Below are 57,671 nucleotides of genomic sequence, written 5' to 3'. Positions count from 1 at the left end.
TCCAGGATTGCTTTGAATGCTTTCGATCCTTTTAGTCGTGCACCATGAATAGAACTGTGATCCGAAGATTTTTCCACCACATTCATTAGCACCTCATGCTGAGAGATGACAGGCAGATGAATACCCGTAGCCTGTTGAACAAAATCGGTGAATGTCGTTTGTCTAGCTCGATCCACCCCAAGTTCCGGCAAGACTTCAGATATGTACTGAATAAACAGGCGGTTAGGCGCAAGAATAAGCATTTCTTCAGGACGGAAAATTTCTTTCATCGTGTACAGAAAATAAGATATCCGATGAAGAGCTATCGTTGTTTTCCCGCTCCCCGCGGCCCCCTGCACAACAATCGGCTTTCGTAAGTCTGCACGAATGATTTTATTCTGTTCTTCTTGAATCGTCGATACAATTTCAGTTAAACGCTTCTCTGCATTTTGAGCTAACGAATCCTGAAGCAATTCATCCTTTGTTGTAAGGTCGATATCCCGGTAATCCAACAGTTCTCCATCTTCGATTTGGTACTGTCTTTTTAAGGAAACATCCCCTTCGTATCTTTCTCCAAGAGCTTCATAACTCACTTCTCCCAAGCGTCCTTCATAATAAACATTTGCTAGAGGAGAGCGCCAATCCAAGATGATAGGAAACTGAGTTTCTCGGTCAAATAATGACGTCTTACCAATATAAAAAATTTCTCGATCGGGCTTTTCTTTTTGATGAAAATCGATGCGGGCAAAGTATGGTTTGTTTCGTAGATGTTTGAGGTTCTCCAGCTGGTCTTTTGAAATTTTCATGAAATTCGCATGAGAAAGCATTTCTTGATATCTAAGACTGCTGTCCTTGAAGCTAAGGTTCTCAAGGGTGTCTTCCTGGCGTTTCTTCAGTGATTCCTGACCCGTTTCCTGTGAGGTGATCAGTCTGTCCATGTAAGTTATCGTAAATGATAGCCGGCCTAGTTCTTTATTAAATTCCGGATGCTGTTCCGTCATTTGAGCCATTCCTCCTTCTTATTGTTCTGTAAGGTTCACAGGACTTCTCCCTAATGGAATGACGCGTGAGCGTTGCCCTTCATGCAGTTTTTCAAAGCAACGAATAAATAAGATACCACAACCACGATGGAAGCGCAATCATTTAATAAAATATTTAAACTCCCGATTGTGGAAGACTCAGTTTCGAGATGTTTGTGGGAGTTTAGGGGATCCGGGAAACAGTTTGCTTTCCATGGGGCGGGCGCTGAGCCTCCTCAGGCTACGCCTTCCGGGGTCTCAGCTGTCCCACACGTCTCATAGGAGTCTCACCGTTTCCCTCCGCCCCTTGTCCAAAAGAGTATCTCGATACTACTTCCAGAATAAGCAGCTTTCCAGCGTATTGGTAGTCGATGAATTAAACTTTTAAACAAGCTAGTCATTTGTATTCTAAAGCTTGCTATAGAGCGCTTCTCAACCAGGAAGCAGTGGTTATGGAAGACCCTCCATTCGTGTACGTGGGTTCGTTTATCTCATCTCTCAAATGAGGTGCTTGGGAAGTTGCGAGACTCCCGCGGGAAAGGATTGGCTGGGGAGACCCTGCAGTGCGAAACAGGCTTGCCTCAATCACCAAAGGAAAGCTACTTCCCAGCCACCCCCTAACGCTTAACACGGCAAACGAACCCCAGAAAGTCTCGAAACTGAGTCTTCCACAATCCTGCCATATAATGAAGATAAAATGAAAAGCAGTTTAGTTTAAGTGTGCGCCTTGTTTGTGCGTACACCTAAACTAAACTGCTATTGAAAAGTCATCTTAGGGTCTTTTTTTGTTTTCCAAATATTTCGGCAGATGCATCTCAAATATAAAGAAGGAAAGAATACGCAAAAGTACAGGATATAAGGCCAGAAATCCTACCAAATCCCCAATCCCCCCGAGAAGATCGGTAAAAAGAAGAACGATCGCCAGAACAAGCATGAGAAAAACAGTTACAAGTCCTACTCTTCCGTTGATAGGTGTCCAGGCTCCTGCGATTGTTTTCGTATCCTGCTCTAAAAGTTCGAAACAACGATAATGATAAGGACGTATTCGGAACCAGTTGGATGCTGTCACAAGCTCGTCACGGTCCTGAATTTTTTTATAACAATACCGACAGATGTTTGTGTTCACGAAATCTACTCCTGATTGAGATATTTTTTCATTAGCAAACACTCGTTGCCCTTTTCATTATATCGCAAAATATCCATAACTCTAAACATTAACGTAATTCCACGTCCACTCTTCTCCAAATCTTCCACACTTGGAAACCAGTGCTTCACATCACCTGCCACTTGATAAGGTCTCCAGTTAAAACCGTCTCCATGATCATAGACTCTGACGACCAATCGTGAATGAAGAAAGTGAATTTTTAACAAAACGGGATAATCCGTCCTCTCATGGTGGCCATGGACCCATGCATTCCATACAGCTTCGGTAATGGATGCGTCCACAAGAAGTTGATCGTTCCCATAGTATTTGGCCAGATATGGTGAATATTTCCGTCGGACATCTCTCAGTTCTCTCGGATGTCTGATATTGGCTTCTATAGATGGCTTCATCATTCAGCCTCTCCTCTTCTAAGTCGATGATTCGCAATCATCGTTCTTAGTAAATGGATTTGTTCACTTTCCTATTCCCTTTATCCAAATGACTTAAAAGGGAAAGTGTTAACTTCTTCATAAAAATGGAAAATAGATGCAACCATCTCTCCTCAACGGATGGAAGATACCTCACTTTCTTCTTTCATGACTTTGAATGATTTCCATTACTTTTTCTTTCGTCCGTTCACTTTGATAGCTCTGCATGGATTCAAGAATCTGGTCACGATTGTCAATCAGTTGACGGAGATCATTCAATAATGTTTCATTTGTGAGTTCTTCTTCCTCTCTTTTTAGCGCGTATCCCTGTTTAACAAAAGAGTCTGCGTTCAAAATCTGGTCTCCACGGCTCGCTTTTCTTGATAAAGGAATGAGAAGCATGGGTTTTTTCAAAGCTAAGAATTCAAAGATCGCATTTGATCCTGCTCTCGAGACGATATAGTCTGTAGCAGCAAACAAATCCTTCAGCTCATCCTGAACATATTCGAACTGGGCATAACCACGCTTGTTGATAGACGTATCTTTGTGCCCGTGCCCACAAATATGAACGATCTGAACTTCCTGAAGCAATTCATCTAAATTGTCGCGAATCGCATCATTGATTCTTTTCGATCCTGTACTACCTCCCATCACCATCACTACAGGTTTCTGTTTGTGGAATTCACACAAGGCTAAGCCTTTAGAGCGGTCTCCTTCAAACAGCTCTTCCCGGACAACGGCCCCGATATATTCGCCTTTTCCTTCTGGCAGGTGGTTCATGGTCTCTGGAAAAGTGGCCAAGATTTTTTTCGCAAAGGGGAAGGAGAGTTTATTGGCTAGACCTGGCGTATAATCCGATTCATGAATGACTGTCGGAACACTTTTCAAACGGGCCGCCATGACGACCGGTACGGAGACAAATCCCCCTTTTGAAAAAATAACTTGAGGCTTCCTTTTCTGAATGATGCGAAGAGATTGAGCTAATCCTTTCAACACCTTGAAAGGATCCTTGAAGTTTTCCTTCGACATGTATCTCCTCAGCTTTCCTGTTGAGATGCCATGGTAGGTGACTCCATCTAAAGGCTCGATCAATTTTCTTTCAATCCCACTGTAGGATCCGATGTAATCGACGGTGTATCCTTGTTTCTGGAATTCTGGAATCAGCGCAAGGTTCACAATGACATGTCCCGCTGTTCCTCCACCTGTAAATAAAATCCGTTTCTGACTCATATGTTAATCAACGTCCTTTCAGAGAGCTTCTTAAGTAGGTCTGGATGTGTTACTATGCTATAATCCTCGTATTCCTCTAAAGAGAATTGTACCAGAAAAGAGTGTGGCCTATGTATGAAACAAAGACATTAAAAGAAAAAATAAAATTGTTCTGCGTTATCCTCATTCCTATCCTGATCACACAAATCGGAATGTACCTCATGAATTTTTTCGATACCATTATGGCTGGTCAATCCGGGCCTGACCAACTGGCAGGAGTAGCGATAGGGTCAAGTATTTGGATGCCTGTATTTACAGGATTGAATGGCATCCTCATGGCTATTTCCCCAATTGTTGCCCAACTAAAAGGGGCAAAGAAAGAAAATGAAATTTCATATTCCGTCAAACAAGGAATTTATTTATCCATCGTTTTGGCCGGGGGGATAGGAACGATCGGATTCTTTTTATTGGATCCGATCTTGTCTGTACTAGACATCACTCCCGAGGTCCGGCATGTAGCGAAATATTACTTAGTGACACTGGGAATAGGAATCGTACCCTTATTTGTTTTCAACATCCTTCGGTCATTTGTTGATGCTCTGGGACAAACCAAAGTTTCAATGGCTGTCATACTGATGACACTGCCCATCAATATTCTTTTCAATTATATGTTCATTTTCGGTCGATTGGGTGCCCCTGAACTCGGAGGAGTCGGAGCAGGAGTAGCTTCTGCTCTTACCTATTGGGTATCATTAGTTATTATTGTTACCATCATTCACAAACTCCGCCCACTAAAAACCTATAAGATTTTCCAATCATGGATTTCGCCTGAATGGAAAGAGTGGTGGGCACAATTGAAAATCGGCATTCCCATCGGTTTTGCGATCTTTTTTGAAACGAGTATTTTCGCGGCCGTAACATTTTTCATGACGGCTTACGACACGAATACGATTGCCGCTCACCAGGCAGCCATCAATTTCGCCTCTCTTCTCTATATGGTTCCTTTGAGTATCGCCTTCGCACTTACAATTGCCGTTGGATTCGAAGTCGGGGCAGAAAGACACAAGGAAGCTAGAACGTATTCTTATTTAGGAATTGCTTCGGCTGTAATAATGAGTGTTTTTGCAGGTCTGATTTTATTTTTGTTTGATGATACGATTGCAAGACTCTACAGTACAGATGACAGAGTGATTGAATTGACTAAGAATTTCATTATCTATGCCATCTTTTTTCAGCTGTCTGATGGATTCGGAGCACCTCTCCAGGGTATTCTCCGCGGCTATAAAGATGTGAACATTACGCTTGTCATGGCATTCATTTCTTACTGGGGCATAGGCTTGCCGAGTGGGTACTGGCTTGCGAACTATACGCCCCTCGGGCCTTACGGATACTGGTTAAGCTTAACGATCGGCCTGACCGCAGGAGCCATCACGCTCCTCATCCGTATGCTGTACATCCAAAAAAGAAACACCCAAATAAGCTCCGCTTCCTAGAAACTATTATTAAACAATCTGGCAGGATTGTTTAATACTCGATTTCGAGATGTTTTGGGGTTCGTTGCTGAGCTGAGCGTCAGGGGTGGCTGCGAAGCAACCCCTACACTTAGAAGAAGCCTCTTCCAACCTCCTTGTCCAGTTGTCATAAAGCGCGAAGTAACAGCATTTCAATGGGAAGGCCTCAGACTTCTTCATTTCGACACATCTTGCAAACTCTGCTGTTTGTGGAAGTAGTCTCGAGACACTGATATGGCAAAGGGGCGGAGGGGCATGGCGAGACTCCTGCGGGAAAAAAGTGCTTGGTGAGACCCCACAGAGCGAAGCTCGAGGAGCATTCCTGTAGGGAAACGATTTGAGGAAATATTGAATAGTTTGCGGTGTGCATAAAAAAATCCCCCTTGGTACGATAGAGAGTGTCATGCATGACCTCGAATTAAGTACCGAAGGGAGACTTCAATTATGGATACTACACAAAATCAAAGAATAATGCAAACCAATGAACACACGATCGCTATAGGGGTGGACGTGGCGAAACACAAACACGTGGCCCGAGCGGTGGATGATCGTGGGGTTGACCTTGCCAAACGCATGGTTTTCTCCAATTCACTAGAAGGTTTTCAAAAGTTACAGAAATGGATTCAGGCTTTAAAAGCGCAAACAGGACGTACCCAAGTCATGATTGGGATGGAACCTACCGGCCATTACTGGCTGAACTTAGCGCACTATCTAAAAGAACAGAGACTAACGCCTGTCGTTGTAAATCCTATGAAAGTTCAGCGCATGAAAGAGATGGATGATGATTCGCCTACGAAAAATGATACGAAGGATGCGAAGGTCATCGCCCAAATCATTCGCGACGGTCGTTATCATGAGCCGACAATGCCTGAAGGGGTTTATGCCGAGTTGCGCGAAGGGATGAAGCTTCACGATATGATTCAGGAAGACCTTTCATCCATCAAAGCGCAAATGCATAATCTTTTGGATCGCTATTTCCCAGAGTTTCTCACCGTATTTAGTAAGTGGACAGGGAAAACAGCTTCCTATATTTTAGACCAAGGTTATCTCCCGGGGGACCTTTGTCAAAGGACAGAAGAAGATCTCCTTCAAGAGCTTAAGACGCATGTGTACAAGGGCACACCACGTGTTACCGTTCAAAAACTTAAAGAAGCCGCAGCCTCTAGTGTAGGAATAAAAACCGGTCTGGGTATGGCTAGAGAAGAACTCCGTTTTCTTGCGGATCAGTATAGAGAATTGGAGAAACGTCTTGATCGTCTTCAGGATCAACTGGAAGAGCTCGTTCTACAAATCCCTGGCGCAGACCTTATGATTGCGATTAAAGGTGTCGGTCCAATGTCCGTCGCTGGTTTTTTCGCTGAAGTTGGTGACCTCTCAAACTATAGAGATCCACGCCAAATTATTAAATTAGCGGGACTCAACATCATGATGAACCAATCAGGCAAATACGCAGGACAGAGGACAATTACCAAACGGGGCAGGCGGAAATTGCGATCCATCTTGTATAAAGTCGCTCGTCCTTTAGCCCAAAACAATGACGGGTTCCACGTATTATATCGGTATTTTAGAGACCGGCCGCAAAATCCATTGACGGGAAAGCAAGCCTACGTCGCCATTGGTCGTAAGCTTATTAAGATCTTCTTTATGATGGGAACCCGACAACGCGCGTTTAGTGAAGAACGAATGCTTCGAGATATCCCTCATCTTTCTCAAGAACAGGCAGCCGCCTAACTATAGACGTTTCGTGTCTTATTATGAATTTGGTTTAACAATGGTTTTTGATCTTCTTACAATTGAAGCACGGATAAGCTGGTCACATTCCGAGCATTAGGGCACAGACCCACCCGAGGAGCTTTTCCGGCATCCACACATGGTCAGGTCGAACGAAGGAATTTGCGCGCACAGACGCCGAGAGATATGGGAGGGTCCACCACCATGTTTAATGTGGAGATCCAAGGTGCGATTATAAAACCCATTTACTGGAACTTAACCTCTCCAGTCTGTTTAAGCGCCTATACGTATTCCATATTCATTAAAAAATGGAATATATTTGAATGAATGACCTATGTTTCAATATTCAAAGAAGAAGAATACCAGAGAAAAACCAAGGATTTTTGAGAACGAATCCGTTTACTGAGGGAGGCTCACCGCGCTCCCGCGGAAAGCGGGCTATTCCCCGCAGCCCCATCCACTCAACAAAATTCTCGAAACTGAGTCTTCAAGAATAGGGAGCATATCTTGGATATGAAAAGAAGCGTCCTGAGGATGGACGCTTCTTTTTGATTTATTAGTTAATGGTTTAAGTTAAGGACGATTAAGCGTTCTTCTGTCATGTCATCGATGGTGTATTTCGGGCCTTCTTTGCCCCATCCACTATCTTTCACACCACCATAAGGCATGAGGTCGACACGATATTGGGAGGAATCATTGACCATTAAGCCCCCAACTTCCACATTTCTTGCTGCATAAAAAGCGGTATCGATATTTTGTGTGAATATACCACCTTGGAGACCATAGGGGGAATCATTCACTTCCTCGATACATGATGAAAGGTCAGAAAATGGAATAATACTCACAACGGGAGCGAATATTTCTTCACAGACGACTTTCATCTCAGGTTTCACATTTGTTAAAACCGTAGGGTGAAATAAAGCAGCATCACGATTGCCGCCATGGAAGACTTGGGCTCCTGCTTCCTTCGCCTCCTCCACCCATTGTTCGGCACGTTCGGCTTCTTCCTCGCTGATCATAGGACCGACATCGGTATTTGGATCGTTCGGATCGCCTACATTCAACTTTTCAATTGCCTGAATGAACTTTTCCTGGAATTCTTCACGTACATCTTCGTGTACATACAATCGCTGGACAGAAATACAAACCTGCCCGGCAAAGGCGTAACTTTTAGCGGCCACGTTTTCTGCAGCAGCGTCCAAGTCCGCTTCTTTATCGATAATAACTGGTGAGTTATTCCCGAGCTCCAGGACGAGTTTATTCAAGCCTGTATTTTGTTTTAACTTCAGTCCGACTTCTGCACTGCCTGTAAACGTGTACAGGTTGATTCGTTCATCCTTCATCATTTGATTCCCCACCGTGGATCCAGACCCAACAACCACATTAAGAAAACCTTTCGGGAGTCCTGCTTCTTCGAACAATCCGGCTAATTTCAGTGCAGAAATCGGGGTCTTACTTGCAGGCTTCAGGACCACCGCGTTCCCTGCCGCTATAGCGGGTGCGATTTTATGTGCGACAAGGTTAACAGGGAAATTGAACGGGCTGATAGCTCCGACAACTCCGACTGGGACCTTGATGGTAAAAGCCATACGGTTTTCAGAACCTGGTGCTGCCTCTACCGGAACTCCCTCGCCATGTATCCGTTTTGCTTCTTCTGCGGCCAACTCAAAGGTCTGTGCTGCCCGGTCCAGTTCTGTTAATGCTTGTTTGATCGGCTTGCCAGCTTCCATCGTAATAGCTTTTGCCATGTCCTCTTGGTTTTCTTTCAATAGTTCACTCACTCTTTTCAATATTTCAAAGCGTTCATAAGGAGACATGGCATGCTTCTTATAGGCATGCGTCGCTGCTTCAATGGCTGCATCCACCTCTTTCTCAGACGCTCTAGCCACCTGTGCAAAGGTTTCCTGTGTGTATTTGTTCAATACGTCCAGTTGATCATTGGTGTCTATCCATTCTCCATTAATATAGAGCTTATAACGATCCATGAACCTCTCTCCTTTGAAATAGAATCTGCGGCTTTTCCTATTTCCTTATACGGGGATATATCGCAAGGATGTTAAAAAACAAAAAAAGCCTGAATAGAGGAAACCCTCCATTCAGACTTTTCGGCACTTTATAGGAATAATCCTGCAATCGTTGCAGAAAGCATAGAACCTAGAGTCGCACCGATAAGAAGTTTCATACCGAAACCAGATACTCGTCCACCTTTTTCCGCATCAATACCTTGAACAGTACCAGCTATGATACCGATAGAGGAGAAGTTAGCGAAACTTGTAAGGAAGACCGTTACAATACCAACTGTTTTCTCAGACACACTGTCAAGCATGTTAGAGAATTCAAGCATCGCTACGAATTCGTTCGTTACGATTTTCGTACCCATGATCGCACCAGCATCGACGACTTCAGCAGCTGGAATACCCATCAGCAAACCGATTGGTGCAATGATATAACCAAGTAGCTCTTGAAGCGTAAATCCGTTGAATACAGCTCCGAACAACCAGTTCACAAGTTCAAGTGATGCGATAAAGGCAATTAGCATGGAAGCAACGATCAGGGCGATTTTACCACCATCAAGTGCACCGTTCCCCATTGCTTCGAAAAAGCTTTTCGCGTTGGATACATCTTGAATATCCACTTTGTCATCTTCCTTAGAAACTTTAACCGGTGCGATGATGGATGAAACGATCAAAGCACTAAACATGTTTAATGGAAGAGCCACAAGGATATATTGACTAGGCAGCATTCCAAGGTACGCACCTACGATGGATGCAGATACAGATCCCATAGCGGAAGCACTGACAATGTACAAACGGTTGTCATTTAAGTTGTGGAACTGCGATTTGATAGCAATCAATGCTTCTGATTGACCGAAGAAAATACTGTTGACCGCGTTGAATGATTCAACTTTCGGCAAACCGGTAATTTTCGAAAGTCCCCAACCTAGATACTTAATAATGAATGGCAAAATCTTTAGATATGTTAGGACAGAAAGAATGGTTGCAAAGAAAATGATGATCAATAGAACGTTGAAGAAAAACACTCCGTTCTCTCCTACTTCTACGCCACCTAATACGAAATCAACACCTACAGAACCGAACTCAATCAATTTGTTGAAACCAGCGGAAATCCCATCAATAATGATTTTACCGATGGTCGTGTTGAACATGAACGCCGTTATTAGTAACTGAACGACAAGCATGACAGCTATACCTTTATAGTTGATGTTCTTACGATCATTGGACATCAGAAAAGCGATTCCAAGAATGATCGCGACAGCAAGAATTCCTAAAAGAATACCCACAATAAGTCCTCCCCTAATTGGTAAATAAAGTATTTATGAAAATGCTTACATCAAGTAATTCCACTATGGATTTTATCAGGTTGTCAGACGTCATGCAAGGTTTATTTGTATGTAATAAATAACAAATCATGACATGCTAGTTATCCTATGCTCTAATATGCCTTTATTTCTAAGGGTTTATCCTCTTTTAAGGATCTTAATAAAATTTTGTCATATGGGTATACACTTGTACACATAGAAAAAGAAACGCCTTTGACGTTTCTTTTTCTATGACTTTTGCATTTTTCTCAATAAGAACAAAAAGTACGGGGCTCCAATAACAGCAGTAAAAATTCCTGCTGGGACTTCTGTAGGTGGAAACAAGCCGCGGCCCAGATTGTCAGCAACCATTAAGAGTAGCGTTCCCGTAAGCGCTGAAACAGGTAGCAGATAGATATGCTTGTTCCCTACCAATTGCCTCGCAATATGTGGCGCAATTAACCCGACGAATCCGAGTGTGCCGACAACAGCTACAGAGGCACCTGCAAGAATAACCGCTATGATCAATAATAACAACCTTGCTTTTCTGACAGGTTCTCCGAGCCCTTCTGCGACATCGTCTCCAAGACTAAGTACATCAAGTTTTGGAGCCAGGAAAAATGTGATGGGGACAACAATCACAATCCAAGGCAGCAGCATCCACACATCTGTCCAATCTTTCCCCCATAAACTACCCGTCAACCAGACGAGCGCTGCATTCGTTTCCAACGGAAATTTTACCGTCAAGAACTGAATTCCCGCCTGACAAATCGCTCCTAACGCAATACCCACAAGAGCAAGTGTCGCTGGCTGCACGCCCCTTTTAAAAGCGAAGATATAAAGGCCGATTGTGACCAGACCCGCTCCTATGAACGCAGCAATCGGAAGACCGATGACAGGCAAAGAAGGAAAGAGGATAATTACAGCGACGGCTGCAAATCCAGCTCCCTTGGTAATCCCAATGACATCAGGTGAAGCCAGCGGGTTACGAATAATTCCTTGTAATACTGCTCCAGATATCCCCAATCCAGCTCCTACCAACAAGCTCATAATAATTCGCGGCAATCGGAAATTCTCGATGATATAGCCACTGCCCCCTGCATCCACTCCAACAAAATAGTTGAATATGGAACCAGGCGGAATCCAAACAGCGCCGACACCAATCGAAAGAAAAGCTCCTAATAAGACGAGTAGAGTAAGGGAAATAATAATCGTCATTGGATGCATCTTTTTCAAGCTCATGCTGCTCGTCCTCCCTTGCTAGCCAAATATAAGAAAAATGGGGCTCCGAGTAATGCCGTTACGATACCCACCGGAGATTCTGCAGGAAATGAAATGAACCTTGACAGCACATCAGAGATCGTTAATAATGCCGCACCAAAGACGGCTGACAGCGGAAGTACCAGTCGATAATCGGACCCCATGAGCTTTCGTACAATATTCGGTATGATCAAACCTATGAAACCGATTGGACCAGCAACCGCTACAGAAATACCGGCTAATAGAATGACTAAAATGGCTGATGAAGCCCGGATCCATCCAATTTTCTGTCCCAATCCTCTCGCGACATCGTCACCTAACCCAAGAATCGTTAGTCCTTTGCCTAGAAATAATGCGCCGATGAGGCCAGTCAGTGACCACGGGATCATTAACCGGACATCGGCCCAGTTACGACCATCGATGCCGCCGGCAAGCCAAAAAAGAACATCTTCGGTTGATGTTTCATGAAAAAGGACGATTCCTTCGATTAAAGAGGATAGAAACAGGTGGACAGTAATTCCTGCCAAAGCCAATTTTACTGGTGTCATACCGCCCCCTGTTGAAGAAAGAGAATAGACAATCGCCCCTCCGACAGCCGCACCTAAGAATGCGAAATATACGAGCGTTGAAGAACCAAGCCCTGGAAAGAGTACAACCCCGGCGACCACCATTAACGAAGCCCCTGCATTGACTCCAAACACTTGAGGTGAGGCTAAAGGGTTGTTCGTAATGGCTTGCATAATTCCCCCGGCAATAGCTAAACATGCGCCGACAATGATTCCTACAAGAGCCCTCGGTAAGCGGATTGTATGAATGATGGAGGCGGCTTTCCCTTCATCAGGGGAAAACAAAAGTTTCAATACATCGGCAAACGAAATGGCATAGGCACCAATGCTTAAACTTGCGATAAAGCTCGCAATAAGGACAAGAATACCTAACAAGAAGATAAGGACCATTTTATACTTGACTACGGATGATTGCTCAGATAAATGCTGCACTTGAATTCTCCTATCTATATACTCTTTTCACCATATCACAAACAATAGGAAAGCGTCCCCTGGTAAAAAGGAAAGAGCGAAGGGCCTCCCCTCCGCTCTTTAAAGAATTATTCCTCATATAAATAGTTGATAGCGTCCTCTAGAATTTTCTCAGATGAAATTAATCCTCGGAAACGGGACCACATATTACGATCCACTTCGTGAACTTCTCCATTTTCCACTGCTGAAATATTCTGATACAAGTCATTGCTTTCCCATTCATCAACGACCGTTTGATCTCCAGCCACCATATGGAACATCACATCTGGATTGAATTCAACGACCTGTTCCAAGTTGATTTTATTGTAGCGTTCGTCACCACTCTGGATCGCGTTTTTTAAACCGATGGATTCTAAAAGTGAACCGGTGTAGGATTCCATATTGTGAGCGAAGTACCCACTATCCGCTACGACTGCAGGAAGGACTGTGCGTTCTTCATCTTCAGGGACCTGAGCACGAAGTTCTTCCATTTTCGCTTCATGGTCAGCTAATACTTCATCCCCTTTTTCTTCCATTCCCATCGCTTTTGAAACCGTTTCAAAGCTTGAAATGATCCCTTCATAATCAGCGGCTAGAGAAGGAAGAATGATCGTCGGAGCAATGTCAGACAACTGATCATAAATATCTTTGTGTCTTTTCATGTCTGCAATAATCAAATCAGGTTGCAGGGAGCTGATCACTTCTAAGGAAGGCTGCTTCCTCGTACCTACAGAAGTATAATCACCGATTTTTTCACGGATTGGTTCGATGATGCGTTCTGAATCATCATCGTCTGCGATGCCGACAGGTGAAACCCCTAAAGAGGCAAGGTTGTCAACAAAGGAAAACTCCAGAGCAACGACCTTTTCAGGCTGACCTGTAATTTCAGTCTCTCCCATTTCATGTTCAATGACACGTGTATCTTCCGCTGTTTCACCGCTGTCAGCCTGTGGATCTTCTGAAGTTTGGTCTTCAGAAGATCCTCCACATGCACTTAAAACAAGTACAAGGACGAGCATAAATAACGAAACTATACTTTTCTTCATATGTAAAACCTCCATTGTTATTGATAATCATTATCAAACACTCTACTCATCATACTCAAATTTGGAATAATTGTAAAGGCCACAACAAAAGGACTGCCGCATCTTCTAAGAACGACAGTCCTTCCATTTATTGCGTAATAAACATTTGTGTCCAATAGTGACCGTAACTTCCACCTTGTGCATAACCTACGCCGATTTGTGTCAAATTTGGATCTAGAATGTTCTTTCTATGTCCCGGGCTGTTCATCCATCCATTGACCACTTCCTGTGGCGTTCGTTGTCCAGCCGCAATGTTTTCTGCAGCGCGATTGTAAGAAACATTGAAGTCTCTCATCATATCAAATGGGGACCCATAGGTAGGAGATGTATGGGAAAAATAATTTTTATTCGCCATATCTCTGGACTTGTACCTTGCCACGCGTGATAACTGCCAATTGGCTTTCAGTGCAGGAAGACCATTTTTCGCTCTTTCTTGGTTCGTCAAGTCAATCACTTGGCTTTCGACTGATTTGATATCCCCTTTCAGAGGAATTGTCACCCTGTCTCCTGGATAAATCAGATCAGGGTTGTTGAACTGTGGGTTTGCATTGATGATTTCACTCAAACCAATTTTGTATTTTTTCGAGATCTTCCATAATGTATCCCCACTCTTAACTGTGTAAGTATCCGTTGCTGCATGAGTCATTTGAGGGGTTTGCACAAACAACACCGCAGCAAAAATGATAGCGCCTAACCACATCCATACTTTCAAGTGCTCTCACTCCTTTATTTAGTGTCAGATGTAGTGTGGCTCTTACTAATAAAATTATGTATGTAGAGGAAAAGTTTAGGAATTAAAAACGCACCCACCGGTGGTCAGTCGGTGGGTGCTATACCATAGGGGAGGTATAATCATTTTATGAATGAAACGAGCGGGCCACTTCAACCAATTGTTGTCGTGTCACACTCTGTCCATTACCTGCTTCAGACGCCACACTGGCGCGGTAAGTCATTAAGTAAGTTACTCCATCTTTTTCCCAGGTCAACTTTTTGGAAAAACGGTTATCTTCATAAAATCCGTCTATATTGTCGAGGATGGAAAGCTCTTCCGGAGCGATCCACGGAGTATCGATTTCCTCTTGGGAAAATTTAATGGTCAACAGATCATTATCCGGTGTATAAAAACTCAAGTCCATCAATTCTGTACCTTCATCCTGATAAATGTCTGAAACGACACTTATCATCGGTACAGGGATATACTCAGGAAGATCTGGCTGAAACTCCAATTGTTCAACGGCCGAAGACACCTTTTCCATATTATAAGAATGGTATCCACTAGGGACCGCGTGGGTTTTACTACTACAAGCACTGATCATAAACAACAAGAAAATTAAAACACCAAACCTCTTCCACACACTGCTTTCCCCCGTCATTTCTATGTTTCTAATATAGAGACGAGATGAATCCCAAAAAGGTTTCACATAGGAGGAAAAAATTTTAATTAATGATCCCGTGCTGGATAATTTCTACCTTAACTTTAGGCTCAATCGATATTTCCGGAAATTCTTCCCTCCAGTCTAATTCCTTCCAGACTTCCGGATGATAAGCTTTCACTCTTCTTCCAATCCCGAATACATCACTGTTCGCTTCCTGGACCTGACTGATAATGTCTACAGACTCATCAGTAAGTTTCTTGGACAGCTTCTTGCCAATTTCCTCAATTCTACCTTTCACATATAAATGATCGGAAGGGTATTCCACGATTTTCACTTTCATATCAAGATTAATGGTTACAGCAATTTCTCCATCTTTATTTTCTATTTTCATCTTTCGATCATTTTCCGCTACACTCACCGTGATATAATCCAGGATTTCATCTTTCCCATGATCATCAATCTTTTTAGTCAAACGGGCGACTCTTCCCTTTTCCCCTTGCAACAGCATATACAGTGTCGTTTGTTCTGCTCCGATTTTTTCTCCTGTATAAGTTTTGTCATGGAACAACCCCATACCGCTGAAAGTGAGTAAATTTCCATCATCTTCTATTTTAAGTAGCGGGATAGAAAAATCGATTCCCGGTTCCAATAATTCCGCACAGAGAAGTTGAAGGTTTTCACCAGTTGCATGAGTGGACGAAACCGCAGCCTCCAGCAACCCGCTGATATAGTTACTGATTCTTGTCGCCCCAGTATGATTCATACTTATAACATCCTGGGCCGTCCCTTCTTCTACTACTGCAAGGTAAGCATTCAAGTTACTTCTTGGATTGCGATACATGTCGTCAAGGATAGGATAGATGTCTTGTTTCGCAAGGTCTTCTCCTAAAACAATTACTTTCACTTTAGCTGGATCGTATGATTCCGGTATCATTCGGTCAATCTTCCCCCTTGCTTGTAAAGGAGTGTGTGCTGAAGTTGATAATATTTGTAGACTTTCACTTCCCGGACCTTCGGTAGCTCTACTAACAGAAGGGATGGAGACCGTTTGTATAATTTGTCCTTCTTCCCCTTGGTCAAAGCCCAAAGAAAGGACTAGTTTGACGTTTTTAAACTGTCTTTCATCCCAGCACCCAGTAAGGAACAAGAGACTCACTATACCAGCTATTAAATATTTTTTCATGATGCCCCCCCCTTATCTTTTTTCTTTCTCAAATAACTGACAGGAACCATAATCAGCGGAAGAGTGAGAGAAAAAATGTAACCAGAATAGGTAACTACCTTATTGAAAGTTTCAATTTTTGACATATCTAAACCAATATATATACTTATGGAAAATACGCAGATACCAACGACAACGATCCATTGGTTTTGCGAATGTCTTTTAAATAAATCGGAAAGACCTAAACTCGATAAATAAAGGTAGGTAGCAAAAGAGGTTGCCACATTAATGACCCAAATCGATATGAAAAACAAATCGATACGTGCAATGATCGGGAGTGAAAATGTCTTCAACATATATAGCACAGGTTCAGGAACTAATGGAAGTTCACTCGTGCTGAAAAAGGTAAAGCTCGCAAAAACCGTAAACAAATAGAAAAGCGTAACAAACCAGTGGGCCATCACAATCGTTTTCAACTTTTGTTTGTTTGTCCCTTCCACTTTTGAAAAAATAACAAGGGAAACGATAAAGCCAAAAAAAGAAAAAATGGCTTTGTTAATTCCAGCAAATATTTTCCCCCACCCTGTTTCCAACATTGGGAACAAGTACATAATATGTGTTTCCTTTGTTGAAAAAATAATGAGGCACAGTAGAAAAACCAGTAGGAAAGAGAGCATCGTGTATAACCGGCCAAGTACAAGCAGCCCACCACCAACCATGTACATGCAAACCGTAACCATTAAGAGAGCCATAACCCACAATGGGGTGTTCGGTAAGACCCATATACTGATCATTCGGGAAAACAATAAAATGATTAACGTACCTACGCCGATAAAATAAAAAATATATAAGATGGAAAGCGGCCTTCCTACCCATTTCGTAAACATTTTATCGTTCATAGTAAACAACGTATCATGCGGGAAGTTCTTTGCAACGAACCAGATTCCTACAAGAAGAACTTGAATCGCTACCGCTCCTAATAACAGGGATATCCAACTATCCTGCTTGGCTACACTATGAAGTTCATATGGAACAGAAAGCACACCGACACCGATTTGAGTTTGAACAATTATAAAGAAAAACTGCCTTTGCGACAGCTTTTGTTCATTTTGTTGTGTCATCTGTTGAGGAGGGTTGGTCATTTCTCCCGCTTCCTTGCTTTGATTGGTTCTGTTCATCACGGTTCTTCCACTCCCTTGAAGGGTTCAAAGCTATAGGTTTAACTGCATGAGCATCCTTCGGTCTAAGCTTCATCATATACATGGGCAAACGGACAAACGTATCTTTTAAATCAACCAGACTCAATGGAGCAAGTGGAGCAAAGTAAGGGACACCAAAAGATTGTAGCCGGGTCAAGTGAATGATGATAAACAACATTCCAAATACGATCCCTATAAAACCGATCGTACCTGCGAGTATGATTAGTGGAAAAGTTAACAACCGAAGAGCTGTACTCAATTCATTGGAAGGAACGACAAAGGATGCAATGGCGGTCAAAGCAACTACGATGACCATTAAATTGGAAACAAGCCCTGCGCGGACTACGGCGTCACCAATGACGAGACCTCCCACGATCCCGATTGTCTGACCGATTGGCGCCGGGAGACGAATCCCCGCTTCTCTAATCAGTTCAATGATGATAACCATCACAAGAGCCTCCAGTATCGGAGGATAGGCAATCTCATTGATCGATGCTTTAACAGGAATAATCAGTTCATCCGGAATGACCTCAAAATGAAAGCTGACCACAGCAATATAAAAAGCAGGTAATGTGACAGCTATGATAAAACTGAATAAACGAATTAGTCGTACAAACGTCCCTGTGAACCAGCGCATGTTATAGTCATCTGGAGCCTGATAAAACATAAAAAAAGTCGCTGGTGCAATGAGGGTGGTAGGACTTCCTTCCGCCATGATGGCTACTCTTCCTTCCACCAGGTTCGCCGCTACTCTATCAGGACGCTCGGTATTCAACATCTGAGGAAAAGGTGAGTTCGACTTATCTTCTATAAATTCTTCGATATGCCCCGGGCTGTGAATCATATCCGAATCAAGGGAATGTAACCTTGTTTCAATCTCTTGGACAATCATAGGATCAGCAATTCCATCCATGTAAACAACAGCTACATTCGTGTTTGTTTTCTTACCTAACTTAAAATACTTTATTGTTAAGTCCCTATGCTCCACTCTTTTTCGGACAAGATTAATGTTTGTCATCATGTTTTCGACAAATCCATCGTGAGCCCCGCGGACTACCCTCTCGTTTTGTGGTTCCTCTGGCGTCCGGCCAAATGAAGAAGTCACACTGAACTGTGAAATTTCTTTTTTTCCTTCTTCCATATAAATGGCATGTCCACGTAAAAGTGTACGAACAACTTCTTCTAAGTCATTCGTCTGTTTTGCATTAGGAAGATGGAAAACGTCTTCTGTGTGTCCCATTTCGATGGGTGCAAAAATTTTCTCATGAATTTTTTCGTGTTCAGCTAAGGATTCAAAATATAAAAGAGCCGCATCTCCTTTTTTCAATACGCGGATCTTCAAATCATTGGATTGATGAAAAGCATCTAAAATATATTTCACGTTTTCTGACAGTTTCTTTGAGCTCGGTCTTTCTTTCTCATTTGAAGGTTCAGACATATGACGGTCTGCTAATTTGTCACGGTTATTCCTGAAGAATCGCGTAAAGATTCCCATATTTGCATCACCTAACCTTAATTTGCCACGGATAAAAAGGAATATACCAACCAAATCCTATTCCTCCCCCTAAAATCTCTCCCCCACTAACGCTCCCGATTGTGGAAGAATCAGTTCGAGACTTTTGTTGAGTGGATGGGGGCTGCGGGGAATGGCTCGCTTTCCGCGGGAGCGCGGTGAGCCTCCTGATATGAACGAAACTGTCAAGGCTCCCCCACTAAATTCTTTTTTGTATTAAAAATAGGCAACCTAAAGAAGAGAAGCAGTTTTAACTTCTTTCTTCTTGTTCTCTCATAAACGGCTGGCTAACTCGGCATAGTTGTTCCTTCTTTAGCTTACCGACCACTCCTCATCTCTTGGAACGGCTGTCAAGTGCTCTCCTTGACGGCCGTTCCAAGAGATGAGAACGTATTTAAAGCTAAAGACGACAACGCTTCCTCCTTTGGATTTGGTAAGAATAGATAGTGAAGACACGGCACGAAGGCAAAAATCTTTTCTGCGGTTAGCATCCTGATATCCGTGGGTTCTCACATTTTATCTTTCCGTATAAAGGACTTTTCCACTAACTCGGAGCGTGCGTTAATCTGAATAGATATAGCACAAAGGAGGCACGTGGATTTTCCTTTCCGGTTTTTCTCTTTGCCTTCGAGCCCTATTCTCATTATCTATTTGTAGCTGGAAAATTTAATCATTCCCAAAACTGAAACAACATACATGGACCCAACATTTAAGATGCAGAAAGGTCATCTAATTCCTGTGCAACAGCCCAGATAAATCCTGCAAGCTCCCGAGCTACGGCTGTCACTGTTTTCCCTGCATTTTTCCCTCTAGCCATTAATTGATAGTACTTTTTATGAAGGCGGTTTTGTGCCTTCCAAGAGATCGCTTGAAGATTGGGCGGCTGTCCTTCTAACCGTTTTTTCAAGTCCCCTTTGACCGCGGGTCTATGCCGGTAACTCCAGGCCGATTCAATTAACAAGCGTCGCACATGCCGATTTCCTGCTTTAGTGATTTTCCCTTGCCTCCGCGTATCTCCACTAGAGGATTCACTAGGAATCAACCCTATATAACCCATAAAGTATTTAGGAGTAGGGAACCGTTTAAAGGACCCGATTTCAGCCACTAGACTTGTCCCTGTAATTAAACCAACGCCTCTTAAACATTGAACAGCTTGAATCATAGGCGCATGGGTCCCATTTGTCGCTTGGTAGCGAATTTCTTCTTCAAATCTTAAAAGCCGCTGTTCCAACTCTTGAATTTGATGGTAGTATTCTTGGAAGACAACTTGGGTAGCTGTTCTTTCAAATTTAAGGGCATCTAGCCAAGCCCGATATTTCTTATTCCACTTTTTTGCCCCTTGTGGCGGTTGAAGATTATGGCGAAGTAAAAACTTCGTTAAACGATGCCTCGCTCTCAATTCATCTTCTTTCGCATCTTCACGCCCCCGGACAAGATCCCGTAAAGCTTCATCCTCTGGCGTAGGTACATAAATAGAGGTCAACTCACCGGCTCTATATAATTGGGCGAGTCGGATAGAATCACGACGATCGGTCTTAATACGCTCACCTGGTTTTTGTGGAATAAGGGATGGGGCGATGACATCACACTGAATATTTAAAGAAATAAACAATCGACATAGAGGATAGCCAGTTGGACCGGCCTCATAACACACACGTAGATTTTCAGGTGTGCCAAGTCTTTTGACTAACTTTCGGACAGCTTCAGAAGTATGAGGAATCATTCCCCAATATCTAGGCTCTCCGCGACCTTCTTCCGCAACAGCGACTGCAATTTTTTTCTTTTGACACGTCTAAACCAACATACTTAATGGCATCCTTCATAGTAACTAGCTCCTTCCGTAATGTAGCTCTAATTTGGTTAGTTTTAACAGTAGACAGCTTAACCAAGTTAACCTACGAATTTACGTGTAAGGAGCTAGTTTCGTTCATGATAACTCGGACTCCGTCCTGTGGGGTCTCACCAAGCACTTTTATCCCGCAGGAGTCTCCCCATTCCCCTCCTCCCACTTGCCGGAAGAGATTCTCGAAACTACCTCCCAGTAATAGGAGCTTTTATGGTTAAGAATCCTATATCGACGCGGGTTAAGGAGGATTTTACACAGAACTAGGCAGGGTGCTTTAAGAGCGATTTCGAGAACCTCATATGGTAAAGGGGCGGAGGGAAACGGTGAGACTCCTGTGGGAAGTGCGTGGTAGATGAGACCCCGCAGAGCGTTAGCTCGAGGAGGCTCATCACTCGCCCACGGAAAGCGAACCTTTTCCCGGAGCCCTATACTCCCACAAACGTCTCGAAATCAAGTCTTCAACAATACTGCCAGTTTCTTTAATAACATAGAAAAAATCCTATGGCTGATAGCCATAGGATTTGGTGGGGTTAATGTCCTGGGAAAAAGACCATTTGTAATATGAAAATAACCGCGAACATATACAACATCCAGTGCACTTCTTTTCCTTTACCCGTTACGAGCTTCAATAAAGGGTATGTGATAAATCCGAAAGAAATCCCTGTTGCAATACTGGATGTGAGTGGCATGGAAAGGATAATGATGAAGGCTGGGAAAGCATCATCGAAACTACCCCAGTTCACCTTTGCAAGACCACCCATCATAAAGCAACCGACAATGATCAATACAGGAGCTGTAATAGCTGGTAAGCCGGAAACCGCTCCAACGACAGGTGCAAAAAACATAGATAGAATAAACAATAGCGCAACGACCATTGTGGTTAAGCCTGTCCGCCCTCCAGCTGCTACCCCTGAAGAAGATTCAATGTAAGCGGATGAAGGACTCGTTCCGAACATAGCACCGACAGTTGTTGCTGATGCATCGGCCATTAAAGCGGCCCGTGCTCTCGGCAGGCTTCCATCTTTGCGGATAAAACCTGCTTGTTCTGCAACACCGATCATCGTTCCTGTTGTGTCAAAAATCGTGACAAGAAGGAAAGCGAAAATCACCGTATAAAGACCATTGCTGAATACCGCTCCAAGATCCATGTCCCAGAAAACAGGAGCCGGCGGGGCATCGATGAAGCCATCAAGCTGAAGCTGGCCTGTGAAAAAGCCAATGATGCCTGTTACAAACATGCCGATAAACAATCCTCCCGTCACGTTTCTCGCAATGAGGACCAAAGTGAAGAAGAGTCCGAATACAGTTAATAATGGACCTTTTGCCGTCAAGTCACCAAGCGTAACCAGGGTCTCTTCACTAGGCACGATGATTCCTGACATTCTTAACCCCAGAAAGGCTATAAATAAACCAATTCCTGATGTGATTCCATATTTCAACGAAGGAGGAATCGCTGTAATCAACGTTTTACGTAAGCTTGTCAGACTAAGGAGAACAAATAATATACCAGAAACAAAAACAGCTCCAAGAATAACGGAATAACTGACATCCTGTTGGACGACTTCTGTGACGAAATATGCGTTCAATCCCATACCAGGTGCAATGGCGATGGGGTAATTGGCGGCAAATGCCATAATCAACGTACCTACGACCGCTGCAATGATCGTCGCCATGAACACTTGATCGAATGGCACCCCAGCGCTAGAAAGAATAGCCGGGTTAACGACAACGATATAGACCATTGTCAGAAAGGTCGTCACTCCTGCAAGCAGCTCTGTTTTAACATTTGTATGATTTTCATTTAACCGGAACCATTTGTTTAACATTTGGAAACACCAAACTTTCAATAAGAATTACAACGTGTATTATAATATTATTTTCACGAACAAAAATCAATAGATACAATGAAAATGTTCGTTTTTATTAAATTGACATAAAAAAACCGTCCGAGAAATCATTCTTCAGACGGTTTTTCACCTGCTCTCTTGATTCTATACCATTCCATCATTTCTTCCGTATCCTTTTTCTCAAGGTAGTAGCAGGAGGCGAGCGACCTGCCTCCTCCCGATGTCAACATGACCTCTATGCTTGAGAGGTGCGCCCTTTTTTGAAAATACGTCTGTTTTTCATAAGACGCCTGGATGCGGTACTTTTTCATCAAGTACGTCTGTTTGATAATTCCTCTTGATCGTAAGGTCAGCTGATCTCCAAGAATATTCCAACCTGCATCATGGAAGGCAAGCCAGCCGAGTACGGCTAAGAAGCACCCCGCCACAATGGATAATAGACCATAAGGGAAAAAGAAAATGCTGATGGGTATCGACGCTAAGAAGCCGAACCATGAATGACGCAGAATATAACGGAATAACGATCGCTTGGGTGGTTGATGGAAATCATCCACAACATCATAATCAGGAAGTACCTTTTTCAAAATCTCCCCCACTTCTGCCTTTTTGATCATTGGCAGCAGGCGTAACTGATGCTCATCATTTTTCAATACCGAGCCCCCTGCACTGATCAACGTGACGGAAGCGTATCCTAATGGCTGCCGAATTAAGTTTTCTTCCATTCGAATGCCCTGAATCCGATTCAATGGTATGGTCATCTGCTTTTTCTCCAGCCATCCACGGGTGATGATTAAATCATCTTCATCAATAAAAACAGAAAAGTTCGCATACCTTAGAATCGTCATCACTATGGATATCCCATAAGCGACTAATAATATGACAAGAGCGGTAAAGGCGATGACCAGCACACCTATTTGAATCCAATCAAGGATTTCATTGTAGATCGTCCCTACAGGTAAAAGGTCCATGAATTGTGAGAAGAAGACAGCTACCCCGGAGATGACTACTCCCGCTCCTCCAGATGTAATGGCCATCATCACGATTTCCTTCATGGACATGGCATAGACCTTTTCACGCTTCGGTTCTTCCATCTCTGCTTGGACTTCTTCAGTATCCCAAGTTTCGTCATCCTGTCTCCCGTTTCTTCGTTTCTTTTCCTGGAAAATGGCTTCCTCCAAGGAATCTGCTTCTTCTCTTCGGATCGCTGTCAGTTCAGCCTCTGCTTTTTCATTCCCTGTTGATCCAGCCGTCTCAACCGAAACCTTTACGAGATTCAAAGGACGGTGAAAAATACCCTCCGAGAAATCAAGACTCTGGATTCGATCGATAGGGATATACCTCTTTTTACGGAAAATAAGCCCATATTCAATTCTCAGCTCTCCCTCTTCCATACGGTATGTAAAGCGCAGCCAGCGAATGATCCCTGACCCCAAAACAAGGAGCAGGACACCGATCCATATGAGCAGTGGGATCCAATCCACTTCTCCACTGAATATATTTCCATTTAAGACGAGCACAATGATCAATGGCAAAGCCGCATCTTTCAACGTCTTCACGAAGTTGATGATAGCTGAAATCGGGTGAAGTCTTTTTGGTTCAAACATCATCTTCCGCCACCCTTGCTAAGGAAGAGATAGACTGACGTAGACGCTCGGCTTCCTGCTCATCCAATGCCGGGATTTTATGTACCGTCGCAGCCGTAGAAATGCTGATGGTGGATAAACGGAATTTCCTGAGTAATGGCCCCTGTTCTGTATCGACGTGTTGAACTCTGACCATAGGTACCAGCGTTCGTGTCACGATAAATAATCCGTACTGCAAGTCGATCTCTGTCTCAGTGACATCATACCTCCACCTTTTCCACCGTAAACTTGGCACGAGCCAGACAAATGAAAGCACTTCTAGTAAAGCGATGCCAAGCCCAATCAAGACAATCCACCATGGCCAATCCCATAGGAAAACGGTGACGGTTAGACCGATTGTCAACAAAATTATGATTCCTACTTGAATCCATCCGTAAATGCGCCACAACGTCAGCGCACGCTGTGATATTCTCTGTGTCGGTTGCTGTTCCATTCTTCCACCCCCTGTGTATGATTACGATTGACTGATCGAAATGTTTCATTATTTATAAAAGAAGCCGGACGTAACAGTCCGGCCATCCCTTTATTTTTTTCCTTCTGATAATGCTTTGGACTTCTCTGTACAAGCTGTCATCCCTTGAATAATCGCATTTCTGAATCCAGCTTCTTCAAGCTTCGTTACACCTGCAATGGTTGTACCGCCTGGGGTGCAGACGGCATCCTTCAGTTCACCAGGGTTACGACCGGTCTCTTTGACCATTTGAGCCGCCCCTTGGACAGACTGGGATACCATTTTATAGGCTTTGTCTCTAGGGAAGCCTTGTTGGACAGCTGCATCTGCCATGGCCTCAATGAGCATGTAGATAAAAGCCGGTGAAGATCCGCTGACGGCCGGAACCGCATCCATCAACTTTTCTTCTACGATTTCAGCTTCTCCAAAGCTTTCAAACACTTCCATTACTTCTGCTAATTCTTCTTTTGTCACGAAATCGTTCGGACACAAAACACTCATGCCTGCTCCGACAAGCGAAGGGGTGTTCGGCATAGAACGAATCACTTTCACATTGCGACCAAAGGCTTCTTTCATAGCATCAAGTGTGATGCCGGCAGCAATGGTGACAACCACTGTATCCTCGGGTACTTCATCCTTAATTTCCTGGACGACTCCTTGATACACATAAGGTTTCACCGCCAAGAAAAGCAGATCACTTTCTCTTGCCACTCGTTTATTTTCATTGGAAATGTTAATCCCGTATTCATCCGTCACAAAGTCAATCGTTTCATCGGATAAAGCCGTCGCAGCGATATCACTCGCCTTCACAAGGCCTGCATCAATCATGCCCTGAATCATCGCCTGCCCCATTTGGCCACAGCCGATAAAACCTATACGTTTGTTCACCGTACATCCCTCCTTGGTGATTCTTATTGTATAGGAAGATTGTCGAACGTACAATTCCATATTGGATTTCCCTTGTTTCTCTAGTAAAAATTACATGTTTTTTCTAGAAAAGGTTTACAAACCCGCCTGTCTTACCTATAATAATAACTGTATTCTTCATATCATAGTGAAACGCCCAAAATATCATAGCTGCTACGAAAAAAGCCGAGCTGCCTTAAGCTCGGCTTTTTTCGTGTTCTGCTTCCTCTTCTTTAATCGCCTCAAGCAGCTTCTTCACTTCTTTTTTATTTTTTCTCGCTACAAGGATATACAGCGTATCTCCGGCTTTGATTTCTGTTTGACCATAGGGGGTAATCACATCCCCGTCACGAATGATTGCATTGATTAATGCTCGATCAGGCAATTCCATATCCTCTAAAGTCTGGCCAACAACAATATTCCTTTCCGTTACATCAAACTCAATCATTTCAACATTTGCTTTTCCGATGGAAATCAACTCAAGAGAATGAATCGGATTTCCAAGCTTATCGGAAACAAGTTTGAAACGTTCAGCGATCCATGTGATGGAAGAGCCTTGTACAAGAGCTGAAGTCAGGACAGTAAAGAAAACAACGTTGAATATGAGCTGGCTGTTCTGAATTCCTGCGAGCATTGGGAAGATGGCAAGGACGATGGGTACAGCCCCGCGCAAACCAGCCCAGGATAAAAAGTACTTTTCCTTCATCGTAAAGGAAAAACCGGCCAGGCTTAAAAGCGTGGCTACAGGCCTCGCAATGAAGATGAGCACAAGGGCTATTAACAGACCATCTACCATAACGGGCCAAGTGAAGACTTCTGTTGGAGAAACGAATAATCCTAGAATAATAAACATAAGGATTTGCGCCATCCAACCAAATCCTTCATGGAAACGCAAGATAGAATAACGATACGCCAGTTCAGCATTTCCAATGACCACAGCTGTTACATATACAGCTAAAAGACCACTGGCTTGAAGAAGTGAACTTGAACTGTATGATAAAAAGGCGAAACCTAAGGCGAACAAAGGATAGAGTCCACTGGAATCAAGATTAATCCGGTTTAGCGATAAACTTGCTAAATAACCAATCCCAGCCCCTACGACCAGCCCGGCCCCCATTTGCCAAAAGAAAGACCCCACCAAACCAAATAGATTGACCTGATCAATTGTGAGCAATTGTATGAAGGCAATCGTTAAAAACACGGCCATTGGATCGTTGGTACCGGACTCAGCTTCAAGTGTGGCCTCAAGCTTAGGTCGAACGTTTTTACCTTTAAGAACGGCAAATACGGCAGCCGCATCTGTAGACCCCACAATGGAACCGACAAGGAAAGCTTCAAACCAACCGATATGTAAAATGAATTTAGCAGCTAAGGCGACGATGGATGTCGTAAGCACGACTCCAACTGTTGCTAAGGTAATCGACGGAGCCACCACAGGCCTTATATCTTTCCACTTCGTCAGCATACCACCTTCGAACAAAATGACAATTAAGGCGATGACACCGATCAACTGAGCTATTTCAGGGTTATCAAAGTAAATGAACCCAAGTCCATCATTCCCCACGAGCATTCCAACGGCAATAAACAAAACAAGAGAAGGAACCCCAAGCCTGGAAGAGAATTTTGTAACGATGATACTTACAATAAGTAATAGAGCCATCAGCATGATGAATTGATTGGACTCTAAGATTTCCTGAATCATAAACGATACTCCCTTTTATTTTCTATATATACACATTATAACAATGAAAGATTGAGTGTAAGCAATAAAACACTCGTCCACCTTTTGAAAACACAAAAAAGGCCAAGCAACAAGATGTTACTTGGCTTCTTTGCAACATCAGCTTAGCATCTCTTCTACTTGTTCACTGAAGAATTGTTTCATCGCATGAAACACATCTGCTTTTCTTCTCAAAATGTAATAGCGGAATTTCGGGTGATCGATTGATTTATAGGCCTGCATCAAACTTGAGGAACGGTTGTATTGGTTTACTTCTCCATAACCGAACATCTGTGAAACTTCAATGAGCTGTTCGATCAATCCCAGGCATCGTTTATTATCGGAAGTTAAGTTGTCACCATCTGAGAAATGGAACGGATAAATGTTGTAACGTTCCGGCGAATACTTCGTCTCAATCAATTCTAATGCCTTGCGATAAGCTGAGGAGCAGATCGTGCCTCCACTCTCTCCTTTGGAAAAGAAATCATCCTCACTGACGACTTTTGCCTGGGTGTGGTGCGCAACAAATTCAATTTCTACTGTTTCATAATTCCGGTTCAGGAACCTGGTCATCCAGAAAAAGAAACTTCTGGCCATATATTTTTCCCATTGCCCCATGGAACCACTTGTATCCATCATTGCAATAACGACAGCTTTTGACTCAGGCTTGGTTTTCTCATTCCACGTTTTGAAGCGAATATCCTCTGGATAAATGGGTGCAAATGAAGCTTCACCGCCCAGAGCGTTTCGTTTGTACGCTTCGAGCATCGTCCTCTTCTTGTCAATGTTTCCAGTCAACCCTGTCTTTCGGATATCGCTGAACTCGATATCTGTGTGAATGATATTGTCTTTTTCCTTCTCATCCAAATTCGGTAAGGTCAATTCCTTAAACAAGGCTTCCTCTAACTCTGCTAATGAAATCTCTGCCTCATAATAATCTTCGCCAGCTTGATCACCGGCTCCATCTCCATCGCCAGGCTTACCTTTCGATTGCTGCGGCGCTTGAGCAACGACATCTCCGACTTCACTATCTCCTTCACCTTGTCCTGCATGCTTATTCTTCTCGTGATTATAACGGATCTTATATTCATCAAGCGAACGTATTGGAATCTTAACGACACGCTTTCCATTCGACATCACAATATTTTCTTCAGTAATGAGATCAGGTAACTGCTTGCTCATCGCATCCTTCACTTTTTCTTGATGTCGCCGCTGATCGTCGTAGCCTTTCCGATGGAGGGACCAGTCGTCTTCGGCGATTACGAAACTCATCTCTTCATCCATGTAATTCCCTCCTAATCGAGTATTACTCTATCGTATGCAGGTCCACGGTAATGGATGAAAGATATTGAGATATACATGGATTATTTGTTTCTTTCGCCTATATTTGTCTACCTTTTCACAATCAGTTTGATAGTCCATGTTGGTAGTTCAAGTATATGGCAGGATTATGTAAGACTCACTTTCGAGATTCCAGGGTTCGTTGCCCGGGTTGAGCGTCAGGGGTTGCTGGGAAGCTACTCGCTTTCCTGTGGGAGAGCGCCGAGCTTCCTCGGACTGCGTCCTGTGGGATCTCGCCGATCTCCTTCTCCCACGGCAGTCTCGCAGCTTCCCAACCATCCCATTCGGCGAAGGGGATAACGAACCCTTATACCAAGTTGGAAGGTCTCCCACTATCCAGATTGTTGTAGGCAGAAAACGCTGTGTATCAAGCTTTCAGGGTTCAAGTGCCTCGACTTGGGAGTATTATCTTTATGCTCTCCTCACACAGAATAGCTGATTATTCAGGAAGTGGTTTCGAGAACCTTCCATGGTAAAGGGGCGGAGGGGAATGGCGAGACTCCTGCGGGATAAAAGTGCTTGGTGAGACCCCACAGGACGCAGTCCGAGGAGGCTCACCGCGCTCCCGCGGAAAGCGAGCTATTCCCCGCAGCCCCCATCCACCTAACCAAAGTCTCGAAAATGAGTCTTCCACCAAAGGGAGCGTTTGTGGGATTAGGAATATAAAATCCCCTTCCACGGGAGTTGTGGAAGGGGATTGGTTTTAGCCTTCGAGCAATAGATCGAATGGATCTTCAATCATTTCTTTAATTCTGCGCAAGAACTGTACTGCATCTTTTCCATCAACGATTCTGTGATCATAGGAAAGAGCAATGTACATCATCGGACGAGCTTCGATTGTGTCATCCGGCATGACTTTCGCGCGTTTTTCAATGTTGTGCAAACCAAGGATTCCTACTTGAGGTGCATTCAAAATCGGTGTGGAAAGCATAGAACCGAATATTCCACCGTTCGTAATTGTAAATGAACCACCTTGAAGGTCATCAAGTCCCAGCTCTTTGTTCCGTGCTTTTGTCGCAAGGTCAGCAATGCCTTTCTCAATACCTGCAAAGTCCAAACGGTCCGCATCACGGACAACAGGAACGACGAGACCTTCGTCTGTTGAGACAGCCATACCGATATCATAGAACTGTTTCTTAATGATTTCGTTTCCTTGAATTTCTGCATTCAGTAACGGGAATTCCTTCAATGCTCCAACCGCAGCTTTTGTGAAGAAGGACATAAATCCTAATTTGATGTCATGTTTCTTCAGGAAGGATTCTTTACGCTCACCTCTCAACTTCATAACATTGGTCATATCTACTTCGTTGAAGGTTGTTAACATCGCAGATTCCTGCTGTGCTTCAACAAGTCTCTTAGCGATCGTCTGGCGTCTGCGGGACATTTTCACCCGTTCGACTGGCTTATCAAATTCTGTTTTCTTCGTTTCTTCTTTTTTCTTCTTAGGTTTGTCCTCAGAAGAAGACTTGGAAGAACCTTTAGATTCCTGCTTACTTTCTCCTTTAGCAGCTGCATCGACATCTTCCGGACGGATGCGGCCAAGGGGATCGCGTGCGGAAATCTCACTCAAGTCAATTCCTAGTTCACGCGCGCGTTTACGAGCGGCAGGAGTAGCAATCACGTCTTTAGAATTCTTACTGGAAGACTCTTTCTTCTCTTGAGAAGATTGTTGCTGCTCTTCTTTTTTCTGAGATTCTGTTTCTTTGTTGGATTCTTCTTCCTTTTCTTCTTCTGGTTCAGCTTCTTCCTCATCAGAAGAAGTGTCTTCATCTGAACCTCCGGCTTCGCCGTTTTCATCGACTTTAGCGATCACATCGCCAACTTCAACGTCGTCTCCTGCTTCTCTCAACAATTCAGCAATAACCCCGCTAGCATCTGCATTCACTTCAACGTTTACTTTATCTGTCTCAAGCTCGAGAATGGGATCGCCTTTTTCCACTTGATCCCCTTTTTTGACGAGCCATTCTGATATTGTACCTTCTGTTATGGATTCAGCTAATTCAGGAACCTTAATTTCCTTCATTTGTTTCTCCTCCTTTAGACATCTGTAGCGCTTCATGAATGATTCGATTCTGCTCCGTTTTATGGATGTTCGGCTCGCCGACGGAAGGTGAGGCACGATGCGGACGACCGACAAAGCGGTGAATCTGCCCCTTTTTCAAGAGTTTGTGCAAAATCCCTTCGACGAAGTACCAGCTACCCATGTTCTGTGGTTCTTCTTGGACCCATACTAATTCTTCTAAATTCGGATAAGACTCTAACATCTCAGCTAATCGTTGTTCAGGGAACGGATAGATTTGTTCAATTCTTACGGCATCGATCGTCTCAAAGGTCTGATCGGTTCCATCTACCGTATCTTCAATATCGACCATGATCTTCCCGCTTCCAAGAAGGAGCGTTTTCACTTTTTCTTTATCCTTGTTTTCAGATAAAATTGGTTGTTTCATAATCGGTTGGAATCGCCCTTTGCTGAACTGTTCCCCGGAAACCGCCACTCGTTGATTTCTCAAGAGACTCTTCGGAGTCATCAACACAAGAGGACGTGCTTCTTCCTGATTACTGATTGCTGCCTGTCTTCTTAACAAGTGGAAATATTGAGCGGAAGACGTGACATTGGCAACCGTCCAGTTGTTTTCAGCAGCAAGCTGTAAGAAACGCTCAAGACGTGCACTGGAGTGCTCCGGCCCTTGACCTTCGTATCCGTGAGGAAGCAAGAAGACCATATTGGATTTTTCGCCCCATTTGGCACGTCCAGCAGATACGAACTGGTCAAAGATGACTTGTCCAGCGTTAGCGAAATCACCGAATTGAGCTTCCCAAAGGACAAGAGATTCTGGTGCTTGCACACTGTATCCATACTCAAACCCAATGACTCCTGCTTCAGACAATGGACTGTTATGAATATCAAAGGACGCATTCGCCTGTTCTAATCCATGCATTGGACAGTACGTCTCCCCTGTTTCCACGTCGTGAAGAACAAGGTGACGGTGAGCAAATGTTCCGCGCTCTGTGTCTTGACCTGTGATTCGAATGGGACGACCATCTTCAAGAATTGAAGCAAAAGCCAAGGCTTCTGCTGTCGCCCAGTCAACCTTCTGTCCGTCATCAAGCATTTTGCTGCGTCTTTGAAGAATTTTTTCGAGCTTTTTGAAGCCATTAAATCCTTCTGGACGTTTCAGCATGCCCTCATTCAAACCTTTAAGACGATCTAGATCGATGGCTGTATCAATTTCGTCAAGGTTTCGCTCGACTCCACTCGGACGATCTTTCACATCAGGAGAAGACGTTTCATGCTCGTTCATATTGTTATAGATGTCACGGAGTTTTTGCTCTACTTCCGCTTTCATATCTTTAAGAGCATCTTCGCCTACGACAGATTCTTCTTGGAGCTGCTTTTCAAACACAGCAGCAGCCGTAGGATGTTCGTCGATTTCTTTATAGAGTTTCGGTTGCGTAGAGCGTGGTTCATCCATTTCATTGTGACCAAAACGGCGATAACCTACGAGGTCGATTAAGAAATCTTTATGGAATTTCTGACGGTACTCATACGCAAGGGCCATAGCTGATAAACATGCTAGCGGATCATCAGCATTTACATGAACAACAGGAATTTCGAACCCTTTGGCAAGATCACTCGCATAACGTGTCGAGCGGCCGTCTTTCCTATTCGTCGTGAAACCTACAAGGTTGTTAGCAATAATGTGGACCGTTCCGCCCGTGCGATAGCCTGGGAGGTCACTCATATTCAAGGTTTCTGCTACAACACCTTCTCCGATGAAAGCAGCGTCACCATGAATCAAAAGACCGAATGCCTCGTCCTCATCCATTTTTGCATAACCCGGCTCTGAGCGGTCATCCTGAGCCGCACGTGTAAATCCTTCAACTACCGGATTGACGTATTCTAAATGTGAAGGGTTATGGCTTAGAGTCACACGCGTAGCGGACTGTTCGCCATTCTCAATTTCTCTTCGCGCACCAAAGTGATATTTCACATCGCCTGTCCACCCGTAATTGATTCCCATTGAACCTTCGGATGGCACCAGCTCCTTATCTGGAGAAAGGTGGAATTCAGAAAAAATGCGATCATAAGGCTTGCCAAGGATATGAGCAAGTACATTCAAACGTCCACGGTGGGCCATGCCCATCATGATATGTTTGATTTTGTCTCCGGAAGCCGATTGAATGATATGATCAAGCATCGGCACCATAACGTCTAAACCTTCAATAGAAAATCGCTTCTGAGCAACGAATGTTTTCGCTAGGAAGTTTTCAAAACCTTCCACTTCAGCAAGACGGTATAGCAGTTGCTTCTTCTCTTCATCTGTCAATGACACCGTATAGGAACCAGTGTCGACTTTATCCTGGAGCCATTTTCTTTCATCTTCGTTATTCACATGACCGAACTCAAAAGAGATGGTCCCTGCATATCGTTCTTTTAATGTTTTGACTACTTGAAGTGCATTATCCAGTTTCATTGGGGCATCAGGCCACACCCAATCAGCCGGGATTTCTTTTAAATCCTTTTCTTGTAGTCCATATGTTTCTAATTCAAGCAAATTTGTTTTAGGTCGCTCATCACTGCCTACCGCGTATATATTCGCTTGTAGGTGACCATGACGACGAATAGCCTCAACAAGTTTCAAAGCTGAGGTAATTTTAGCTATGTCCCTTTCAGAAGGTGAAGCAGATCCATTGGCTTCAGTAACCGTATCGCTTCCCATCCATTCAGGAGCCCCGTGCTCATCAAAAATTTCCTTCAAGGAAGGATCGACAGCACTAGGATCGTTTTCATATTGTTCGAATTGTTCTTCGATGTACCCCATGTTGGGGCCATGGAACTTTTCCCAAAAATTTTGAGTGGAGCCTTGTTTAGACACGTAGAATACCCCCAAGTAGTTGTTGGCTAATGTTTCCTCGAAAACGTTTCCAAGTCCATGTACTATTATAGAATTGAAACGCTTCCGTATTCAACAAATTTCGCTTATTTTTTTAATGAATGACCAAATCCATTCCATTATAACAAGAAAGACGCACCGATGGGTACGCCTTTTTCACTTTTTGCCACTAAAGTGATATGTCGTTGTTATTCTTCATCCTCTAAGACACGGTAAGCCATATCATAAAGTTTCATCTGACTGTTGATCGGCTGTGCGTTTTCAGGGCGTTTAACATGCTCATAGGATCCATCATTCTTTTGTTCCCTCGCTTTGACATTGTCACTCAACATGACAGATAAAATCTTTTGCAAACGATTTTTTATCACTGGTTCATAGATTGGGAATAAAAGCTCGACACGCTTGACCATGTTTCTTGTCATCATATCAGCAGAGGATAAAAAGACACGATCATCTCCGTTATGGTGGAAGTAGTAAATCCTACTATGCTCCAGGAACCGGCCGACAATACTAATCACACGAATGTTATCGCTGAAACCCTGGATCCCGGGACGCAGGCAGCAGATTCCGCGCACGATCAAATCAATCTGCACACCTGCTTGAGAGGCTTCGTAAAGCTTCATAATTAAATTTTTATCCGTCAATGAATTCATTTTTAAAATGATGCGCCCATTGCCATGTTGTTTTTGGAAACGGATTTCATTATTAATATAACGAATAAAGTCATTTCTTATATCAAACGGAGCCATTGACAGGTGATGAAATTGCGGTTTCTCGGTAAACCCGCTTAAATAATTGAAAAAGTCTGTGGCATCAATTCCAAACTTCCGCTTGGCTGTGATGATTCCCATATCTGTATAAAGCGATGCTGTCTGGTCATTGTAATTCCCTGTTCCCAGGTGAACGAAACGTTCAATTTTCTCATTCTTCTTCCTGACCACCAGGGTGATTTTGCTGTGGGTTTTCAAGTAGGTCATTCCATAAATGACATGACAGCCCGCTTTTTCCAGTTCTTTTGCCCACTGCACATTGTTTTCTTCATCAAAACGTGCTTTCAGTTCTACAAGTACGGTGACTTGCTTCCCTTTCTCCGCCGCACGCTTGAGAGCCTCTATTATCGGGGAATCCCCACTTACACGGTATAAGGTCTGTTTAATGGCCAAAACATGGGGATCATCCGCTGCTTCTGCTACGAAGTCAACGACAGGTTCAAACGATTCAAACGGATGGTGTAGGAAAACATCACGATCCATCACTTGTTCGAAGATATTTTCATCACTACTCAGATCTCGAGGGGGCTGAGGCATCAAGGTTTCGTAATAAAGATGATCCTTAATGTCCTCAAACGTTTTATGGAATTTGAATAAGAAAGTTAAGTCCAGCGGTCCATTGGTGATGTACAAGTCATCTTTGTGAATTTCCAGGACTTTTAATAAAAAGCTGATTAATTTCTCGTCATATTTTCCGTCCCGGACTTCTAGTCGGACAGCCGCTCCCCACTTCCGTTTCTTCAATTCTTTCTCAATCTCTTTCAGTAAATCACGAGCACCTTCTTCATGAATTGTCATATCGGCATTTCTTGTGATTCGGAACTCTGTGATCGATTCAACTTCATACCCTTTGAACAACTTGCTCATGAAATGACCGATGATTTCTTCCAATAGGACATATTGATATTTATCTTCGTGATTCACAATTACGAAACGATCCAGTACGGATGGCACTTGAACAATCGCTGTTTTCGCCGCTCCTTCTCGATCAAGTTCGTCACGAATGACGACAGCAAGGTTAATGGATTTATTCAACAGCATCGGGAAAGGACGATAGGCATCTACCGCCATCGGGGTCAAAACTGGGAAGATCTCCTCATCGAAATAAGTTTCAAAACGTTGTATTTCTTCTTTCGTCAGATCATCAATGGACAAGATGGAAATTCCCTCTTTTTCCAATTCCGGTTTCATAGACTGATAGGCGGCATATTGTTTTTCCACATTTTTGTGGTTAATCTCGGCGATTTTGTTAAGTTGCTGCTTCGGAGTCAAGCCGGCTTTGTTTTCCGGTTTATTGAAACCGGCTTTGACTTGGTCCTTCAATCCCGCGACCCGCACCATAAAAAATTCATCAAGATTGGAAGATACGATAGCTAAAAATTTCAACCGTTCGAGCAAAGGGTTGTCCATATCAAGAGCTTCATCCAAAACCCGCTCATTAAATCCAAGCCAGCTGAGCTCTCGATTATTATAAAAAAGTGGATTGTCTAATTCTTTCGTCTTTCCTTCTGTTGACATTACGCACACCCTTTACACATGTATTCACATTCAGGTTAGTACATCAATATATCCCACATATAAATGCTGAGTTAACTTTTTGTAAAAATTTGATTTAAATTGTCGAACGACTAGACACACGATTGAATAGCAAAAAAGCAGCCCGGAACGGACTACTTTTTATTTTCCACAAAAGAGAGCTCGATAGTCTTCTTCAATGACTTTTCCAAATGTTTTTTCTGTTTCTCTGCTTGATATTCTTCAGGCATGTAAGCACCGTTACAATAGAGTGTGACACGAAGGTCATCTCCATCATTGGATAGTTCTAGCTTTTCCACCGTCTGCCTTCGAGTACTATCCAGACTGTAGCAGAATTTCAACATCGACCCGAGAAGGCGGATCTTTTTCCGTTCATCTTTCAAGAACCACTGTTTGTATGGATCAAGGAATTGCTTGAATACCGTCTTGTTTTTGAAAGAGGCCATTAAAGCCATACGTAGTCTTTCCATATGCATCAGCCCGTCAATCGTCCGGTTAGCAAGGAGGTAAAAAGTATGCTGAGAGCTTGATTCATTGTCAATATATTCACCGAGATTGAAAACATAGCTCGCCCTTTTCACTTCCTGCCAGTCCCTTTTCCTCAAAGCGCCGATTCCACGATCATGAAGCTGATGGAACAAGTCATGAGCCAAATGCTGAACGTGCTGGATGTGTTTCACATTCAACTCATAATCACTGATCAGTTCCTGAATGCTCTCCTCTAACACATTCGGAAATAAGGCTGTCCCCATATCACTCGTCAGCTGCTCGAAAAAAACGCCGTCGCGCAATCCTTTCCTGCTTAAAATAAAACCTGAAGCATGGACCGAATCATATAAAGAATGGAAGACTTCTGTTGCGGGAAGGATAATGTCCGCACGGTCCTTCGATAACCCCTCAACCTTCTGCAATTTTTTCATGTTCAAGGTGAAAAGATAGTTCTTGATAAAAGCGAGATCACTGTCTTTCATTTTATATTGATGTAAACCTGCGAGCGGATATTCTTTTAAGTTCTGATCAATTTGAACAAGGTTACGCGCACCTCCACCGATTCCGATCAAAGGGACGTTCTTTTTCTTCAGCCAAGGGAGAGATTGAAATTGTTCAATCAAATAATGTCGAAGATCGGACATTTCTTCCTCTGTAGGAAGATCTTTTTTAAAAAAGTCTTGTTTAAGTGTGAGCGCTCCGAATGGGAAACTATGTGATTCGATCAATTCCCTGTCCTTAAAATATGTAACTTCTGTACTTCCTCCACCGATGTCTACAGTAATTCCTTCCGTCACGGGAGTCGAATTAACCACAGCCAAATAACCATAATAAGCTTCTTCATGATCAGAAAGAATGCGCATGTCGAATCCTGTGTGTTCGGATACTTGATGAATGATCTCGGCTTGATTTTGCGCTTGTCTGATGGTAGCGGTCGCTACACAAACCATTTCTTCCAATGGATAAGACTCTGCTACTTGCTTGAAGCTTTTTAATGTGGTCAAAAGGATTTGGATACCTTCTGTGGATAATAGGCCATCGTCCATGAGGTGATTCCTCAATCTAGCAACAGCTTTCACATTCTCCACTTCACGAAGACGTCCACCTTTTTCCCTCAAATAAATGACTAGACGCATTGTATTCGATCCGACATCAATAATTGCATAATAACTTTTGGCCATCGTCTCACCCCACTTTGTTTTTTGCCATTATACCATAAGAAACCGCCCTCTTAATATATAAGAGAGCGGCTGGGTGTTGCCATTATCTATTCAACAAGCTGCCGACATACTTCAATAATTCATTGGCAGAGCTCGAATTGTATCCATGCTCATCGATAAGAGTAGCGACCACTTCATTGATTTTCTTCAGTTGCTGCTCATCCGGCGTCTTCGTAGATGTCGTAATCTTCACAACATCTTTCAGGTCTGCAAACAGCTTCTTCTGAATCGCTTCGCGTAACCGCTCATGAGACTGATAATCGAACTTCTTGCCTTTTCGAGCATAAGCGGAAATGCGGATTAAGATTTCTTCACGGAACGCCTTCTTCGCGTTTTCCGATACGCCAATCTGTTCTTCAATGGAACGCATGAGCCGCTCATCCGGGTTTAATTCTTCACCTGTCAGCGGATCTCTGAGTTTGGCTTTATTACAGTAAGCCTCCACATTATCCAAGTAGTTATCCATTAATGTGACGGCAGACTCTTCATAAGAGTAGACAAAAGCTTTCTGTACTTCTTTCTTCGCAATTTCGTCGTACTCTTTTCTAGCGAGTGAAATGAAGTCAAGATAACGCTCTTTATCTTCATTGGAAATGGAAGCGTGACTTCCGAGACCATCCTTCAACGAACGCAGAACATCCAGCGCATTGATCGAGGTCAACTCTTTCTTAATGATGGTAGAAGAAATGCGGTTGATGACATAACGAGGGTCAATGCCGCTCATTCCTTCATCCGCGTGCTCTTTCTTCAACTCTTCCACATCTACATCGCTGAATCCTTCTAAAATCTCACCGTCATACAAGCGCATTTTCTTAAGTACATCGATAGAAGCTTTTTTCGACTCCTTCAGTCGAGTCAAAATCGTAAACATTGCAGCTACCCTCAATGTATGAGGGGCGATGTGAACATCTCTTATATCACTTTCCCGGATCATCTTTTCATAGATTCGTTCTTCCTGACTCACTTTCAAGTTGTAAGGAACAGGCATGACAATCATCCGGGAATGCAAAGCTTCATTTTTCTTGTTGGCAATGAAAGAACGATATTCCGCTTCGTTTGTATGGGCGATGATCAATTCATCTGCAGAAATGAGAGCAAAGCGTCCAGCCTTGAAGTTTCCTTCCTGCGTTAAGCTGAGCAAGTGCCATAGGAACTTCTCATCACACTTCAGCATTTCCTGGAACTCCATGATTCCACGATTCGCTTTGTTCAATTCTCCATCAAAACGATAGGCCCGAGGATCTGATTCGGAACCATATTGAGCAATGGTAGAGAAGTCAATCGACCCCGTTAAGTCAGCAATATCCTGGGACTTCGGATCAGAAGGGCTGAACGTTCCAATGCCTGTACGTTTATCCTCTGAGAAAAAGATACGTTCAACTAAAACGTCCTCAATCCTTCCCCCATACTCTGTTTCTACTCTCATCGTATTTAATGGAGATAGACTGCCTTCAATACGAATCCCGTACTCTTCCTGGAAATCCTTGCGCAGATGGTTCGGGACAAGATGTAAAGGGTCCTCATGCATCGGACAACCCTTGATGGCAAAAACAGCCCCTTCATCAGTATGTGTGTACTTCTCCATCCCCCGTTTCAGTAAGTTAACGAGCGTTGACTTACCACCACTGACAGGTCCCATCAGTAAAAGGATACGTTTTCTAACATCCAGCCTTCTCGCCGCCGGGTGGAAATATTCTTCAACCAGCTTCTCCATCGCCTCATCCAAACCATAGATATCCTCATCAAAAAACTTGTAACGCTTATGATCGTGCTCTTCTGCTACTCCCGCACTTTTAATCATATTGTAAACGCGGGAATGGGCGGATTGAGCTAAATACGGACGCTCTTTCAGTAAATCCAAATATTCTGAGAATGTACCTTCCCATTTCAGTTCCTCTTCTTGTTCCCGGTGGTCTTGTATTTTCTTTAAAATGTCCACTTCGCGACCTCCCCCGTCGTAAGAGACGAATTTTAATACATCCTATGCCTGGCTACTGTAAAACATGTGTAAATTAGAAATGTGGAAGCGGCCTGGTTAGACACGACTAGCATAAGACAAACGGCATAGTGGTGTGTTCTTCCACCACGGAGCCGGTTGACTTATGTCTCGAGTGTCTGGCCGCTGCAACTGGACCATGAAAACGAAATGCGGAGACGCCTTGGGAGATGCGACAAGCATAAGACAAGGTTCGGAGTGAAGCGTTTTTCTTCACGTAGAACATTGACTTATGTCTCGAGCATCTAGGCGTCGGAGCTGGACACTGTGATACGAAATGCGGCGGCACCCTGGTAGACGCGACAAGCATAAGACAAACGGTGCAGTGGTGCGTTCTTTCACCACGGAAGCGGTTGACTTATGTCTCGAGCGTCTGGGTGCCAGAGCTGGACACGACAAGAAGAAATGTGGAAGCGGCCTGATTAGACACGACTAGCATAAGACGAACGGCGCAGTGGTGTGTTCTTCCACCACGGAGGCGGTTGACTTATGTCTCGAGTGTCTGGCCGCTGCAACTGAACAAATACGCACCCACCTTGCTCATTGATTTCGGCTGCCTGGCGAACACAGGACTTACGAACAAACAGAAACTCGCAACCCCAATCATTAAAAGACAGCTGAAAAGTGAGGGAAAAGCCCCCTTATCCACCCTATGCCTCCCTTGTTCATTCATGACAGAAAAAAGAGGACTAACATGAAGTCAGTCCTCTTCGTAATCCTTCTCTTGAATATACCTGCGCCTTTTTGACAACCCCATGACCAAAAAAGCAATAAAAAGAAACAAATTGAGCCACCTGAAATCATCATAAAATATAGCTAATAATGCCCAAATTGCCGCACTGATTAAGAAAAGGATGCTGGAAATCAACGTTTGGCTCACGATCATCCCTCCTTCCTTTATTATAAATCAACAGAAGCGGATTGTATGTCCATTTTTTCGCAATGAGCAAGTAGTCCTAAAGGTTGAATTGACCCTTGTTAGTAAATTTTGACACGATGATATCCCCTTGTTAGAATTGTTACGAATATTTTAATAGGATAAAGTGCTACACAATAGAAAGAAGGACTGCAAATGGAAACATGGTACTTTGTCGATTCAGGTCATTGCACCCCTGCTATGAATATGGCATTGGATGAAGCCTTGATGAATTGGCACCGAAATGGAGACATTCCTCCTGTACTCCGTTTTTATGGATGGGAGCCTGCGGGATTATCTGTAGGATATTTTCAGAAAGTCAAAGGAAAGATTGATTTGGAAGGCGTCCAAAAGCATGGGTATGAGCTTGTTCGTCGTCAGACTGGAGGACGAGCTGTCCTACATGACAATGAACTCACATATAGTGTAATTGTGTCAGAAAATCATCCGGACATGCCTGACTCTGTGAAAGAAGCCTATCTTGTTCTATCCAAAGGTTTGCTTGAAGGATTCACAAACCTTGGTATTCAAGCCGAATTCGCTGTTCCTGAAGGAAAACTAGATGTCGCAGGATCCGCTGTATGCTTTGAAGAACCTTCCTGGTATGAACTGATTGTAGAAGGTAAGAAAGCAGCGGGAAGTGCACAGACAAGAAAAAAAGGGATTATCCTTCAACATGGATCCATCCCTATTGATGTCGATGATGTTAAACTATTCGATATGTTTATCTATAAAAATGAACGCATTAAAGAACGCGCTCGAAAAGCCTTCGGAGACAAAGCTGTAGCCATCAACCAGATTGTCGATCAACCAGTAACTTTTGAAGATACTAAAAAAGCTTTCAAAAATGGGTTTGAAAAAGGACTGGGGATTAAACTAGAACCCTTAAAACTGACAGAAGCACAATGGAACGAAGTCAGAAAGATTGCAGAAGAACGTTATGACACCGACGAGTGGAACTACGCTCGCTAACGAAAAAGGAGTGAACAAATTGGCTAAAAAACAAGAGTACATAAGAAAACCTGAATGGCTGAAGATTAAAATCAATACGAATAAATCTTATACAGGCCTGAAAAAGCTGATGCGTGATAAAAAACTCAACACCGTTTGTGAAGAAGCTCGCTGCCCGAACATTCACGAATGCTGGAGTGAACGTAAAACGGCGACATTCATGATTCTTGGAGATACTTGTACACGCGGATGCCGTTTTTGCGCGGTCAAAACAGGTCTCCCTAACGAATTAGATTGGGGCGAGCCAGAACGTGTCGCTGATTCTGTGGAAATCATGGGGCTGAAGCACGTCGTTGTGACAGCTGTAGCACGTGACGATCTAAATGATGGAGGCGCAGCCGTTTTTGCTGAAACCGTGAAAGCAATCCGCCGACGTGTCCCAGGTTGTACCGTTGAAATCCTCCCTTCTGATATGAAAGGAGATTATGAAAGTCTACACACTTTAATGGACGGAGAGCCGGATATTTTCAACCATAACATTGAAACAGTCCGCCGCCTGACGAAAAAAGTACGTGCCCGCGCGATGTATGATCGTTCTCTAGAATTGTTGAAGCGTGTAAAAGAAATTCGTCCGAATACACCAACCAAATCAAGCATCATGGTCGGATTAGGTGAAACGAAAGAAGAAATCGTTGAAGCTATGGATGACCTTCTTGCCCACAACGTAGACATCATGACAATCGGTCAATATCTACAGCCGACGAAAAAACATTTGAACGTTGAGCGCTACTACCACCCCGATGAATTTGAAGAGCTTAAGAAAATTGCGCTTGAAAAAGGATTCAAACATTGCGAAGCAGGTCCTATGGTCCGCTCCTCTTATCATGCAGATGAACAGGTAAACGCCACATCTGCCCAACGCCGCATCAAGTACATGCAAGGGTATGAGTCCCAAGGAAAAGAACTAGATACAACAAACTTCTAAAAATGGCCCCTCATGAGACGAATCATGAGGGGCGTTTATTTTACCATGGCCCTCCGTAATAAGGAGGTCGGTTATATCCATAAGGTCCTGGTCCACCTGGGCCACCCGGGCCGCCATAATAAGGTGGTGGCGGAGGCGGGGGACCAAACCCTCCATAAAAACCGGGCGCCAGTGCTCCACCTAAGAAACCACCGAGCAGTCCACCAGCAAAAGGTCCTAAAAAGAAGAAACGTTCATCTTCGTCGCGGAAGCCCTCTTCGACTTGGTACGGATCATAATAATATTGGTAATGGTTCATTCATGCTCCTCCAATCCATCCTTGGTTATTCACCTACCCTTCACTCTATGTAAACGCCCGCCCTGACGTATAGGCATGTGTCATCAAGCAAAGGATAATTTTAACTGGACAAACAATTCACATCCACCCATAATTAGGGTATAATATGAATAAATCATGCTTGTCTGGCTACATAAAGGAGGACCACTCATGAATCTTACATTGATTATTCTTGTCTGTGTCGCATTTCTTACTGCTATCTTCAGTGCCGGATATGACACAAAACCAGGTACGCCAAAAAAATAACAGCAAAAGCGCATCCAATATGGGTGCGCTTTTTTGTGTTCGTTTTGTTTTTGAAGCCATTTATGGTGCCTGCCACATTTTTTGGTGCCTGGCACCATTTCCTTCTATCCGGGTGCCAGGCACCACAATGACTCATCGCAGTGCCAGGCTTTATGTTCATCTCTTCACATTAAAAAGAAGACCCTCTCCTCTTTATTGAGTAGCAGGGTCCTCTACATCTTGAAATTTCATAAATTCTTCGTAAGATACCATTAAATAATTTCGCAACATTTCCGTATCCACTAGTGGATCTGGTTCGTTATTTATATATGCACTGTGCGATGTCCACAAATGATTAGATAACAGACGTTTTAAATTCGCTCTTTCAGGGTTCTTGTGTACATACTTACAAGCAGTCAAAAAATACTCACTATTAAGGATAATTTCATCATGATACCTTCCTTGAAACAAATGACCGGTATACTCATATTTGGAATTAAAATACTTGGAATATTTCGTGTGGAGTTGCTGGAGGATAGAACTCGGTGGGGAATGATTGATCTCAATAATTAAATGGACATGATTACTCATTAAACAGTAAGCATGTAATTTAAATCCATGAACTTCTTTCACTTCTTTCAAATAACTTAAATAGGATAATCGGTCTGTATCATTTAAAAAGATATTTTGCCTTCGGTTTCCCCTAGCAGTAATATGAAAGATTGCACCTGGGAACCAAAAGCGTTTCTTTCTGGCCAATAAAACTACTCCCTTCATGAATTTCTATAAAATACAATTCGACATAATCCTAATTAATCCTCTTTTTACCGTAATCTTTACATGGTGTTTCCCCCGTTGATTTTTGTGTACCATTAGGGTGCCTGGCACCCTACCAATGCTCCCCAGTGCCTGGCACCCTACCCACGCTCTCCAGTGCTTGGCACCCTACCAACGCTCTCCAGTGCCTGACACCCTACCCACGCTCTCCAGTGCCTGGCACCCTACCAACGCTCTCCAGTGCCTGGCACCCTACCAACGCTCTCCAGTGCCTGGCACCCTACCAACGCTCTCCAGTGCCTGGCACCCTACCAACGCTCTCCAGTGCCTGGCACCCTACCAACGCTCTCCAGTGCCTGGCACCCTACCAACGCTCTCCAGTGCCTGACACCCTACCCACGCTCTCCGGTGCCTGGCACCAAAAAATGTGGCACCAACAACAAAAATCAAAAGACAAAAAAGACGACCACTTCGGTCGCCTTTCCGCTTCATTTGATTAAATTCGGATGCCCTTGTTGCCTCAAAGCCTCAAAAAGAATGATAGAGGCTGTATTTGACAGGTTCAGGGACCTTACTTGATCGGTCATCGGTATTCTCAAACAACGGTCCTCCAACCCTTCTAACAAGCCCTTAGGAATCCCGTCACTTTCACGGCCGAAAATGAACAACAAATCCTGCTCAACATCACTAAAGTCAAAATCTACATAGGATTTCGTGCCGAAATTTTCAATATAGTAAAATTCGCCATCTGGAAATGCCTCGTAGAGTTCCTGAATGGAATCGTAGTAATTCACACGAACTTTATGCCAATAGTCCAACCCTGCACGGCGGACCATCTTATCGTCGGTCGAAAAGCCTAAGGGACGAATCAGATGCAGTTCAGAATTGGTAGCAAGACATGTACGGGCGATATTTCCGGTGTTTGCTGGGATTTCCGGTTGAAAGAGTACAATATGATTAGGCATGCGTTTCACCTCAGTCTTATCTTAGTCAACTAGACTATTATACCATACTCCTCAGCCGTCGATTTTATAAAATTTGTACTGAATATCAGGCGTATAAGCGGTAGAGTCTTCATACGCCCAGTAGCGGTGCCGGCTGTTGGATGTATGAGCATTTACAAGCGGCATTCCATTGGCATCTTTTTTGACGACAAAGGTGTTGTGATCAAACCTTCCATCCCCCTGAAAATCATAGCAAATGATGTCACCTGGTGAAAGTTGTTCGGCAGAGGAAACTTCTGTTGCTGTGAGTCCTTTTCTCGCTCCTCCCAAATACCACCGCAGCGCATGTGCGACCGTCCAGCTATAGCTCCAGGTTCCGCTTCCATACCACCAGCCTCTCGTGCGGTTAGGTGCCCCCCAGGTGGTCGCTCCACCTGCTCGTATGCACTGGGACACATAATTCGTACAATCCACATCAAAGCTTTTATATGCTGGATTGTAGCTGTCCCACCAACGGTCCGCATAGCGAACAGCTTCCCTGCGGTTGTAAGTGGATCTTGAGAGTTCTCGATCTTGATCCCCCGTAAAATCCATAGGCAAAGGCTTGGAAATCTGTATCCCTTCAAACATCTCTGTCATCACTTTGTGGTCGAATAACTCTTCCCCGATGAACCGCGCATCGCCATGATAATGACCTTCTTCCAAGAAGTCATATCGCCCAGACTTAATAAGAAGTGATAAAGTCAAAAGATACTGAATGTGTGTTTGATTTTCATAGGCGACGCGATGATAGGGATGTATGTTAAAAGTCAGGCGCTGCAGTCGTTGCCCCCGTTCTTCAATGCCGTCTACTTTTTTTCTTAACCAATGATGATCTTCCTGATCGAACAATCGATCCATGACTCTTTCCCAGTACACTTGCAGTTGATATGTATGGCTCATGCCTCTCCCCTCCTATTAACATCTTATGAAATGCAAAGAAGGACATGAACAGCAAAAAAAGCAGCCTCCATTTGGTGGAGCCTGCTTTATTGGTTTTGTTTGATCGTTTGATGCTCTTTTTCAAATTCCAATAGTTTCTGCTTTTTATCTAAACCGCCGGCATAACCGACCAACTTGCCGTTACTTCCGATAATCCGATGACAAGGGACAATGATGGAAAAGGGGTTTTGATTCACCGCTCCCCCTACAGCTCTGATCGCTTTCGGAGCATGCATGGAAGAGGCGATGTCCTTATAGGACCTGGTCTCCCCGTATGGGACATGATGGAGAAGCGTTCTCCATACTTGTCGTTGAAAGTCAGTGCCGTAGCAGTTTAAAGGCACATGAAATTCGTTCCGATGTCCTTCAAAGTAGTCGGAGAGTTCTTGTTTCGTTTGTGCTACATATTTGTGTTCGGGGTCATACACCAGTTCACCTTTGAGAAAATGCTTCTTTTTCCAAGATTGATAGGTAGCGAGCCGGTCTTCATAATGACCATAGTCGATTCGACAGACGCCTTCATCATTCGCTAGTACAGTCATTGGGCCCAAAGGAGTTTCGAAAGTGTCATAGTATAAGAACGATTGATGGTTCATATTCAACCCCTTCTTCTTTTACAGTTTTTTCTATTATACAAGAGCTTTCTTATATTGAAAAGGTACATTTGGTTACTGTTCTTGAAATTGGACGCCCTTTTCCATTTCGTAAAGCACTTGTTCATTCTCTTCTCTTCCCATTGCTTCCTCGATGGCTGCAAAGCATTCGGGTCTTCCGATCTTCCCAAGCCCCCAGGCAGCCGTTCCACGAATGACAGGACGTGGGTCTTCCTTCATCAAACGAATCAACTCATCAATAGCGGTTTCATCCCGGTAATGCGCCAGAGCAAGAATAGCGTTTCGTTGGATCGGTTTTTTTCCACGCCACGAACCTGAAATGAAACCGAATTTCTCTTTGAATTGCCGGTTTGAAATGGATAGCAATGGGGTCAATTTCGGCTTGACGATTTCAGGATCTGGTTCGAACTCTTCATGATTATGAAAATCCTTCTTCCGGTTTTTTGGACAGACAGTCTGGCACGTATCACAGCCATAAAGACGGTTCCCGATTTTCGTCCGGAATTCATCCGGCAAAAAATCCTTCGTCTGGGTTAAAAATGCGATACAACGATTGGCATTCAACTGTCCCCCCTGAACGAGGGCATCCGTCGGGCACGCATCGACACAGATGTTACAGTCCCCACAACTGTCATCGACCGGTTCATCCGGAGCAAATGGAATGTTCGTAACCAACTCCCCAAGATATACATATGAACCAAATTCAGGAGTGATCACGGCACAATTTTTTCCACTAAAACCGATGCCCGCTCGTTCTGCTACGGCACGGTCAGAGAGCTCCCCCGTGTCGACCATCGATTTCAATTCCACATCCGGAAATTTTTCCTGTAAAAATGCTCCCAAACGGTTGAGGCGATCACGAACAACATCATGATAATCCTGTCCCCAGGAAGCCCGGCAGAAAATACCCCGCCGGTCTCCTTTTTTACTTTTAGGAGCATCATGCATTTTCGAAGGATAAGCCAGGGCGATGGAAATAATGGATTGAGCACCGGGAAGCAATCGGCCAGGTTCTGTCCGCTCTTGAACAGACCCTTTTTCAAAGCCGGACTGATAGCCAAGTTCCTGCTGCCGTTTCAGTCGCGCTTTCAATTCACCGAAAACGTCGGCGGAAGCAAATCCAATTTTGTCAATGCCGATTTCTTTACTGTAGGCAATAACTTCCTCTTTAAATTGATGAAAATCCACCCTGACACACCTCCTTTCTATCTTATATCTTTCACTTTCGCTGTCCGGATCCGGTTCAGCGTCGCTGCAATTTCAAAACGTCTCGGTCTAGCCAGCTCACCTGGGTGCTGGTCTTTGAATGGGGCAAATGAAGCGAGACCTTCTTGATCCAATTGATGTTCAATCATATCAAGGAGTTCATGAAGAGAATTTCCACGCTTCAGTACGCCTTTTTTATCTATATGAAGCAGTAAATCAGCAATCATCCTTGTCTGTGATGCATCGACGAGCTGTTCCACATGATCTAACGCTATGTCTTCACGGCCCATCAAAATCTTATGCATTCCTTTGGCCTGGACTTTTTCTTTCTTCCCTTTACGTGTCTGCAAGCTTTGAGGTAAAAAGGAACGTTTCGGGACAGCTCCGAAGGCATCATCATCCGATTCCATCCGGCCATTTGGATACTTACTCGCAATTTGCTTCGCTTTTTCCGTGACATTATGAGGAAGATACTGATCCATCATGATGACATCATCAGCGACATGAAAGTAATCCCCAGAACCACCCATAACAAGAATAGTAGAAACTCCTAATTCATCGCGCATCTGTTTAATTTTATCGATGAACGGGGTAATCGGTTCTTTCTCTTTCACAACGAGCTCCTGCATACGCTCATCCCTGATCATGAAGTTTGTTGCACTCGTATCTTCATCAATCAGTAAGCTCGATGCCCCTGCTTCCAAGGCTTCTATGACATTCGCCGCTTGTGACGTACTGCCACTGGCATTCTCTGTTGAAAACCTTGTCGTATCTGTCCCATGAGGAAGGTTTTTAATGAATGGAGAGATGTCTACCGTGGATACTTGGCGTCCATCTTCCGCTCTCACTTTTACAGCAGAAGGATCTGTCAGCACATACTCACGGCCATCCCCTTCTATATGAGGATACACGCCACGCTCCATGGCATTCAACAGGGTACTTTTACCATGATAACCGCCACCGACGATTAACACAATTCCCCGCTTCAGAGCCATTCCCGTAATCGGTTCATCCCTGTGAGGAAGGTCGATCGTCACCCGATTGGATTCAGGGCTCTCAAAAGGTACAGCATCTCGCATAGGTCTTTGACTAATGCCACTCTCCCGTGGAAGGATCGCCCCATCGGCAACAAAAGAAATCCAATCATTCTTCTTCATTTCATCAAGAATCGTTTGATGCTGATCGGCGAGTTGGCATACCGATTCGATTGTTTTATCTTTTATAGCAAAAACAGATTGGTTCATGATTTCTGGAAGAATGGAAAAGAAAAGCTTTTCCGCTTGTTTCCCATTGATCCGCCTACCATTAGCCGGCAGACCGACCGTAAGACAGACCGTCATATCCTCAGCATTCAAAGAAACGGACGTCCGTTCCAGAATTTCCTGTCCCGGTTGATCAATCGCAACCATTCCACTTTTTCCTGAACCTTTTACACTTGTTTGAGTTTTATGAATGGTCTTCGCAACCGCTCTTGTTATCTGATCTTCTGCATAATACTTCCTTCGAGCATCTTGTTTCCACTCAGGAGAGATTCTCCGCTCAGATTCCGGAATACGAATGCGGATTTTAGAAGGAGCCGCAAAAGGGTCTCCCTGGACATAATCAATCATCAAATCATATCTCTCGAATGAATACGTCCCTTGAATTTGTTTATAAGCTTTATAGCTTTTTCCATCGATTTGTTTTAAATGTTGCTGCAATTTTTTCATCATGGATTCCTCCCTTGAACGAATAGGTCTATTATAGGGTTTATCCAAATTTCATCAATAAAAAACGCAATGCTTCGTTACCCATTTAACGAAACACTGCGTTGGTTCACATAAGTATAAAATAATAGCATTGGAGCGGGTGAAGGGAATCGAACCCTCGTCATCAGCTTGGAAGGCTGAGGTTTTACCATTAAACTACACCCGCATAAATGAAAATTCATTATTCTTGTTTTGTAGATATTCAATCGATGCCCCAGTTGTTCGAACAACCCTTATCGTTTATATTTGTAATGATAACATTCGAAATCTAGCGACGCAACATGAAATTTACGATTTTTTGTCGAAAATTAACTTCTTCTTTACTTTAATAGTTTCATAATTACGCTTTCACATAGTATACCAAAAATCCTCTCTTACTAAACGACACATTATTGAAGACTCAGTTTCAAGACATTATGTAAGGTGGATCGGACAAGGAGTCACACCATCCCCCGCCGCTATCCCATGAAAAGCGACTTGTTTTCCCAACCATCATCCGCTCACATAAACATCTCGAAACCGAGTCTGCCATAATCATGCCGTATAGCTGAAGGTTCATAAACGAAAAGAACTGTAGAAAACTTAATTGGTGATATTAACTTTTCTTGGATTGATAAACATAAATCATGGAGAAAACGAGAAAGGCAATGAAGTGAATGGAGTCGATAAACAGTTTAAAGAGATCAATGAGTGTGGTGGAATCCATAAGTGTCACCCCCAACAACTATTTAACCGCATCCGCTAAACATCGTTACTATGAAAATGGCAGCGCTTGAGAGGGTTTACTAGTTTCAATTTTGCAAGTAAAAAGACGCTTTCCCTTACCATGCCTCATTTTCTCTTTATTATTCTGAGATTTTTCTTTTTAAGACTTTCGGCTGGGTGGTCATCACCACTCCAAGGATAACAAGCAGCGCTCCAGTCACTTGTGCGACGCTTACCTTCTCTCCTAACCAGAAATAGGCCCCGGTCATTGTCACTACAGGGAGAAGGTTAAGAAATACAGAAGCTTTAGAAGCCCCTAAACGTTCGACAGCTGTATTATAAAACAATAAGGCAATGAAAGAAGGAAAGATACCGAGATAAAGGAAGCCTAAAATATTGGAAAGGTTCCATATAGATGGGATTCCATAAACCAGCCATTCAACCGTTATAAAAGGGAATAGGATGACTAAAGACAAACCTGTCATGACCAGGATCGTTCCTAATGGTGGAAACATAGACATCACTTGCTTAACGACAAGTGAGTACACAGCCCAACAAATAATAGCACCGACCATAATTCCATCACCGATGTTCCATCCTAAGTCAGCTAAATTGAACAGGTTTCCATTCATCACAACCCCTAGAGCTCCCAAAAGCGATAAAGCTATACCCACCACTTGTAAGGCGCTTAAATGTTCTTTCAAAATCGCCCAGCTTAATACCACGGTCAACACTGGGATGAGTGTTTCGAGAACAGATACATTTGTGGCGGTGGTAAATTGTAATGAAGCATAAATGAACGTATTAAAAAAAGCCACGCCTGTCACAGTCATGACTAACAACGGCTTATAATATTTAAAAAAGACAGGTTTAGCCTTTCTCGCACTTTTGTATCCTACAGGAAGTAAAAATATAAAAGCTATAACAAGCCGAAGGTAAGCAATCGTGAATGGTGGGAGGTCATTCAGTGCTTTACCAGTAAGAATGTTCCCCCCATAAAAAATGACGACTAAAATGAGCAGTATGTATGGATACACTTTTCTCCCCCTTCCCCTGACTACTAAGAATAAAATGATACACACATAATACACCGGGGAAGAGCTCATCCCCCGGTGTATCATCTTCTTTTCACTTTTTTACATCTATAAGATAACCGTACTCTTCAATGCAGCGATTAAATTTTCAAAGTCTTCCTCGACTTGCCTTCCAACATCATCCCGTTGGTAATCTTTGTTTTGTTTTTTAGAGCTTTCAGGCTCTATCAATAATGTGCGTCCCTCCATAAAGGTGATTTCAATCTTACGTGGAGGGGTGTTTTCTGACAAACTGTAGTCTTCGAAGTATTCCTTCATAGAAATAATACGATCTGTAAACAAGGTTTCTTTTTTCAAGGCCATGTCCTGGGAAAGGCTGAGCACCGTTAACGTCCGGTCGTTACGATTCACAATAAACAATTGTTGTTGATCAGAGTCGATGACTTCTAACAAACGGTATTGGTCTGATTCGAATAACTCCTCCGTAAATTCAAGAATTGCCGCGGTCTTCAAATGACTTAACTCTTCCGTACCCAATCTTTCTTTTAAATGGATGGACATGTATTTGTAACCTCCTTAAGAATTTGTTCATACTACTCATCCCCCTTACCTTGTAAGTGAAAACGTGAAACGAGTAAAATAAACAAATTTTACCACAAAGAAAAGGGGGCGGGGTTCCGAATGGCTGATTCATTCGACAAACTTCCCTTTTTTATGTGTATAGATAGAGGTGTCCTATAATGGAAGCCCATTAGTGAAGGAGGACAGACGCCGATAAAGATTGACCTTGAAACGGAATAACTCCATGTTGTTTAAGATCTCCCCCACCTCCATCCTCCTTATTTCAAAACTTTTGTGATTTAGGGAAATACACAAGTCCTATCTTCTATGGTACGTGCACTTTTAATCGGCAAAATAAAAACGAATACAAATAAAAGGACACTGATTTCTCATTCTATGTAAAATTGGCCGGACCACCTTCTCCATTAAATTTTACAGCCGCTCAGAAAGAACCTTAAAGGACTCAACCGCTTCTTTGTAATAGGTGAACTGACGATTTTGAATGGTTCGCTCTAGTTTTTTGAGAGCAATAGAGGCTAATTGCTTTAAATCCTCATGACTGGTCATCTCCATCAGCTTTTTAATCATTACTTGCTTTTCTTTCGTGTCTTCCTCTAATTCCTTCCATTCTTCATCTGTATCTACGTGATGTTCCCCCAAGTCCGCCTCTACTCCCCGTCCAAGACCATCGATCAACTGTTTCATTTCATCATTCTCATCCACACTTTCCCGAATGGACCGTAGTGTTCTGGTATCCACAAGCTCTTCTTTCACTACCGCTTCCATTTCTTCCGTCTCTGCTTTATCAATAATCACCGTTTGGTAGGATTGCTGATCATCATTTGGCAGGGCTTGCACATTCACATTTTCCTGCTGATCGACTTCAGTTATCTGCCACACTCCAAAACCTAATGCCAATACACCGAGAATGGAAGTTCCTTTTACAAACTTACTCATTTTCCATCCCTTTCTCATCTGTTTTTATAATTTTGTATTTTCCGACATTTCGTTGTAACGTAATTGTAACATTCCATGTAATAACAGTAAATAAAAAAGAGAAGCTGTATGGAAGCTTCTCCTTTGGATCAATCTATAAGTTTTCTAAAAATAATCGAATGACATCCGCACCGCCTATGAATGTCCCTAATGAACTTCCGATATTCGCAAGAACAACAACAAGAAGGATACGAGTCACTTTATTGTTCCAGAACCCCTTGACACTTGTTACATCATCAGACAACGTTTCAAAGTCCGCTACATTCGGACGTCGGAAGTAGGCTTGTACAATTCCTGCAAACCAGCCTGCCGCAATCAATGGATTTAATGAAGTAATCGGGGCCATAATAAATGCTGACACAATAGCTAACGGATGGGCAAGGGCAGCTGCTGCTCCAATAGCCGAGAAAGACCCGTTCCAAAGCACCCAGCTGATGGTTTGTTGTGTGCCCGCCGCCGGATTCGAAAAGAAGGTATAAAGAATGATGGATACAATCAACACCGGGATACTCCACCCAATGATTTTCGGCACCTTCGATTTAGGAGGCCTTTGTTTCAGCTTTTTCAAATCGTGTTCTTTATGGATTTCTTCCTTTATTCCAGGTACATGGGCCGCACCGAGTATCGCGACTACTTTTTCTCCGGGTGCATCTTTAATTTTCTGTGCAAGATACTGGTCCCTTTCATCAATGAGTGGTTTCTTCAACTTTGGAAAGTTATCCGTCAAATCCTGCAGCATCCCATCAAGCATATCCTGGGATTTCATCTTTTCCAACTCTTCTTCAGAGATTTTGTCGTTACTGAAGATGCCATAAAAGATGGACAATAACAGCTTCATCTTCCCTCCAAAGCCGATGTTACCCCATATTCTTGAAAAAGTAATCTGAATATTTCGGTCAGCTAACACTAACTCTGCTCCGATTTCTTCAGCTGATTCAATCCCCTGAATCATTTCCTGACCCGCTTGGATACCGAACTGCTTCGCCATACGACGTTGAAATGAGGAAATCGCTAAGTTGACGAGTAACAAGGTGGCTTTTTTATTCTTAATCACTTCAAAAATATCTGTGTTCTTCCAGCGATCACCATTTTGGATGGACTGAAACCTCTGCTCATCAAGTTCGACACAAACCGAATCCGGTTGCTCTTTTTCAATGACACTTTTGACTTGTTCAGCACTTGCCTTTGAAACGTGAGCGGTGCCCACAAGAACGTATTCCTTATCATCTATGTGAATTCTCGTAATATTTTCTTCCAATGCAGACATCTGAACCTTCCTTTTTGCTTTCCGTTTATTTTCTCTCCACTCTCATATTAAACTAGATGAGTCCAAATGAGAATGCTTTCGCCTAAAAACATGTCATTGACAAGCACCTTCAGGAAGGATAGAATCTCCTATAATTATATAAACCAATCAACCTTGCGTATAAATTTGGAAATAAGGTCCAAATGTCTCTACCGAACCACCGTAAATGGTTTGACTACGAGAGGGATTTTTTAATCCTTCTCTTGTTTTCTGCACACGCAATGGCTTTAAAAAGAGGAGGAACAGAACGATGAATATTGAATCACTAACGAAAAAGATAAAGGTAGCAAATAAAGAATGTCCAGCAGACCTAGTCATTAAAAATGCGCAAATCGTTGATGTCTTTAATGGGGAAATCATTCATAAGGATGTCGCGATTGTCGATGGGTTCTTTGCAGGTTTAGGAGAGTACGAAGGAAAAGAAGTGATCGATGCTCAAAGACAGTACATGGCACCTTCTTTCATTGATTCTCATGTCCACATTGAATCATCCATGGTTCCGCCTTCGGAGTTCGCTAAAGTCGTCATCCCCCACGGTGTGACCACAGTTATTACCGACCCTCATGAAATTGGAAACGTTCTGGGAGCAGAAGGCATCCAGTTTATGCTCGATGACGCTAAGGATCTTCCTATGGACTTTCATTTTATGCTCCCTTCCAGTGTTCCCGCCACCCCTTTTGAAACGTCAGGGGCAGAATTACACGCACCTGACCTTCAACCTTTTCTTGGTGACTCACAAGTCCGGGGACTCGGAGAAGTGATGGATTATTCATCACTCCGAAACGCTGATCCGCGGTTATTAGAAAAAATCGCACAAACGATAGAAGCGGGTGGTTATGTCGACGGACACCTTGCTGGTTTGAATGAAGATGCGGTCAATCTATATTCGAGTGCAGGGGTTCAAACCGATCATGAATGTAATACTGCAGAAGAAGCCCTCGCACGCCTTCAGCGAGGCATGTATGTGAGTATCCGTGAAGGTTCCGCTGCCAAAGACCTGCAAGCCCTTTTGCCTGTAGTGAACGAAATGAACGCCAGACGTTGTCTTTTCTGTACAGATGATAAACATATCGATGACCTTTTAAATGAAGGAAGCATCGATCATCACATCCGTTTAGCTACAGCCCAGGGCTTGGACCCCATCACCGCTATCCAAATGGCCACATTAAATGCGGCCGAGTGTTACGGACTTCATGATAAGGGAGCGATTGCGCCAGGCTACATGGCCGACTTCCTATTTTTTAAAGACTTACACGCACTGGAAGTGACACAAGTGTTTAAGAAAGGAAAGAAAGTGGCTTCCCATGGAACATTAGTAAAGGATCTACAACCTTCGTCTTCAAGTTCTCAAAAAATCACAAACAGTGTTCATATTCCAAACCTTTCAAAAGCACAAATGCGTATACCTATAAAGGATTCCCAAAAAGGAAACATCATAAAAATAAACAAAAATCAAATTAGAACGGACCACCTTATTGAAGAGGTTGAGCTGGAATCAGGCTCCTTTCAACCTTCTGTAAGCAAAGACCAATTAAAGTTGGTCGTCGTAGAGAGACACCACCAAACGGGTAACATTGGACTTGGGATTGTAAAAGGGATGGGGCTTCAAAGAGGAGCTATAGCTACAACCATTGCCCATGATTCTCACAATATCGTAGCCGTAGGTACAAACGATGAAGATCTCGTCAAAGCTATCCAACACTTAGGGAAAATCGGCGGGGGAATGACCTTATTTCATGAAGGGAGCCCCCTCTCTTCGTTGCCCCTTCCGATCGCTGGATTGATGTCAGATCAAGGGTACGAGGAGGTTGCTCATCAATTAGTAGACATTCACAAAGATCTGTCTACCCTTGGCTTTACAAATGACTTTAATCCATTTCTCACCCTGTCGTTTCTGACGTTGCCCGTCATACCCAGCCTGAAGCTTACGGATAAAGGCCTTTTTAGCACAAAAGAAGCGAAACACATCCCTGTATCGATTTAACAAAAAGTAAGAAGCCAGGCGACCGCCTGGCTTCTTACTTTTTCCTTAACTGGAGTTGGACTTACCCGTCATCTCTCTGCTCACTTTTTCAACAATCCGGGAAAGGTCCTCATCGATTCTTGCACCGCTGAACCTCAAGACTGTCCAACCATGATTTTTAAGATAAGATTCTTTTTCCCACTCTTGTTCCCACACATCGGAAGAAATGAGAAAATCATGCTCTACGGCTTCCACCGCAATTTTCAATTTTGGAAAAGCGACATCAATCGTGTACTGATCCACCCGATAACCCAATGTAGGCTGTAAACCATGAGCAAGAAAACCTTCATATAATCTCCGGACTAAATTTGAGCCGATTCCATCAGCATCCATTTCCTCTGGCTGCTCCTCATTTCTGACTCTTAGTGTCAGCAAAACGGCAAGGATCAATAAAGTCATAAAAGCCGCGTACTCGATAAACATGGTTATGTTCATATTCATCACCCACTACCATTCTATCCAATTGACCCCTGTTCTTATTCATACGATCTACACTCTATGACCTTTTCATTTTAAACAGAAAAAAAGAAGCTGTAGGTTCCCTGCAGCTTCTTAAAACTTTCAAGACACACAACCCTTACCATCTGATTTATGTCTGATGTATGTGATTATTTTATACAATCGTTTCTATTTGATTCGTTACTTAATTTGTATAGGAGTTTGGAATGGATTGGTCCATGTCCCCGATGCGGCGTACCCCTTCATAAACATGATTCTCTTAGCAGCATGTGAAACAGAAGAAGTACCACAAGAGGTAGAAGCTGTGAAAGCAGATGAAACGGAAGAGTACGATGATAAATTCAACGATAGAGATGGCGACGTCATTGAAAAAGCAACGACAGCAAGCGATCCAGACTCAAATGAAGAGGAATACGAAAGTAAGTATGACAAAAGGTTAATGGTATTTATAGAAGACGGAAAAGTTCTTACGAAACTGGTCACGTGGATGGTGAAAAACCATATCCATATGGAACACAGTAGCCGAGATTGCCGACGTCGCAAGGACATTTCGTGCTTTCATCCATCAAAATCCCTCTACTTTGTCTCTTAAAGAATTGTTATTAAATCCAATCTCTTTATTAGACGTAAAGAGTGAAAGAATAGTTTGTTATATTTGAAATTTCTAGTTCACGCATCTTTAAGGCGTTCGTGATCATTCATGTCTTTGTTGTTCATGATGTTTCAAGGATTGATCGTCTTACAATGTATTCGCCTAACGTCGTATTAAACGCAAAAAAGACGCTGCGACGGAAGTCACAGCGTCTTTTTTCTATGATTCTTTTAGTACCGGTGGCCGGGGTCGAACCGGCACTCCGTGAGGAACACGATTTTGAGTCGTGCGCGTCTGCCAATTCCGCCACACCGGCATGTGTCTATGGAGGCGGCAACCGGAATCGAACCGGTGATAAAGGAGTTGCAGTCCTCTGCCTTACCGCTTGGCTATGCCGCCATATCACGTTCAATTACGATTGTATCATATTCAAGTTCAGCTGAATATGTGAATTTTTTGGAGCGGGAGACGGGATTCGAACCCGCGACCCCCACCTTGGCAAGGTGGTGTTCTACCACTGAACTACTCCCGCAATTAAAGTGGCTGGCCCAGCTGGATTCGAACCAGCGCATGACGGTACCAAAAACCGTTGCCTTACCGCTTGGCTATGGGCCAATATATCTTTTGCTTTATGATTATAAATGGGGCGGCTGATGGGAATCGAACCCACGAATGCCGGAACCACAATCCGGTGCGTTAA

Annotated in this window: 45 protein-coding genes, 6 tRNA genes and 1 riboswitch (2 of these 52 running past the window's edge); of the genes, 6 read left to right on the top strand and 45 right to left on the bottom strand. The window is 43.4% G+C overall.

Annotated features, from left to right (window positions below; genetic code table 11):
- From helD to ACJA3J_RS05425, 4 genes are all read right to left on the bottom strand, one after another.
- Positions 1–980 carry the 5' end (the start) of an RNA polymerase recycling motor HelD gene (gene helD, locus ACJA3J_RS05440; RefSeq protein ID WP_258871482.1) on the bottom strand. The gene continues 1,285 nt to the left of window position 1, outside the view, so 980 of the gene's 2,265 nt are visible here — the first part of the coding sequence; the start codon lies at positions 978–980; the stop codon falls past the left edge of the window.
- 790 nt (positions 981–1,770) lie between these two features.
- The gene (locus tag ACJA3J_RS05435; RefSeq protein WP_406945705.1) at positions 1,771–2,124 is read right to left on the bottom strand and encodes a hypothetical protein; all 354 of its coding nucleotides are present in this window, start codon (positions 2,122–2,124) and stop codon (positions 1,771–1,773) included.
- 5 nt (positions 2,125–2,129) lie between these two features.
- The gene (locus tag ACJA3J_RS05430; protein WP_406945704.1) at positions 2,130–2,555 is read right to left on the bottom strand and encodes an ATP-binding protein; all 426 of its coding nucleotides are present in this window, start codon (positions 2,553–2,555) and stop codon (positions 2,130–2,132) included.
- A 168-nt stretch (positions 2,556–2,723) separates the two neighbouring features.
- Positions 2,724–3,800 carry an undecaprenyldiphospho-muramoylpentapeptide beta-N-acetylglucosaminyltransferase gene (locus ACJA3J_RS05425; protein WP_406945703.1) on the bottom strand — a complete coding sequence of 359 codons (1,077 nt, stop codon included), beginning with the start codon at positions 3,798–3,800 and terminating at the stop codon, positions 2,724–2,726.
- Positions 3,801–3,910: 110 nt separating this feature from the next.
- Between ACJA3J_RS05425 and ACJA3J_RS05420 the strand changes: the two genes are divergently transcribed.
- Both ACJA3J_RS05420 and ACJA3J_RS05415 read left to right on the top strand, forming a co-directional pair.
- Complete coding sequence (locus ACJA3J_RS05420; RefSeq protein WP_406945702.1) at positions 3,911–5,272, top strand: MATE family efflux transporter; 1,362 nt, start codon at positions 3,911–3,913, stop codon at positions 5,270–5,272.
- Between the two features lie 462 nt (positions 5,273–5,734).
- Positions 5,735–7,021, top strand: a complete 1,287-nt coding sequence (locus ACJA3J_RS05415; RefSeq protein WP_406945701.1) for an IS110 family transposase — start codon at positions 5,735–5,737, stop codon at positions 7,019–7,021.
- Between the two features lie 560 nt (positions 7,022–7,581).
- On the opposite strand, the gene ACJA3J_RS05410 is transcribed toward ACJA3J_RS05415, so the two are convergent.
- The 23 genes from ACJA3J_RS05410 to ACJA3J_RS05300 all read right to left on the bottom strand — a co-directional run bounded on the left by ACJA3J_RS05410 (position 7,582) and on the right by ACJA3J_RS05300 (position 40,491).
- On the bottom strand, positions 7,582–9,006 hold the full coding sequence (locus ACJA3J_RS05410) for an aldehyde dehydrogenase family protein (RefSeq protein WP_115894561.1): 1,425 nt from the start codon (positions 9,004–9,006) through the stop codon (positions 7,582–7,584).
- Positions 9,007–9,134: 128 nt separating this feature from the next.
- Positions 9,135–10,322 (bottom strand): NupC/NupG family nucleoside CNT transporter, encoded by a 1,188-nt coding sequence (locus ACJA3J_RS05405; protein ID WP_089653096.1) that lies wholly within the window; start codon positions 10,320–10,322, stop codon positions 9,135–9,137.
- 267 nt (positions 10,323–10,589) lie between these two features.
- Positions 10,590–11,582, bottom strand: coding sequence for an iron ABC transporter permease (locus ACJA3J_RS05400; RefSeq protein WP_167356088.1), 993 nt, complete (start codon positions 11,580–11,582; stop codon positions 10,590–10,592).
- Positions 11,579–12,556, bottom strand: coding sequence for an iron ABC transporter permease (locus ACJA3J_RS05395; RefSeq protein WP_089653254.1), 978 nt, complete (start codon positions 12,554–12,556; stop codon positions 11,579–11,581). The genes ACJA3J_RS05400 and ACJA3J_RS05395 overlap by 4 nt, the downstream gene beginning before the upstream one ends.
- A 149-nt stretch (positions 12,557–12,705) precedes the next feature.
- On the bottom strand, positions 12,706–13,662 hold the full coding sequence (locus ACJA3J_RS05390) for a Fe(3+) dicitrate ABC transporter substrate-binding protein (protein WP_089653094.1): 957 nt from the start codon (positions 13,660–13,662) through the stop codon (positions 12,706–12,708).
- Between the two features lie 127 nt (positions 13,663–13,789).
- Entirely contained in the window at positions 13,790–14,401 is a 612-nt protein-coding gene (safA, locus tag ACJA3J_RS05385) for a SafA/ExsA family spore coat assembly protein (RefSeq protein WP_089653250.1), read from the bottom strand.
- A 157-nt stretch (positions 14,402–14,558) separates the two neighbouring features.
- Positions 14,559–15,056: a hypothetical protein gene (locus ACJA3J_RS05380; protein ID WP_115894563.1), complete on the bottom strand. Its 498-nt coding sequence runs from the start codon at positions 15,054–15,056 to the stop codon at positions 14,559–14,561.
- A gap of 82 nt (positions 15,057–15,138) precedes the next feature.
- Positions 15,139–16,260, bottom strand: coding sequence for a Ger(x)C family spore germination protein (locus tag ACJA3J_RS05375; protein WP_089653091.1), 1,122 nt, complete (start codon positions 16,258–16,260; stop codon positions 15,139–15,141).
- Positions 16,257–17,417 carry an endospore germination permease gene (locus tag ACJA3J_RS05370; protein ID WP_089653090.1) on the bottom strand — a complete coding sequence of 387 codons (1,161 nt, stop codon included), beginning with the start codon at positions 17,415–17,417 and terminating at the stop codon, positions 16,257–16,259. Before ACJA3J_RS05370 ends, ACJA3J_RS05375 begins: the two co-directional genes overlap by 4 nt.
- Entirely contained in the window at positions 17,344–18,933 is a 1,590-nt protein-coding gene (locus tag ACJA3J_RS05365; protein ID WP_406945700.1) for a spore germination protein, read from the bottom strand. The genes ACJA3J_RS05370 and ACJA3J_RS05365 overlap by 74 nt, the downstream gene beginning before the upstream one ends.
- A 727-nt stretch (positions 18,934–19,660) precedes the next feature.
- A complete protein-coding gene (locus ACJA3J_RS05360) occupies positions 19,661–20,674 on the bottom strand; it encodes an IS110 family transposase (RefSeq protein ID WP_406945699.1) in 1,014 nt (337 codons plus the stop codon).
- Positions 20,675–21,327: 653 nt separating this feature from the next.
- A complete protein-coding gene (locus ACJA3J_RS05355) occupies positions 21,328–22,623 on the bottom strand; it encodes an NCS2 family permease (RefSeq protein WP_089653088.1) in 1,296 nt (431 codons plus the stop codon).
- A gap of 128 nt (positions 22,624–22,751) precedes the next feature.
- Positions 22,752–24,251, bottom strand: a complete 1,500-nt coding sequence (locus tag ACJA3J_RS05350; RefSeq protein ID WP_406945698.1) for a PH domain-containing protein — start codon at positions 24,249–24,251, stop codon at positions 22,752–22,754.
- The gene (locus ACJA3J_RS05345) at positions 24,241–24,720 is read right to left on the bottom strand and encodes a PH domain-containing protein (protein WP_406945697.1); all 480 of its coding nucleotides are present in this window, start codon (positions 24,718–24,720) and stop codon (positions 24,241–24,243) included. Before ACJA3J_RS05345 ends, ACJA3J_RS05350 begins: the two co-directional genes overlap by 11 nt.
- A 90-nt stretch (positions 24,721–24,810) precedes the next feature.
- Positions 24,811–25,626 (bottom strand): pyrroline-5-carboxylate reductase, encoded by an 816-nt coding sequence (gene proC, locus ACJA3J_RS05340; protein ID WP_406945696.1) that lies wholly within the window; start codon positions 25,624–25,626, stop codon positions 24,811–24,813.
- Between the two features lie 214 nt (positions 25,627–25,840).
- Positions 25,841–27,346: a potassium/proton antiporter gene (locus ACJA3J_RS05335; protein ID WP_115894566.1), complete on the bottom strand. Its 1,506-nt coding sequence runs from the start codon at positions 27,344–27,346 to the stop codon at positions 25,841–25,843.
- A 138-nt stretch (positions 27,347–27,484) separates the two neighbouring features.
- Positions 27,485–28,648 (bottom strand): sporulation protein YhbH, encoded by a 1,164-nt coding sequence (yhbH, locus tag ACJA3J_RS05330; RefSeq protein WP_089653080.1) that lies wholly within the window; start codon positions 28,646–28,648, stop codon positions 27,485–27,487.
- 760 nt (positions 28,649–29,408) lie between these two features.
- Complete coding sequence (gene odhB / locus ACJA3J_RS05325; RefSeq protein WP_089654811.1) at positions 29,409–30,728, bottom strand: 2-oxoglutarate dehydrogenase complex dihydrolipoyllysine-residue succinyltransferase; 1,320 nt, start codon at positions 30,726–30,728, stop codon at positions 29,409–29,411.
- Positions 30,715–33,528 (bottom strand): 2-oxoglutarate dehydrogenase E1 component, encoded by a 2,814-nt coding sequence (locus ACJA3J_RS05320; protein ID WP_406946275.1) that lies wholly within the window; start codon positions 33,526–33,528, stop codon positions 30,715–30,717. The genes odhB and ACJA3J_RS05320 overlap by 14 nt, the downstream gene beginning before the upstream one ends.
- 260 nt (positions 33,529–33,788) lie before the next feature.
- Entirely contained in the window at positions 33,789–35,888 is a 2,100-nt protein-coding gene (locus ACJA3J_RS05315) for an RNA degradosome polyphosphate kinase (RefSeq protein ID WP_089654809.1), read from the bottom strand.
- Positions 35,889–36,040: 152 nt separating this feature from the next.
- On the bottom strand, positions 36,041–37,576 hold the full coding sequence (ppx, locus tag ACJA3J_RS05310; protein WP_089654808.1) for an exopolyphosphatase: 1,536 nt from the start codon (positions 37,574–37,576) through the stop codon (positions 36,041–36,043).
- An 82-nt stretch (positions 37,577–37,658) separates the two neighbouring features.
- Positions 37,659–39,554, bottom strand: a complete 1,896-nt coding sequence (locus ACJA3J_RS05305) for a PrkA family serine protein kinase (protein ID WP_089654807.1) — start codon at positions 39,552–39,554, stop codon at positions 37,659–37,661.
- 757 nt (positions 39,555–40,311) lie between these two features.
- Positions 40,312–40,491: a hypothetical protein gene (locus ACJA3J_RS05300; protein ID WP_089654806.1), complete on the bottom strand. Its 180-nt coding sequence runs from the start codon at positions 40,489–40,491 to the stop codon at positions 40,312–40,314.
- 192 nt (positions 40,492–40,683) lie between these two features.
- Here ACJA3J_RS05300 and ACJA3J_RS05295 point away from each other — a divergent pair, with 192 nt between their 5' ends.
- Together ACJA3J_RS05295 and lipA are read left to right on the top strand one after the other, a co-directional pair.
- On the top strand, positions 40,684–41,499 hold the full coding sequence (locus ACJA3J_RS05295) for a biotin/lipoate A/B protein ligase family protein (RefSeq protein WP_279629305.1): 816 nt from the start codon (positions 40,684–40,686) through the stop codon (positions 41,497–41,499).
- 19 nt (positions 41,500–41,518) lie between these two features.
- A complete protein-coding gene (gene lipA, locus ACJA3J_RS05290; protein ID WP_089654804.1) occupies positions 41,519–42,463 on the top strand; it encodes a lipoyl synthase in 945 nt (314 codons plus the stop codon).
- Positions 42,464–42,503: 40 nt separating this feature from the next.
- On the opposite strand, the gene ACJA3J_RS05285 is transcribed toward lipA, so the two are convergent.
- From ACJA3J_RS05285 to ACJA3J_RS05230, 12 genes are all read right to left on the bottom strand, one after another.
- Positions 42,504–42,761, bottom strand: a complete 258-nt coding sequence (locus ACJA3J_RS05285; protein WP_089654803.1) for a hypothetical protein — start codon at positions 42,759–42,761, stop codon at positions 42,504–42,506.
- Between the two features lie 477 nt (positions 42,762–43,238).
- Positions 43,239–43,784 (bottom strand): transposase, encoded by a 546-nt coding sequence (locus tag ACJA3J_RS05280; protein WP_406945695.1) that lies wholly within the window; start codon positions 43,782–43,784, stop codon positions 43,239–43,241.
- A gap of 506 nt (positions 43,785–44,290) precedes the next feature.
- Positions 44,291–44,767, bottom strand: coding sequence for a tRNA (uridine(34)/cytosine(34)/5-carboxymethylaminomethyluridine(34)-2'-O)-methyltransferase TrmL (gene trmL, locus ACJA3J_RS05275; RefSeq protein WP_089654801.1), 477 nt, complete (start codon positions 44,765–44,767; stop codon positions 44,291–44,293).
- A 51-nt stretch (positions 44,768–44,818) separates the two neighbouring features.
- Complete coding sequence (locus ACJA3J_RS05270) at positions 44,819–45,688, bottom strand: amidase domain-containing protein (RefSeq protein ID WP_406945694.1); 870 nt, start codon at positions 45,686–45,688, stop codon at positions 44,819–44,821.
- Between the two features lie 86 nt (positions 45,689–45,774).
- Positions 45,775–46,323, bottom strand: coding sequence for a methylated-DNA--[protein]-cysteine S-methyltransferase (locus ACJA3J_RS05265; protein WP_089654799.1), 549 nt, complete (start codon positions 46,321–46,323; stop codon positions 45,775–45,777).
- Positions 46,324–46,395: 72 nt separating this feature from the next.
- Entirely contained in the window at positions 46,396–47,529 is a 1,134-nt protein-coding gene (gene queG / locus ACJA3J_RS05260) for a tRNA epoxyqueuosine(34) reductase QueG (protein WP_406945693.1), read from the bottom strand.
- A 17-nt stretch (positions 47,530–47,546) separates the two neighbouring features.
- The gene (locus ACJA3J_RS05255) at positions 47,547–49,256 is read right to left on the bottom strand and encodes an ABC-ATPase domain-containing protein (protein WP_406945692.1); all 1,710 of its coding nucleotides are present in this window, start codon (positions 49,254–49,256) and stop codon (positions 47,547–47,549) included.
- A 131-nt stretch (positions 49,257–49,387) separates the two neighbouring features.
- Positions 49,388–49,461, bottom strand: a tRNA-Gly gene (locus tag ACJA3J_RS05250).
- A gap of 679 nt (positions 49,462–50,140) precedes the next feature.
- A complete protein-coding gene (locus ACJA3J_RS05245) occupies positions 50,141–51,037 on the bottom strand; it encodes a DMT family transporter (RefSeq protein ID WP_406945691.1) in 897 nt (298 codons plus the stop codon).
- 105 nt (positions 51,038–51,142) lie between these two features.
- Positions 51,143–51,595: a hypothetical protein gene (locus tag ACJA3J_RS05240; RefSeq protein ID WP_406945690.1), complete on the bottom strand. Its 453-nt coding sequence runs from the start codon at positions 51,593–51,595 to the stop codon at positions 51,143–51,145.
- Between the two features lie 432 nt (positions 51,596–52,027).
- A complete protein-coding gene (locus tag ACJA3J_RS05235) occupies positions 52,028–52,552 on the bottom strand; it encodes a hypothetical protein (protein WP_406945689.1) in 525 nt (174 codons plus the stop codon).
- Positions 52,553–52,685: 133 nt separating this feature from the next.
- Entirely contained in the window at positions 52,686–53,858 is a 1,173-nt protein-coding gene (locus ACJA3J_RS05230) for a TraB/GumN family protein (RefSeq protein ID WP_406945688.1), read from the bottom strand.
- 135 nt (positions 53,859–53,993) lie between these two features.
- A riboswitch (purine riboswitch) is annotated at positions 53,994–54,095 on the top strand.
- A gap of 52 nt (positions 54,096–54,147) precedes the next feature.
- Between ACJA3J_RS05230 and ade the strand changes: the two genes are divergently transcribed.
- Entirely contained in the window at positions 54,148–55,881 is a 1,734-nt protein-coding gene (gene ade / locus ACJA3J_RS05225; protein ID WP_089654793.1) for an adenine deaminase, read from the top strand.
- A gap of 45 nt (positions 55,882–55,926) precedes the next feature.
- Here the strand turns inward: ade and ACJA3J_RS05220 are convergent, their stop codons facing one another.
- Positions 55,927–56,355 (bottom strand): DUF559 domain-containing protein, encoded by a 429-nt coding sequence (locus ACJA3J_RS05220; protein ID WP_167356133.1) that lies wholly within the window; start codon positions 56,353–56,355, stop codon positions 55,927–55,929.
- A 235-nt stretch (positions 56,356–56,590) separates the two neighbouring features.
- Between ACJA3J_RS05220 and ACJA3J_RS05215 the strand changes: the two genes are divergently transcribed.
- Positions 56,591–56,971 (top strand): hypothetical protein, encoded by a 381-nt coding sequence (locus ACJA3J_RS05215; protein ID WP_089654791.1) that lies wholly within the window; start codon positions 56,591–56,593, stop codon positions 56,969–56,971.
- Between the two features lie 234 nt (positions 56,972–57,205).
- Here ACJA3J_RS05215 and ACJA3J_RS05210 read toward each other — a convergent pair.
- The 5 genes from ACJA3J_RS05210 to ACJA3J_RS05190 all read right to left on the bottom strand — a co-directional run.
- Positions 57,206–57,287, bottom strand: a tRNA-Leu gene (locus ACJA3J_RS05210).
- A 9-nt stretch (positions 57,288–57,296) separates the two neighbouring features.
- Positions 57,297–57,370: transfer RNA gene (locus tag ACJA3J_RS05205), tRNA-Cys, on the bottom strand.
- A 58-nt stretch (positions 57,371–57,428) separates the two neighbouring features.
- Positions 57,429–57,503 (bottom strand) — tRNA-Gly (locus ACJA3J_RS05200).
- Between the two features lie 8 nt (positions 57,504–57,511).
- Positions 57,512–57,586, bottom strand: a tRNA-Gln gene (locus ACJA3J_RS05195).
- A gap of 27 nt (positions 57,587–57,613) precedes the next feature.
- Positions 57,614–57,671 (bottom strand) — tRNA-His (locus ACJA3J_RS05190) (it continues 18 nt past the right edge of the window).

The sequence above is a fragment of the Halobacillus sp. SY10 genome (assembly GCF_045401165.1).
Lineage (GTDB): Bacteria > Bacillota > Bacilli > Bacillales > Halobacillaceae > Halobacillus > Halobacillus aidingensis.
This window is presented reverse-complemented; position numbering and strand designations above follow the sequence as displayed.

What these genes read in the sequence shown, in the direction of transcription:
- ACJA3J_RS05430 (WP_406945704.1), bottom strand. Translation starts at nt 2,555, where the DNA reads ATGATGAAGCCATCTATAGAAGCCAATATCAGACATCCGAGAGAACTG.
- ACJA3J_RS05425 (WP_406945703.1), bottom strand. Translation starts at nt 3,800, where the DNA reads ATGAGTCAGAAACGGATTTTATTTACAGGTGGAGGAACAGCGGGACAT.
- ACJA3J_RS05420 (WP_406945702.1), top strand. Translation starts at nt 3,911, where the DNA reads ATGTATGAAACAAAGACATTAAAAGAAAAAATAAAATTGTTCTGCGTT.
- ACJA3J_RS05415 (WP_406945701.1), top strand. Translation starts at nt 5,735, where the DNA reads ATGGATACTACACAAAATCAAAGAATAATGCAAACCAATGAACACACG.
- ACJA3J_RS05410 (WP_115894561.1), bottom strand. Translation starts at nt 9,006, where the DNA reads ATGGATCGTTATAAGCTCTATATTAATGGAGAATGGATAGACACCAAT.
- ACJA3J_RS05400 (WP_167356088.1), bottom strand. Translation starts at nt 11,582, where the DNA reads ATGAGCTTGAAAAAGATGCATCCAATGACGATTATTATTTCCCTTACT.
- ACJA3J_RS05395 (WP_089653254.1), bottom strand. Translation starts at nt 12,556, where the DNA reads ATGGTCCTTATCTTCTTGTTAGGTATTCTTGTCCTTATTGCGAGCTTT.
- ACJA3J_RS05390 (WP_089653094.1), bottom strand. Translation starts at nt 13,662, where the DNA reads ATGAAGAAAAGTATAGTTTCGTTATTTATGCTCGTCCTTGTACTTGTT.
- safA (WP_089653250.1), bottom strand. Translation starts at nt 14,401, where the DNA reads ATGTGGTTAGGCGCTATCATTTTTGCTGCGGTGTTGTTTGTGCAAACC.
- ACJA3J_RS05375 (WP_089653091.1), bottom strand. Translation starts at nt 16,260, where the DNA reads ATGAAAAAATATTTAATAGCTGGTATAGTGAGTCTCTTGTTCCTTACT.
- ACJA3J_RS05370 (WP_089653090.1), bottom strand. Translation starts at nt 17,417, where the DNA reads ATGAACAGAACCAATCAAAGCAAGGAAGCGGGAGAAATGACCAACCCT.
- ACJA3J_RS05365 (WP_406945700.1), bottom strand. Translation starts at nt 18,933, where the DNA reads ATGGGAATCTTTACGCGATTCTTCAGGAATAACCGTGACAAATTAGCA.
- ACJA3J_RS05360 (WP_406945699.1), bottom strand. Translation starts at nt 20,674, where the DNA reads ATGATTCCTCATACTTCTGAAGCTGTCCGAAAGTTAGTCAAAAGACTT.
- ACJA3J_RS05355 (WP_089653088.1), bottom strand. Translation starts at nt 22,623, where the DNA reads ATGTTAAACAAATGGTTCCGGTTAAATGAAAATCATACAAATGTTAAA.
- ACJA3J_RS05350 (WP_406945698.1), bottom strand. Translation starts at nt 24,251, where the DNA reads ATGATGTTTGAACCAAAAAGACTTCACCCGATTTCAGCTATCATCAAC.
- ACJA3J_RS05345 (WP_406945697.1), bottom strand. Translation starts at nt 24,720, where the DNA reads ATGGAACAGCAACCGACACAGAGAATATCACAGCGTGCGCTGACGTTG.
- ACJA3J_RS05335 (WP_115894566.1), bottom strand. Translation starts at nt 27,346, where the DNA reads ATGATTCAGGAAATCTTAGAGTCCAATCAATTCATCATGCTGATGGCT.
- yhbH (WP_089653080.1), bottom strand. Translation starts at nt 28,648, where the DNA reads ATGGATGAAGAGATGAGTTTCGTAATCGCCGAAGACGACTGGTCCCTC.
- odhB (WP_089654811.1), bottom strand. Translation starts at nt 30,728, where the DNA reads ATGAAGGAAATTAAGGTTCCTGAATTAGCTGAATCCATAACAGAAGGT.
- ACJA3J_RS05320 (WP_406946275.1), bottom strand. Translation starts at nt 33,528, where the DNA reads ATGGGGTACATCGAAGAACAATTCGAACAATATGAAAACGATCCTAGT.
- ACJA3J_RS05315 (WP_089654809.1), bottom strand. Translation starts at nt 35,888, where the DNA reads ATGTCAACAGAAGGAAAGACGAAAGAATTAGACAATCCACTTTTTTAT.
- ppx (WP_089654808.1), bottom strand. Translation starts at nt 37,576, where the DNA reads ATGGCCAAAAGTTATTATGCAATTATTGATGTCGGATCGAATACAATG.
- ACJA3J_RS05295 (WP_279629305.1), top strand. Translation starts at nt 40,684, where the DNA reads ATGGAAACATGGTACTTTGTCGATTCAGGTCATTGCACCCCTGCTATG.
- ACJA3J_RS05285 (WP_089654803.1), bottom strand. Translation starts at nt 42,761, where the DNA reads ATGAACCATTACCAATATTATTATGATCCGTACCAAGTCGAAGAGGGC.
- trmL (WP_089654801.1), bottom strand. Translation starts at nt 44,767, where the DNA reads ATGCCTAATCATATTGTACTCTTTCAACCGGAAATCCCAGCAAACACC.
- ACJA3J_RS05270 (WP_406945694.1), bottom strand. Translation starts at nt 45,688, where the DNA reads ATGAGCCATACATATCAACTGCAAGTGTACTGGGAAAGAGTCATGGAT.
- ACJA3J_RS05265 (WP_089654799.1), bottom strand. Translation starts at nt 46,323, where the DNA reads ATGAACCATCAATCGTTCTTATACTATGACACTTTCGAAACTCCTTTG.
- ACJA3J_RS05255 (WP_406945692.1), bottom strand. Translation starts at nt 49,256, where the DNA reads ATGAAAAAATTGCAGCAACATTTAAAACAAATCGATGGAAAAAGCTAT.
- ACJA3J_RS05240 (WP_406945690.1), bottom strand. Translation starts at nt 51,595, where the DNA reads ATGTCCATCCATTTAAAAGAAAGATTGGGTACGGAAGAGTTAAGTCAT.
- ACJA3J_RS05235 (WP_406945689.1), bottom strand. Translation starts at nt 52,552, where the DNA reads ATGAGTAAGTTTGTAAAAGGAACTTCCATTCTCGGTGTATTGGCATTA.
- ACJA3J_RS05230 (WP_406945688.1), bottom strand. Translation starts at nt 53,858, where the DNA reads ATGTCTGCATTGGAAGAAAATATTACGAGAATTCACATAGATGATAAG.
- ade (WP_089654793.1), top strand. Translation starts at nt 54,148, where the DNA reads ATGAATATTGAATCACTAACGAAAAAGATAAAGGTAGCAAATAAAGAA.
- ACJA3J_RS05220 (WP_167356133.1), bottom strand. Translation starts at nt 56,355, where the DNA reads ATGAACATAACCATGTTTATCGAGTACGCGGCTTTTATGACTTTATTG.